Annotated in this window: 53 protein-coding genes and 1 tRNA gene (2 of these 54 only partly in view); 15 read left to right on the forward strand and 39 right to left on the reverse strand. The window is 58.3% G+C overall.

Features of this window, described 5'->3' with window-relative positions; translation table 11 throughout:
• From HMPREF2692_RS03480 to HMPREF2692_RS03530, 11 genes are all read right to left on the reverse strand, one after another.
• Positions 1-1606: the 5' portion of a DEAD/DEAH box helicase gene (locus HMPREF2692_RS03480; protein ID WP_070518059.1), read on the reverse strand. Its footprint begins 1208 nt before the window's first position; 1606 of the gene's 2814 nt are visible here — the first part of the coding sequence; its start codon is at positions 1604-1606; its stop codon lies beyond the left edge, outside the window.
• A 21-nt stretch (positions 1607-1627) separates the two neighbouring features.
• Positions 1628-2689, reverse strand: a complete 1062-nt coding sequence (tatC, locus tag HMPREF2692_RS03485) for a twin-arginine translocase subunit TatC (RefSeq protein ID WP_371326277.1) — start codon at positions 2687-2689, stop codon at positions 1628-1630.
• 85 nt (positions 2690-2774) lie between these two features.
• Positions 2775-3038, reverse strand: coding sequence for a Sec-independent protein translocase subunit TatA (tatA, locus tag HMPREF2692_RS03490; RefSeq protein ID WP_061922495.1), 264 nt, complete (start codon positions 3036-3038; stop codon positions 2775-2777).
• A gap of 77 nt (positions 3039-3115) precedes the next feature.
• Positions 3116-4072, reverse strand: coding sequence for a helix-turn-helix transcriptional regulator (locus tag HMPREF2692_RS03495; protein WP_061922492.1), 957 nt, complete (start codon positions 4070-4072; stop codon positions 3116-3118).
• Between the two features lie 2 nt (positions 4073-4074).
• Complete coding sequence (locus HMPREF2692_RS03500; RefSeq protein ID WP_061922488.1) at positions 4075-5073, reverse strand: helix-turn-helix transcriptional regulator; 999 nt, start codon at positions 5071-5073, stop codon at positions 4075-4077.
• 34 nt (positions 5074-5107) lie between these two features.
• A complete protein-coding gene (gene pafA / locus HMPREF2692_RS03505) occupies positions 5108-6484 on the reverse strand; it encodes a Pup--protein ligase (protein WP_201040703.1) in 1377 nt (458 codons plus the stop codon).
• 44 nt (positions 6485-6528) lie between these two features.
• Positions 6529-6720 (reverse strand): ubiquitin-like protein Pup, encoded by a 192-nt coding sequence (locus tag HMPREF2692_RS03510; protein ID WP_061922482.1) that lies wholly within the window; start codon positions 6718-6720, stop codon positions 6529-6531.
• 73 nt (positions 6721-6793) lie between these two features.
• The gene (gene dop / locus HMPREF2692_RS03515) at positions 6794-8311 is read right to left on the reverse strand and encodes a depupylase/deamidase Dop (protein ID WP_061922479.1); all 1518 of its coding nucleotides are present in this window, start codon (positions 8309-8311) and stop codon (positions 6794-6796) included.
• Complete coding sequence (gene arc / locus HMPREF2692_RS03520; RefSeq protein ID WP_061922476.1) at positions 8296-9855, reverse strand: proteasome ATPase; 1560 nt, start codon at positions 9853-9855, stop codon at positions 8296-8298. The genes dop and arc overlap by 16 nt, the downstream gene beginning before the upstream one ends.
• Before the next feature lie 92 nt (positions 9856-9947).
• A complete protein-coding gene (locus HMPREF2692_RS03525) occupies positions 9948-10784 on the reverse strand; it encodes a tRNA (adenine-N1)-methyltransferase (protein WP_061922473.1) in 837 nt (278 codons plus the stop codon).
• Positions 10785-10829: 45 nt separating this feature from the next.
• On the reverse strand, positions 10830-12089 hold the full coding sequence (locus HMPREF2692_RS03530) for a M18 family aminopeptidase (RefSeq protein WP_061922470.1): 1260 nt from the start codon (positions 12087-12089) through the stop codon (positions 10830-10832).
• 46 nt (positions 12090-12135) lie between these two features.
• Here HMPREF2692_RS03530 and HMPREF2692_RS03535 point away from each other — a divergent pair, with 46 nt between their 5' ends.
• The gene (locus HMPREF2692_RS03535) at positions 12136-12960 is read left to right on the forward strand and encodes a RecB family exonuclease (protein ID WP_061922467.1); all 825 of its coding nucleotides are present in this window, start codon (positions 12136-12138) and stop codon (positions 12958-12960) included.
• On the opposite strand, the gene HMPREF2692_RS03540 is transcribed toward HMPREF2692_RS03535, so the two are convergent.
• The 9 genes from HMPREF2692_RS03540 to HMPREF2692_RS03580 all read right to left on the reverse strand — a co-directional run bounded on the left by HMPREF2692_RS03540 (position 12957) and on the right by HMPREF2692_RS03580 (position 22505).
• Entirely contained in the window at positions 12957-14624 is a 1668-nt protein-coding gene (locus HMPREF2692_RS03540; protein ID WP_070822754.1) for a formate--tetrahydrofolate ligase, read from the reverse strand. The genes HMPREF2692_RS03535 and HMPREF2692_RS03540 overlap by 4 nt on opposite strands.
• An 85-nt stretch (positions 14625-14709) precedes the next feature.
• Positions 14710-16017, reverse strand: coding sequence for an anaerobic C4-dicarboxylate transporter (locus HMPREF2692_RS03545; RefSeq protein WP_070822756.1), 1308 nt, complete (start codon positions 16015-16017; stop codon positions 14710-14712).
• Between the two features lie 295 nt (positions 16018-16312).
• Complete coding sequence (gene aspA, locus HMPREF2692_RS03550; RefSeq protein ID WP_061922458.1) at positions 16313-17845, reverse strand: aspartate ammonia-lyase; 1533 nt, start codon at positions 17843-17845, stop codon at positions 16313-16315.
• 144 nt (positions 17846-17989) lie between these two features.
• Positions 17990-18835, reverse strand: coding sequence for an ATP phosphoribosyltransferase (gene hisG, locus HMPREF2692_RS03555; protein WP_061922455.1), 846 nt, complete (start codon positions 18833-18835; stop codon positions 17990-17992).
• A 17-nt stretch (positions 18836-18852) separates the two neighbouring features.
• Positions 18853-19116 carry a phosphoribosyl-ATP diphosphatase gene (locus tag HMPREF2692_RS03560; protein ID WP_061922452.1) on the reverse strand — a complete coding sequence of 88 codons (264 nt, stop codon included), beginning with the start codon at positions 19114-19116 and terminating at the stop codon, positions 18853-18855.
• Positions 19117-19165: 49 nt separating this feature from the next.
• Positions 19166-19921: an HAD family hydrolase gene (locus HMPREF2692_RS03565; RefSeq protein WP_062040812.1), complete on the reverse strand. Its 756-nt coding sequence runs from the start codon at positions 19919-19921 to the stop codon at positions 19166-19168.
• 20 nt (positions 19922-19941) lie between these two features.
• Positions 19942-20325: a hypothetical protein gene (locus tag HMPREF2692_RS03570; RefSeq protein WP_061922445.1), complete on the reverse strand. Its 384-nt coding sequence runs from the start codon at positions 20323-20325 to the stop codon at positions 19942-19944.
• A gap of 24 nt (positions 20326-20349) precedes the next feature.
• Positions 20350-21588, reverse strand: coding sequence for a cysteine--1-D-myo-inosityl 2-amino-2-deoxy-alpha-D-glucopyranoside ligase (mshC, locus tag HMPREF2692_RS03575; protein ID WP_070588004.1), 1239 nt, complete (start codon positions 21586-21588; stop codon positions 20350-20352).
• Between the two features lie 92 nt (positions 21589-21680).
• Positions 21681-22505, reverse strand: a complete 825-nt coding sequence (locus tag HMPREF2692_RS03580) for an undecaprenyl-diphosphate phosphatase (RefSeq protein ID WP_201040701.1) — start codon at positions 22503-22505, stop codon at positions 21681-21683.
• Positions 22506-22629: 124 nt separating this feature from the next.
• Here HMPREF2692_RS03580 and HMPREF2692_RS03585 point away from each other — a divergent pair, with 124 nt between their 5' ends.
• Together HMPREF2692_RS03585 and HMPREF2692_RS03590 are read left to right on the forward strand one after the other, a co-directional pair.
• The gene (locus HMPREF2692_RS03585; RefSeq protein ID WP_141744792.1) at positions 22630-23640 is read left to right on the forward strand and encodes a hypothetical protein; all 1011 of its coding nucleotides are present in this window, start codon (positions 22630-22632) and stop codon (positions 23638-23640) included.
• Positions 23641-23655: 15 nt separating this feature from the next.
• Entirely contained in the window at positions 23656-24765 is a 1110-nt protein-coding gene (locus HMPREF2692_RS03590; RefSeq protein ID WP_061922436.1) for a quinone-dependent dihydroorotate dehydrogenase, read from the forward strand.
• 92 nt (positions 24766-24857) lie between these two features.
• Here the strand turns inward: HMPREF2692_RS03590 and HMPREF2692_RS03595 are convergent, their stop codons facing one another.
• Positions 24858-25397: a YbhB/YbcL family Raf kinase inhibitor-like protein gene (locus HMPREF2692_RS03595; RefSeq protein ID WP_061922432.1), complete on the reverse strand. Its 540-nt coding sequence runs from the start codon at positions 25395-25397 to the stop codon at positions 24858-24860.
• Positions 25398-25626: 229 nt separating this feature from the next.
• Here HMPREF2692_RS03595 and HMPREF2692_RS03600 point away from each other — a divergent pair.
• Positions 25627-25712: transfer RNA gene (locus tag HMPREF2692_RS03600), tRNA-Leu, on the forward strand.
• A gap of 168 nt (positions 25713-25880) precedes the next feature.
• Here the strand turns inward: HMPREF2692_RS03600 and HMPREF2692_RS03605 are convergent.
• Positions 25881-26510, reverse strand: coding sequence for a DedA family protein (locus HMPREF2692_RS03605; protein WP_061922604.1), 630 nt, complete (start codon positions 26508-26510; stop codon positions 25881-25883).
• 223 nt (positions 26511-26733) lie between these two features.
• Between HMPREF2692_RS03605 and HMPREF2692_RS03610 the strand changes: the two genes are divergently transcribed.
• Both HMPREF2692_RS03610 and HMPREF2692_RS03615 read left to right on the forward strand, forming a co-directional pair.
• Positions 26734-27450, forward strand: a complete 717-nt coding sequence (locus tag HMPREF2692_RS03610) for a TVP38/TMEM64 family protein (RefSeq protein WP_070822758.1) — start codon at positions 26734-26736, stop codon at positions 27448-27450.
• 119 nt (positions 27451-27569) lie between these two features.
• On the forward strand, positions 27570-28142 hold the full coding sequence (locus tag HMPREF2692_RS03615; RefSeq protein WP_070822760.1) for a MarR family transcriptional regulator: 573 nt from the start codon (positions 27570-27572) through the stop codon (positions 28140-28142).
• Here the strand turns inward: HMPREF2692_RS03615 and HMPREF2692_RS03620 are convergent.
• Complete coding sequence (locus HMPREF2692_RS03620; protein WP_070822762.1) at positions 28139-28981, reverse strand: DUF3097 domain-containing protein; 843 nt, start codon at positions 28979-28981, stop codon at positions 28139-28141. The genes HMPREF2692_RS03615 and HMPREF2692_RS03620 overlap by 4 nt on opposite strands.
• A 33-nt stretch (positions 28982-29014) precedes the next feature.
• On the opposite strand from HMPREF2692_RS03620, the gene HMPREF2692_RS03625 reads away from it, so the two are divergent.
• A complete protein-coding gene (locus HMPREF2692_RS03625; protein ID WP_070498452.1) occupies positions 29015-29782 on the forward strand; it encodes a hypothetical protein in 768 nt (255 codons plus the stop codon).
• A gap of 6 nt (positions 29783-29788) precedes the next feature.
• Here HMPREF2692_RS03625 and HMPREF2692_RS03630 read toward each other — a convergent pair whose 3' ends face one another.
• From HMPREF2692_RS03630 to HMPREF2692_RS03640, 3 genes are all read right to left on the reverse strand, one after another.
• Complete coding sequence (locus HMPREF2692_RS03630) at positions 29789-30862, reverse strand: ferrochelatase (protein WP_070822764.1); 1074 nt, start codon at positions 30860-30862, stop codon at positions 29789-29791.
• A gap of 30 nt (positions 30863-30892) precedes the next feature.
• Entirely contained in the window at positions 30893-32776 is a 1884-nt protein-coding gene (locus tag HMPREF2692_RS13300) for a DIP1281 family NlpC/P60 protein (RefSeq protein WP_070822766.1), read from the reverse strand.
• Positions 32777-34540: 1764 nt separating this feature from the next.
• Complete coding sequence (locus tag HMPREF2692_RS03640; protein ID WP_061922409.1) at positions 34541-35038, reverse strand: Rv1476 family membrane protein; 498 nt, start codon at positions 35036-35038, stop codon at positions 34541-34543.
• A gap of 394 nt (positions 35039-35432) precedes the next feature.
• Here HMPREF2692_RS03640 and can point away from each other — a divergent pair, with 394 nt between their 5' ends.
• Both can and HMPREF2692_RS03650 read left to right on the forward strand, forming a co-directional pair.
• Positions 35433-38249, forward strand: a complete 2817-nt coding sequence (gene can / locus HMPREF2692_RS03645; RefSeq protein ID WP_210400641.1) for an aconitate hydratase — start codon at positions 35433-35435, stop codon at positions 38247-38249.
• Positions 38250-38403: 154 nt separating this feature from the next.
• A complete protein-coding gene (locus HMPREF2692_RS03650) occupies positions 38404-38976 on the forward strand; it encodes a TetR/AcrR family transcriptional regulator (RefSeq protein ID WP_061922406.1) in 573 nt (190 codons plus the stop codon).
• Between the two features lie 5 nt (positions 38977-38981).
• Here HMPREF2692_RS03650 and HMPREF2692_RS03655 read toward each other — a convergent pair whose 3' ends face one another.
• Positions 38982-39650 (reverse strand): SDR family oxidoreductase, encoded by a 669-nt coding sequence (locus HMPREF2692_RS03655; RefSeq protein ID WP_061922403.1) that lies wholly within the window; start codon positions 39648-39650, stop codon positions 38982-38984.
• A 38-nt stretch (positions 39651-39688) separates the two neighbouring features.
• Between HMPREF2692_RS03655 and HMPREF2692_RS03660 the strand changes: the two genes are divergently transcribed.
• Both HMPREF2692_RS03660 and HMPREF2692_RS03665 read left to right on the forward strand, forming a co-directional pair.
• Positions 39689-39958, forward strand: coding sequence for an ACT domain-containing protein (locus HMPREF2692_RS03660; RefSeq protein WP_049062390.1), 270 nt, complete (start codon positions 39689-39691; stop codon positions 39956-39958).
• Between the two features lie 2 nt (positions 39959-39960).
• Entirely contained in the window at positions 39961-41325 is a 1365-nt protein-coding gene (locus HMPREF2692_RS03665; protein ID WP_061922400.1) for a PFL family protein, read from the forward strand.
• Here HMPREF2692_RS03665 and HMPREF2692_RS03670 read toward each other — a convergent pair whose 3' ends face one another.
• The 12 genes from HMPREF2692_RS03670 to HMPREF2692_RS03725 form a co-directional block, all read right to left on the reverse strand.
• Positions 41326-42390 carry an ATP-binding cassette domain-containing protein gene (locus HMPREF2692_RS03670; RefSeq protein ID WP_210400642.1) on the reverse strand — a complete coding sequence of 355 codons (1065 nt, stop codon included), beginning with the start codon at positions 42388-42390 and terminating at the stop codon, positions 41326-41328.
• Between the two features lie 20 nt (positions 42391-42410).
• On the reverse strand, positions 42411-43094 hold the full coding sequence (locus HMPREF2692_RS03675; protein WP_061922394.1) for an energy-coupling factor transporter transmembrane component T family protein: 684 nt from the start codon (positions 43092-43094) through the stop codon (positions 42411-42413).
• Positions 43091-43840 (reverse strand): hypothetical protein, encoded by a 750-nt coding sequence (locus tag HMPREF2692_RS03680; protein WP_061922391.1) that lies wholly within the window; start codon positions 43838-43840, stop codon positions 43091-43093. Before HMPREF2692_RS03680 ends, HMPREF2692_RS03675 begins: the two co-directional genes overlap by 4 nt.
• A gap of 106 nt (positions 43841-43946) precedes the next feature.
• On the reverse strand, positions 43947-44885 hold the full coding sequence (locus HMPREF2692_RS03685; protein WP_061922389.1) for a nucleoside hydrolase: 939 nt from the start codon (positions 44883-44885) through the stop codon (positions 43947-43949).
• A gap of 53 nt (positions 44886-44938) precedes the next feature.
• The gene (locus HMPREF2692_RS03690; protein WP_061922386.1) at positions 44939-46570 is read right to left on the reverse strand and encodes an ABC-F family ATP-binding cassette domain-containing protein; all 1632 of its coding nucleotides are present in this window, start codon (positions 46568-46570) and stop codon (positions 44939-44941) included.
• A gap of 122 nt (positions 46571-46692) precedes the next feature.
• Positions 46693-47100: a metal-sulfur cluster assembly factor gene (locus HMPREF2692_RS03695; protein ID WP_061922383.1), complete on the reverse strand. Its 408-nt coding sequence runs from the start codon at positions 47098-47100 to the stop codon at positions 46693-46695.
• Complete coding sequence (sufU, locus tag HMPREF2692_RS03700; protein WP_061922380.1) at positions 47101-47550, reverse strand: Fe-S cluster assembly sulfur transfer protein SufU; 450 nt, start codon at positions 47548-47550, stop codon at positions 47101-47103.
• Positions 47550-48794: an aminotransferase class V-fold PLP-dependent enzyme gene (locus HMPREF2692_RS03705; RefSeq protein ID WP_070822772.1), complete on the reverse strand. Its 1245-nt coding sequence runs from the start codon at positions 48792-48794 to the stop codon at positions 47550-47552. Before HMPREF2692_RS03705 ends, sufU begins: the two co-directional genes overlap by 1 nt.
• 8 nt (positions 48795-48802) lie before the next feature.
• On the reverse strand, positions 48803-49561 hold the full coding sequence (sufC, locus tag HMPREF2692_RS03710) for a Fe-S cluster assembly ATPase SufC (protein ID WP_061922373.1): 759 nt from the start codon (positions 49559-49561) through the stop codon (positions 48803-48805).
• A gap of 29 nt (positions 49562-49590) precedes the next feature.
• On the reverse strand, positions 49591-50772 hold the full coding sequence (gene sufD, locus HMPREF2692_RS03715) for a Fe-S cluster assembly protein SufD (RefSeq protein ID WP_061922369.1): 1182 nt from the start codon (positions 50770-50772) through the stop codon (positions 49591-49593).
• Positions 50773-52218, reverse strand: a complete 1446-nt coding sequence (gene sufB, locus HMPREF2692_RS03720; protein ID WP_061922366.1) for a Fe-S cluster assembly protein SufB — start codon at positions 52216-52218, stop codon at positions 50773-50775.
• 16 nt (positions 52219-52234) lie between these two features.
• Complete coding sequence (locus HMPREF2692_RS03725; protein ID WP_070822774.1) at positions 52235-52933, reverse strand: helix-turn-helix transcriptional regulator; 699 nt, start codon at positions 52931-52933, stop codon at positions 52235-52237.
• Positions 52934-53081: 148 nt separating this feature from the next.
• Here HMPREF2692_RS03725 and mptB point away from each other — a divergent pair, with 148 nt between their 5' ends.
• The 4 genes from mptB to HMPREF2692_RS03745 all read left to right on the forward strand — a co-directional run.
• Positions 53082-54809, forward strand: a complete 1728-nt coding sequence (gene mptB, locus HMPREF2692_RS03730; RefSeq protein ID WP_070432911.1) for a polyprenol phosphomannose-dependent alpha 1,6 mannosyltransferase MptB — start codon at positions 53082-53084, stop codon at positions 54807-54809.
• Positions 54810-54815: 6 nt separating this feature from the next.
• Positions 54816-55745 carry an ABC transporter ATP-binding protein gene (locus HMPREF2692_RS03735; RefSeq protein ID WP_061922357.1) on the forward strand — a complete coding sequence of 310 codons (930 nt, stop codon included), beginning with the start codon at positions 54816-54818 and terminating at the stop codon, positions 55743-55745.
• Between the two features lie 9 nt (positions 55746-55754).
• The gene (locus HMPREF2692_RS03740; RefSeq protein WP_061922353.1) at positions 55755-56516 is read left to right on the forward strand and encodes an ABC transporter permease; all 762 of its coding nucleotides are present in this window, start codon (positions 55755-55757) and stop codon (positions 56514-56516) included.
• A gap of 271 nt (positions 56517-56787) precedes the next feature.
• Positions 56788-57111, forward strand: partial view of a COX15/CtaA family protein gene (locus HMPREF2692_RS03745; protein ID WP_061922350.1) — the start only. It continues 681 nt past the right edge of the window; only the first 324 of its 1005 coding nucleotides appear in the window; its start codon is at positions 56788-56790; its stop codon lies off the right edge, out of view.

The following is a 57111-nucleotide window of genomic DNA, read 5'->3' on the forward strand; positions in this document are numbered from 1 at the left end:
CTAGAGCATCGATGGCGTCGTCAAGCTGATTGCGCAGCTCGCGTACGCGGTGCTCTGCCTTTTCTACCTCGCGGGTCTCCTCCACCACTGAGCCGTCTGCCTGGAACTGTGCGAAGGACTTTTCCAGCAGGCGCAGCGATTCCTCGAAGCCCAGCATGCCGAGCAGGTTGATGGCCATGTTGTAGCCCGGCGTAAAGGTAGAGATGAGCGGGTAGGTACGCGTGGAGGCAAGACCTGCGACGGCGTGCGGATCCATCGCTGGTGCCCATTGCACCACCGCGTTGCCGATGGTGTCGATGCCGCGACGGCCCGCGCGGCCGGTTAGCTGCGTGTACTGGCCCGGAGTGAGATCGACGTGCGCCTCGCCGTTGAATTTGATCAGTTTTTCTAGAACCACGGTACGGGCCGGCATGTTGATGCCCAGCGCCAGGGTTTCCGTGGCGAATACCGCGCGCACGAGACCTTTAACGAAGAGCTCTTCAACGATGTGGCGGAAAGCCGGCAGCATGCCCGCGTGGTGGGCGGCAAATCCTCGCGACAGCGCTTCGCGCCAACGCTTGAAGTCAAGCACCTGGAGATCTTCTTCCGGAATGCCTTCTACGCCGGCATCGATAATCGCCTTGATCTCCTCGGACTCTTCCTGAGTGGTCAGCACCATGCGGCTGCGCAGGCATTGATAGAGTGCGCCGTCGCAGCCAGCTCGGGAAAAGATGAAGGTAATTGCCGGCAGCATGTCCATTCCCTGGAGCACCTGAAGGGTTTCCGGCCTGCCGAGCGGACGATACCGGTCTTGGGATCGGGCATTGCCAGAGCGGCCGCGCTTATCGCGGCCTCCGCCGTGTCCGCCACCCTTGTGGCGCGCGCGGCTGCGAAAACCTGCACGGTCGTTGCCAGCTGTCTTGCCATCGTCACTATCGCCGGCTTCAAGACGTCGGATGCGGCGCGCCAGTTCGGCGTTTACCTGTCCCCCAGTCTCTGGCTCGAACAGCGGATAGACCTTGCGGCCAATCATCATCCATTGGTCGAGCGGAACCGGTCGGTGCTCAGAGACGATGACGGTGGTGTCTCCGCGTACGGTAGACAGCCACTCACCGAACTCCTCCGAGTTAGAAACCGTGGCTGACAGACCGATGATGGATACGCTTTCATCAAGGTTGAGGATGACTTCTTCCCAGACCGCACCACGAGAGGCATCGGCCAGGAAGTGGATCTCGTCCATGACAACGTGGCTAAGCCGCTCCAAGGCTCCGGACTCGGCGTAGATCATGTTGCGTAGAACTTCGGTGGTCATCACCAAGATTTCCGCGCCGGAATTGATGGAGACATCGCCAGTCAGAAGCCCCACAGCATCCTCGCCGTGGGCAGCTACGAGATCGTGGTATTTCTGATTGCTTAGCGCCTTAATCGGCGTGGTGTAGAAACAGCGAGTGCCGCGCGAAAGCGCCAGGGAAACTGCAAACTCACCGACGATGGTCTTACCCGCGCCAGTAGGCGCGCAGACCAGCACGCCGTGGCCATCTTCAACCGCACGGCAACCTTCCACCTGGAAGTCATCGAGTGGGTGGCTAAGTTCTGCGCGAAAGGTATCCAGGTGCATGGAAGTCATAAGCACCAAGGCTACCTGTTGCTACAACACATCGTCGAAGAAGCTCGCGTTATTGTTCGGTGCCGACTGAGAGTTGGGAATTGCTGGCTGTGAAGCCTGCGCGGGACGGGTTTGCTGCGGTGCGGCAATCGGGGTCGGTGCCGAAACTGCGGAGGCGCCGCCAATGCCACTGGCCTGGGTATTAAGCGGTGAGGCTGTCTCGTCGTCCAAGTCCAACCACTCGGGGCGTTCGCGCTTGCGGCGCCTATCGTTGATGCGGCAGAACTGGAATGCAAGCTCTACGAGCAAGCACAGCGAGCCAGCGAGCACCAGCATCGAGAACGGATCCTGGCCAGGCGTCATAAACGCGGCAAAAATCATAATCAACACGATGATGATGCGGCGCTTGTCCTTAACGTGCTCGTAGCGCAGGATGCCCAACAGGTTCAAGGCAACAATGAGCAACGGGATTTCGAAGCTGACACCGAAGATAATGAGCAAACCGAGCAAGAAACGATAATAGTCCCCACCAGTCAACGCTGCGGTCTGGAATTCCTCACCAATGCCCATGAGGAACTCAAGGCCGACCGACAGAATGAAATAAGCAAGCACTGCACCGGCAACGAAAAGAATCACCGCAACCGCGACGAAGCTAAAAGTAAAGCGGCGCTCATTCTTATGCAGACCAGGGACAATGAAGGCCCAGATTTGGTAGAGCCACACCGGCGAAGACAGCACGGCACCCGCTAGGGCGCCCACCTTAACTCGCAGCATCAGCATCTCGAACGGGGTGGTTGCCAAAAGGCGGCACTCCCCGTCCGCGGTAAAGGACACGCGCTTTTCTTCCGGAAGCGAACAATAAGGTCCGCGCAGAATCTCACCGAGCGGTGGCATGTTAAACGGTGCCTGTTGATACCAAATGAAACCGATGATGGTTCCAACCACCAGCGCAAGCAAGGAGATGACGATGCGGCGGCGCAACTCTTGCAGGTGCTGGACGAGCGTCATCTCCCCCAACGGGTTCTTTTTTGCCTTGCGTTGCGCGCGCAAACGCGCAAGCGCGCTCGCGGGCTTCGCGGCATTCGCAGGAGAATTCTTCGGCATTGTTTAAAAGGATGCTTTCACATTAAAAGGCGAACACCGAACCTCAGCTGAGGCTGGAGTTCGCCGTGGTTGCTAGGCCTAGTGATTAGTTAGCGTTGCCGCCGTTTGGCTGGGTCTGGCCTGGCTGCGAAGAGGTGCCGTTCCAGAACTCGTCGTCGGACTGCTTAGCGGCAGAGATCTGGTTTGGTTCCTGCTTTGGCTGGTTTTCCTGGTGCATCTCGTTTACCTCAGACTTGAAGATGCGCATGGAGCGGCCCATCGAACGAGCCAGCTCCGGCAGCTTAGTAGCGCCGAACAGGAGTAAAACGACAAGCAGAATAGCTAGAATTTCCCAAGGTCCCAGGCTCATGGGTTCCTCTTTCTCTTCAGATTATTGGTGTGGGGCGGCAGTTTTAAAAAGCAACCGCCTTCTGAACTTACGAACGGCTATTTAGTATAACCGTCCAGTGCCGCTAGACGGCGATCTGTAATCGCCTTCACGAGGGAATCCGGGCTGGTGACCCGCACTCTATCAGCTTGGCTTAACGCGAAACGAATAAACCACTCCTCCGAACCGATCGGCATCGTTGCAGCTACGTAGCCATTTTTTAACGTCTCGCCCAAGTCGATGTCGTGCTGTTCTGCTAACCATGTGAATTCTGGGTGAATCTCTAATGTCGCCTTCTTGGCGTGTCGCATGGCAAAGGGCTGCTCGGGATCGAAGTCAAGCTCCCGCAGGTGGGGGTAGGCCTTTTCAGCAAGCGTCTCGACCTCCTGAATGCGGTCCAAGCGAAAGGTGCGATGCGCTTTTAGCGATTCCTCCCACGCAACGAGGTATGGCTCGGATTCATAGATAAAGATGCGCGCAGGATCCACGGTGCGTTCTTTTTCCTGGTTGCTGGAGGCGGACCAGTATTTGAAGCGCACGCGGTGCCGCTTATCGACGGCGCTTGCTAGCGTGGCCTGGACTTGAGACTCATGTGGATCGGTATCCGCGAGAGAGTCATAGATAGCTGCTGTCTTTTCATCCATGATCTCCCGCAGCTTTGCGGCTGCTGACTTAACGGCCTCGGTATCGATGAGCCCAGGCATGGCCTCGAGGCTTTCGAGGGTGAGCAAAAGCGCACCGGCTTCCGTCGGAGTAAGCCGCAGCGCCTGCGTTAAGCCTTGGTCATTGTAGATTTGGATGCCGTCGCGATAATCGAAGGACAGGTCGATCAGGTCTTCAGTGTGACGGCCCACGCCTGAGCAAAAAAGGCGATCGACCGCGTCTTTAAGCTCCGCCGGCGTCATACCAAGGTCGGTGGCGGCTTCCATCGGGGTTTGGCCCGGGTGATTGCGAAAGTACGGGATCAGGTTTAAAGAGCGTACTAGCGCTTGCAACTTTTGCGAACCATCAGCCATGGCTACTCCCCTCCTTCCAGTGCGGCCTCATCTGTGACGCCGAGTGGCGCACTCAGCAGCTTAATTATTGCCTCGCGTACGTCTGCAGGTTCCTTAACCTCCACCTCGGGCGCATAACTTGCTGCTATTCGCACGAGCCAATCCTTATCCACGCCGCGCATCTCCACGATTCCATCATCGCGTCGTACCCCTGCTGCTTCTAGCTCCCGGGCACCGCCTTCAGGGATCGCCACCAGCGCATCGACGCGCTGACCGCGCTTAAGCGTGTCTATCACCAGCTCTTGCAGTGGCTTGGGGGCAACAAGGTGGGTTGCCTCCTGCCGGGAACGTTTCACATTATCGATGCGAGTGGCGCGAAATACGCGAGGGGCTTGTCTGTCGACGTCCCAGCCCACGAGGTAAACGCGGCTGTCATGGTTGACCAATCCCCACGGATCCATAGTGCGCCGGACTGCCGGCGCGGAAGGCCGCGCGTAGTAGTCGAAGCTGATACGCAGCCCCTTACGCACGGCCGTCAGCACTGCGGTGGTTAACTCAGGGCTAATGCGGGTGATGTCGTTTACCGCAACGTAGACCGGCGCGCCGCTGAGATCCCTTGAGGCGCCCGAGGCGGCAATCTTGGTCCAAGCAGACAGCGTGAAATCGCTGAGTCCGCCCGGCTTGCCGATGCCGCCGGCTACGCCCAACACCATCGCTTCCTCTGGGGTGAAGTGGACCGGAGGAAGTTGGTACTCCTCCTGGTTAAGACGATAGGTCGAGCCAAATTCACCACTGGTATGGACCACTGGCACGCCTGCGCGCTGGAGCGTGACGACGTCGCGCGCAAGCTGTTTTAGAAAGGCCTCGTCTCCGCGATCTTGGTAGCCTTCCACGTTCTTGCGGATCCAGGCCGCGCTGCGATCGGGACTGCCGCCGCCGTGGGCTGCGCCCTGCAGCGCAAAAGAAAGATTGGTCAACCTTTCAACGGCGGGGTCGCGTTTGCCTGGTTGAGGCTTCGCCATAGGCCCGTGTGCTCCTTAAAGGCAATAGGTGAATTTATGCGTTGTGCTCCATGTAGTCTAACAACGCTTGCAGCCTGGCATCCTCGAAGACAAACGGGTCTGAGAACTCCTCGGTGTGCGGTTCAGGTCGGTTTACCTTCAGACGCGTCCAGTCCACGGTGACGTTGGCACCCAAGCGGCGCGCCGTCTGCAGGAATTCTCCGCGCAGGCGCGCACGCGTAGTCTGCGGCGGAGTATCGACGCAGGCCGCGATTGCCGCGTCGGTGGTCCAACGCTCAACCATCTTGCGCGCTTCCAGCACGTTAAACAGGCCGCGGCCAGGGCGAGTATCGTGATAGGTCAAGTCAATCTGCGCCAGCTTGGGGTGGGCCCAATCGCCACCAAGGCGCTCACGATAGCGATCCAGAAGGCTGCGCTTGATTACCCAATCGATCTCGCGGTCGACGCCGCTGAAATCTTGGGTGTCAATGGCATGCAGCGTGCGCTGCCAGAGGTCTACTACCTTGCGCATCTCGGCATTCGGAGTGCCCTCATCCGGGCGTTCCTCCAGCCAACGTTGGGCGGCTTCGCAAAGGGCGTACTGCACTTCCAATGCCGTGATGGTCGAGCCGTCCTTCAACCCTAATTCGGTACGGCCAGTGGTATCGCGGGCGATGTCACGGATGCGATGAATCGGATCAACGACATCGAAACGCGGTACGTCGATGCCTGCCTCTAGCATTTCCAGCATCAACAACGTTGAACCGATCTTCAACGCCAGCGTGGTCTCCGACATGTTGGAATCGCCGACGATGACGTGCATGCGGCGGAAGCGTTTAGAGTCACCATGCGGCTCGTCACGGGTGTTGATGATAGGCCGCGAACGAGTCGTGGCCGAGGACACGCCCTCCCAGACCTGATCCGCGCGTTGGGAAAGCAAAAAGCGAGCAGGCTCGTCTGCCTTAGCCGGTTGAATCTTGCCGGCGCCGCAGATGAGTTGGCGGGTGATCATGAAAGGCAGCAAGGCCAGGCCTAAGTCTTTGAGCACCGCGTGACGGCTAATGAGGTAGTTCTCGTGGCAGCCATAAGAGTTGCCTGCTGAGTCGACGTTATTTTTAAACAAGTAGACGGAAGCTGGGCGATTTTCGGCAGCCATCGTCTCTTCAGCTTTGCGGGCTAGCTCGTCTACGATGCGGTCACCCGCGCGCTCATAGTTGATGAGCTGGGTGAGGCTATCGCACTCGGCGGTGGCGATCTCCGGATGCGAGCCCACATCAAGGTAGAGCCTTGAGGCATTTGGGCTAAAGATATTCGAGGAAGAATATTGCTCCACGACGGGCCGGAACAGGATGCGCGCCACCTCATCCGGAGTCAGCGCGCGCTGATCGCCATCAGCCCGTGAGGTCACGCCATATTCGGTCTCGATGCCCATGATGCGGCGGGCATAAACGTGATCCGTGTGCGCCTCGCTCACGTTTATTCGCCGCCCTTTTGCACATATGCGCGTACGAATTCTTCAGCGTTGTTTTCAAGCAAGCCGTCGATCTCATCAAGCAGATCATCCGTGCCCGCGCTATTGATGCTCACCTGGCCCGCGGAGAACTCCGCGGCCTCGTCACCGTTGCTACCGCCGTTGCCGGCGTTTACCTGGGATTGGTTTCCGCTCATTGTCTCTAAACCTTCTTTCTTTCCTACTATCTTTCTATCTTTTCGGTGAATTGCTTCCTATGGATACTTCGCGCTAACTGCGCCGAATTGCTACCCCGGCCTTATCGAGCTCAACGAGTAGTGTTTCGACGTCGTCAGCCCGCTCGATGAGCTCCGCAGCATCAGCTGCGCCTAGCTCTAGCGTGTCATCGAGAGTGACGGTCGCGATACCGGAACCACTGCGCAGGGAGACAGACTGCCAGCTGGCGGCAACGACTGCCTCACCGTACTTTTCTATGACTCGACCGCGGAAGAACGCACGCGTATCCCGCGGCGGGTTTTGGGCTGCCCTGTCAATCTCCTCCTCACTGACGAGCACGCGCATGCGCCCCTTTCGCACCAGCGCATGGTAAAGCGATTTGGCGGGATCGACGTCAGTGTATTGGAGATCGATAAGAGCCAGCTTGGGATCATCGATGGCTACGCCGCGATCCATGTATCCCTTGAGCAACTGGTATTTGGCTACCCAGTCCACCAGATGTGCTGCGGAAAGCGGCTCTGCCGCGAGCAGGCCGGCGACCTCGTCCCACGCCGCCAGGACCTTCTCATCCACGTCGTTCGTCGGAGTGACCCGCTTGCGATATTCAGCTAGCAAATCAAGTGCTGTGAGCTCGCGTCCGTCCTTGAGCTTCAGCTTGTGCTGTAGCTTGAGGTCTCGGCTAACCAAGGAAACCTCGGCCACCGCATCGCGGAGCTGTAGGTCGCTGAAATCGACGCCCGCTTCAATGGCATCAAGCACCAAGGAGGTCATGCCAAGCTTCAACAAGTTTGCTGTCTGCGACATGTTGGCATCGCCAATGATGACGTGTAGGCGCCCAAAGTCCTCGGCTACCGCGTGCGGCTCGTCGCGAGTGTTGATGATGCCGCGGTTGAGCGTTGTCTCCAGCGAGATCTCCTGCTCGATGTAGTCGGCGCGCTGGGAGATCTGAAATCCTGGCTCTTCACCTTCTTGTCCAAGGCCAACGCGGCCAGCGCCAACCACTACCTGGCGTGCCACGAAGAACGGGATGAGGCCCGCGGCAATCGCGGAAAACTCGGTAGAGCGCCGGTACTGGTAATTTTCGTGCGAACCGTAGGATGCGCCTTTGCCATCCACATTGTTCTTGTAGAACTTCAGTGGCGGGCACGGATCATGATTCGCCAGCACAGATGTGCCCTGCGCGGATAGGCGCGCTACCGCTTCGGCGGCTTGTCGCAAAACTACGTCACCGGCGGCGTCGTAAAGCATGGCGTCCCAAGCATTCGTGCATTCCGGGGAGGAATACTCCGGGTGCGCGTGATCGACGTAGAAGCGCGCACCGTTTGCGGTCACCACATTGGCCACGCCGATTGCATTTGGATCAACCACAGGAACGGTTTGATAGCGCTTCAAATCAAAACCGCGGGAGTCACGCAGCGGATGTTCCTCGCGGAAGTCCCAGCGCGAACGCGCCAAAGTATGAAGCGCCGCATAAGCCACCACGGCATGGGTCGAGGTGACAATGGGCGAAAACTCCGGACTCGTGGGAGTGGAAATCCCGTACTCAGTTTCTGTTCCTAGGACGCGTGCCATGAGGTACTCCTAAAGCCCATTAGCTCGACTCGGGTTACTTCTGCGCCAGCTTGGGTGCCGGCAACAATCTTGGTCCACTCCTCAGGGCTAGCCGAGGTTGGTACGTATTCTGACTCCGCCTGCTCCGCGGCAATGGCCTGGCGTAAGTGTTCCGAAGTAATACCGTGCGTGCTTATCTCGCTATCAGCAAGCGCGTCCTTGATCGCAAGCTTCTTTGCACGCGCTACGATGTTGGCAATCATCGCGCCGGAGACAAAGTCGCGGTAGAACAACGTCCGTGGCTCATCATTGCGGTAATGCAGACGTACGAAGGGTCGCTCCGAATAGAGCTCTTCGACTGCAGAATCAATCAGCCCCTCGAGGTCCGCCTGGTGCGGCACCTTCTGACCCAGATGCCGGCTAAAGATCTCGCGGGCGCCTTGCTTGCTGGGGCGATTGACGCGAATCTTGATGTCGAGTCGGCCCGGGCGCATGATGGCGGGATCGATGAGCTCCTCACGGTTGGTGGCGCCGATGACGATGACGTTGCCCAGCTTTTCGACGCCATCGAGCTCCGTCAGCAGCTGCGGAACCACCGTTGTCTCCATGTCTGAGGAAACTCCGGAACCACGGGTACGGAAGATGGATTCCATCTCGTCAAAGAAAACGATGACCGGGCGGCGCGAATCCTGGGCTGCGAGTTCGCGAGCGCGTTCAAAGATAAGGCGAATGCGGCGCTCGGTCTCACCCACGTACTTGTTTAAGAGTTCAGGGCCCTTGACGTTCAAAAAGAAGCTCGGGCCGCCACTACCCATCTTCGTAGCGAGCGAATTGGCCACGGCCTTAGCAATCAAGGTCTTGCCACAGCCCGGCGGGCCATAAAGCAGCACACCCTTCGGCGGCTCCAAGTCATATTGCCGATAAAGATCCGGATGCAGGAAAGGCAGCTCGACCGAATCGCGGATTTGGGAGATCTGAGCATCCAGACCGCCGATGTCGTCGTAGCTAAGCTCTGGGACCTCCTCCAACGAAAGCTGTGCCACCTCGGACTTTTCAATCTTTTCGAGCGCGACACCTGCCTTGCCATCGACAAGGACTGTGTCGCCAGCGCGAATGCCCTCGCGAAGACGGGCGGCCAAAAGCACCACCTGCTCCTCGCCGGAGGAGTTCGCCACGATGACGCGGGTGGTGCCTAAAGTCTCTTGCACGGTGGCAAGGCTTCCCGTTTGCGGGTGACCACAAGCTTCTACAACGACGAAGCCCTCGCCTAAACGCACGAGTTGGCCGGCTTCAAGGCTGCCTGGCTCTAGGTTGGGCGAGACCTTAACCCGCATGGGGCGGCCGTTGGTATAGACCTCGGCGTCGCGCCGGGAATCATGCGGCTTTCCTGAGTATCCGAGGAATACACCATAGGTTGAGGCAGGCTCTGATAGTTCGTTGACCTCGGCCAACATCTGCTGCAGCTTGTTGCGGGAATCCTGCAGCAGCGAAGCGAGCTTGGTGTTGCGCTCGGCTAGCTGATCAATCTGCCTTTTGAGGGCGGCTGTGTGACTTGCGTCGGTCATAGCTACACACTAGCGCGTGAACCATGCCGACAAGTCAGGTTGGCCTAAAATCTCCCCGCGGATTCTTTGGCTCCGCTTCGTTTCTTTTGCACCTACTTGCGGGCGCGGCGCTGCGGGCGGGGTGGAGTCACGCCGTCGGCAAGGCGGCGCGTCCAGATGAGGAACGCAGTGTGCGCGTTCATGCGGTGCTCTGGACGGGTGGCAAGGCCTTCCACCTTCCATTCACGCACGAGGGACTCCCAGGCCTTCGGCTCGGTAAAGCACTTCAGCTCGCGGATCCCCTCCATGACCTTCATCAGCTGCGGCACGGTAGCCACGTAGGTCATGAAAACGCCGCCAGGGATCAGGATGTCGCGAACCTTCTCCAAATGCTCCCACGGCTCAAGCATGTCGAGGATGACGCGGTCGACCGGACCGCCGAGTTCTTCCACGGTGACGTCCGCCAAATCACCCAAGCGCGGGGTCCACCACTCAGGCTGCTCGCCGAAGTATTCCTTGACGTTGTCCACGGCGTACTCCAGGTGATCATCGCGCACCTCGTAAGAGAAGACGTGTCCCTGCGGGCCAACGGCGCGCAGCAGCGTCATGGACAACGCACCGGAGCCGGCGCCAGCCTCCAGGACGCGTGCGCCCATGAAAATATCGCCTTCGACCAGGATCTGCGCGGAGTCCTTCGGGTAGATGACCGCCGCGCCACGCGGCATGGAAAGCACGTGGTCCACCATCAAGTGGCGGAAGAGCAGGAAGTCGCTGCCCAGTGTGGAGCGCACCACGGAGCCCTCATCCAGACCGACGATTTCGTCGTGGCGGATGATGCCCTTGTGCGAGTGAAACTCGCCGCCTTCCTCAAGTATCACCGTGTAGTGGCGGCGCTTAGCATCGGTCAGTTGGACGCGATCGCCATAGTGAAAAGGTCCGGAATAAGGCATGGTGTGTGCTTCCTATGCTTTCTCGTGGATTTAAAGGAGGTTTAATTAACCTAACAAGTATGCCTCAATGGCCTTGGCCATCCATACTTGGTCACGTTCGCCGACCATCTCGCGTGCGGAGTGCATAGAAAGCATCGGCACGCCGACGTCGACGGTGTCGATGCCTAAGCGGGTCGCGGTGATGGGACCGATGGTGGAGCCACAGGGCACGTCGTTGTTGCCCACGAAGCGCTGGAAAGGAACCTTGGCTCGCTCGCATGCGCGCTCCCACAGGGAGACGGTCGTGGCGTCGGACGCGTAGCGCTGATTGCCGTTGATCTTGGTGACGGGGCCCTTACCGATAATCGGGTGATGCGTGGGATCGTGCTTGCCTGCGTAATTAGGGTGGACCGAATGCGCGGCGTCGGCCGACACGCAGCAAGAACGCGCATACATTTGATACCGCTCCTCCTCGTTGGCTCCCAGCGCGCGACCAGTGCGCCCCAGGACATCGGCGAGAATCGGGCCGGCAGCACCGAAACGAGAAGCCGAGCCCACCTCTTCGTGGTCGAAGGCAGCCATGACCAAAATGTCTTCGTGTCCATAGTCCTTCTGCTGGGCGGCATTGCGCATTGCGACGAGGCTGGCAAACACGGAAGAAAGATTATCCATGCGGCCGGCCGCGATGAAGCGCTCACCGGTGCCGAATACGGCGCCCCGCTGGGCATCGGCAGTAATGAGATTGAATGCAGAGATCTCATCCTGAGCCACGCCGATGGACTCCGCTACCACGCGCAATACCGAGGCATCGGGAGTGCCCACGGAAAGCACCGGCTGCATGTTGTGCTGGCGATCCGGCTTGAACTCGTCCTTGCGGTAGAGGTGGATAGCCAGCGAAGGAAGACGCAGAATCGGGCCGGTGTTAACCAAATGATGCACGCCATCCTTCGTTACCACCTGACCGGCAACGGTCAGCTCACGGTCAAACCAGGTATGCAGCAACGGGCCGCCGTAAATTTCTACCGCGACCTGCTGCCAGCCCGCAGCATCAAAATCGGGGGTCGGCTTGAGCACAAGGCCCGGCGAATCTGTATGAGAACCGATGATCCTAAACGCGGAGTGTTTGCCCGCGCCCTCCGGCACGAACCAAGCCATGATGGCGCCGCCGCGAATCATGTAGTGGCCGCCTGGGGCTGCTGACCATTCCGCGGCCTCATCCTGGCGGACAAAGCCCACCTCTTCTAGCTGGCGCGCCACCTCGTGGGCCGCGTGATAGGAAGAAGGAGAAGCGGCTATGAAATCAAGGAACTCATCCGAAATACTCATGCCTCCTACTTTGCCATGAATTGCGCCGCGCTAAGCTAAAAGGACCATGGCTGATGCACGAAAACCTCGCCCGTTGGCGCTTTCGCCTTCTCGGGCCTCAGACTATAAACAGTGCCCACTTCTCTACCGCTTTCGGGCAATTGACAAGCTCCCCGAGCCGAAGACCGTAGCGCAAGTAAAAGGAACGCTGGTCCACGCAGTTTTAGAAAACACCCACAAGCTGCCGCGCGAAGAGCGTGACTACCCCGCTGCAGTGAAAATGATTAAGCCGGAATGGGCCAAAATGGTCGCTGCCGACGCCGAGCTTAAAGAGCTCGTGCCCGAGGAAGAAACCCTCGATTTCTTCGTAGCGGCCCGCGAATTGCTCAAGGGCTATTTCCAGATGGAAAACCCGCAGGGCTTCGATGCTAAAGAATGCGAGATGTACGTCAATACCGTCTTGCCAAACGGCGTGCCGGTCCGCGGCTTCATCGACCGCGTGGACGTTGCCCCAACCGGTGAGGTCCGCGTCGTGGACTATAAGACCGGCAAGAAGCCAATCCCCCGCTTTAGCCAAGACGCCCAGTTCCAGATGCGTTTCTACGCGCTTGTCTATTGGCGAATGCTAGGCGTCATCCCCGCCCAGCTGCGCCTGATGTACCTCAAGGTCATTGACTCGATGTTCCTTACCCCAACCCGCGAAGAGCTGGAGTACTTCGAGCGCGATCTAGGCGAGCTATGGGCAAAGATCGAGGGCGACGGTAAGGAAGGTCTCTTCCGCCCGAAGACCTCGAAGCTTTGCGGCTGGTGCTCTTTCCAAGAGCTTTGTCCTGAATTCGGCGGAACCCCGCCCGAGTATCCGGGTTGGCCGGGCTCCGCCGCAGATAACTAGAACAGGCCGGAAATGGTGCCATCGGCGGCAACATCGATGTTGTTGGCCGCCGGCTTCTTCGGCAGACCCGGCATGGTCATGACGTCGCCAGTCAGCACCACGATGAAGCCCGCACCAGTACGCGGCAGCAGCTCGCGCACGTGGAGGGTATGGCCCTCTGGAGCGCCCAAGGAAGCCGGGCTATCGGAGAAGGAGTACTGCGTCTTTGAGATGACCACTGGGAAGTTATCCCAGCCATTGTCCTTGATGTACTGCAGGTCCTTCTTGGCCTTCGGGCCGTACTCGATAGAGGTTGCACGGTAGACCTCGGTGGCGATCTTTTCGATGGACTTTTCCACGCCCTCTGCTGGATCGTAGAGCTGATGTGCCTGACCCTCGGAGAGGTTTTCTAAGAGAGTTTCTGCCAACTCCTTGGCTCCTTCGCCGCCCTTTGCCCAGACATCTGCCTCAGCCAGGGCGACGCCAAAGTCCTTGGCCCAGGTCCGCATGAATTCGCGCTCGGCCTCGGTATCGCTGTAGAAGGAGTTGAGCGCAACTACTGGTTGCAGACCAAACTTGCGGATGTTTTCAACGTGGCGCTCGAGGTTGACGATGCCCTTGCGCAGTGCGTCAAGATTTTCCGTGGTCAGGTCCTCACGGGCCTGGCCGCCGTTGTACTTTTGGGAGCGGATGGTGGTAACGACCACAGCACCCGCGACGTCGAGCTCGCCAAAGCGAGCCTTGATATCCATGAACTTCTCGCCGCCCAAGTCGGCGCCAAAGCCAGCCTCGGTGAGCACAATGTCGCCGAATTTCATCGCAGTCTGTGTTGCAAGCAAGGTGTTGCAGCCATGCGCAATGTTGGCAAAAGGTCCACCGTGTACGAATGCCGGGGTGCCGCCCAGAGTCTGTACTAGGTTCGGGTTGAGGGCGTCGCGCATCAAAGCAGTCAGTGCGCCCTCGGCATCAAGCTCGCGTGCCGTGACTGGCTTTTGGTCGAAGGTATAGCCAACGGTAATATCACCCAAGCGTTTCTTAAGGTCTTCGAGGTCAGTAGCCAGGCCCAAGATAGCCATGATCTCTGAAGCTGCGGTGATGGTGAATCCGGTTTCCGCAGGCACTCCGTGTGCCGGGCCGCCGAGGCCAGTGACGACGCCGCGCAGCGCACGGTCATTGACATCGAGGCAGCGCTGCCAGGTCACGCGGCGCGGGTCGATGCCGAGCTGGTTTCCTTGGTGGATGTGGTTATCGATGATGGCAGCCAAGGTGTTGGTGGCCGCTGCGATGGCATGGAAATCACCGGTGAAATGAAGGTTGATATCCTCCATCGGGACAATCTGGGAATAACCGCCGCCGGCGGCACCACCCTTGATGCCCATGACTGGACCTTGGGAAGGCTCACGCAAAGCGACGATGGCCTTGTGCCCCAGTAGTGCTAAAGCATCGGTTAGACCAATCAGCGTGGTGGACTTGCCTTCACCAGCCGGTGTTGGAGAAACACCAGTGACGAGCACCAGCTTGCCTTTGGTGGGAAGGTCCTCGAGCTTCGTGATATCAACCTTGGCTTTGGTGTTGCCATAAGGAATGAGCGCTTCCTCCGGGATTCCCGCACGAGAAGCAATATCGGTAATTGGCTCCAGTTTGTGAGCCTGTGCGATTTCGACATCTGAGAGTTGGGTAGCCATGGCTTTATGCTACAGAGAAAAGCCGCCCGATCTGCCTGTTTCGGAGAAAAGGACAGTGGGCGGCTAAATTGTCAAATCGCGGGCTCTAGGCGATGACAGCACCGAGTGCGTAGCTCAGCAGAACAGCGACCACGATGGAGACCGTTCCTGGGATGAGGAATGGGTGGTTGAACACAGCCTTTCCGATGCGGGTGGAGCCGGTATCGTCCATCTCAACTGCGGCCAGCAAGGTTGGGTAGGTCGGGAGGATGAACAGAGCGGAAACGGCTGGGAATGCGGCCAGTGCGGTCAGCGGGCTTGCGCCCAGGGCCAGCGCGGCCGGCAGCAGCGCCTTGGTGGTAGCAGCCTGGGAGTACAGCAGTGCGGCGGCGAAGAAGAGAACGACGGCCAGCATCCACGGAGCGGACTTGACGACGTCGCCCGCCATGGTCTGGATGTTGTCCATGTAGTGGTTGATGAGCGTGGTGCCCAGCCAGGCGACGCCGAGAACACACATGGAAGCAGACATACCGGACTTGAATACCGGGGTGTTGAGGATGTCAGCGGCTGGAATCTTGGTGATCATCACGATAAGCGTTGCTGCGGTGAGCATGACCGTCATGATGGCCTCGTTGCGTGGCAGCGTCGGCTCGGCGATGAGGCCAACCTGCTCCGAGGTTAGCGTTGCCCAAATCATGACGATGACGATGGCAGCCAGGAAGATGTAGATGGAGGCCTTTGCGCCCTTTTGCGTGCTTTGGTCGGTGTGTCCCTTCGGCATTGCGACGAGGCCCTGTGCGAGGCGCTCCTGATAGACCGGATCGTCTTCTAGCTCCTTACCCGCGTGGTTTGCCAGCCAAGCAGCCGGGAAGATGCTGAGGAAGGTTGCTGGAATAAGAACGCCGAGCAGCTGGAGGTAACCGATGCCGGTTGGCTCCAGAAGCGAGGCCAGCAGGACCACGGCGGCGGAAATCGGCGAGGCACAAATTGCCATCTGGGAGGACACCACGGCGATGGAAAGCGGACGCGATGGGCGGACCTTGCCTTCCTTTGCTACCTCGACGATGACGGGCAGCGTAGAGAATGCGGTGTGGCCAGTACCTGCTAGAACGGTCATCAGCCAGGTGACGATCGGTGCATAGTAGGTGATGCGTCGCGGGTTCTTACGCAGGAAGCGCTCGGCCACCTGGACCAGGTAGTCCATACCGCCCGCGCGCTGCATGGCGGCGATGGCGGCAATAACGGTCATGATGATGCCGATGACGTCGAAAGGGATATCTTCGCGGGTAACCGGCACGCCTGTTAGGCCCAGCAAGAGGACGCCGAGACCGCCAGCGACACCGATGCCGATTGAGCCAATGCGGGCACCTAAGTAAATCGCGGCGAGGACAATGAGGATATGGACTACAGCCATGGGAATCTCCACAAGGTCGAAAAATTAAATGGCTTCCTCAGCCGAAAATAAACGAGTCAGCCATGCTCTGTCCTCCCCATTGTCCCCCAAATCATGTGGTTTTGGTTAATTAAAACGCCCGTTTGTGCTTGTTCCCACAAAATTAACCTTTTGCATTACGGTTGGTTGATTGAAAACCAGAGAAATCCCTGCACAAAAACAAAACGACGAAAGGCCATGTGGTAAAACCACATGGCCTAAAACCCGTACCTAATAGCTCGCGGGGGCGCTGATACATTTAGGGCTTAGGTCGGATTTAGTCCTCGTCGATGTAGAGCTGGCCGCGGAACTCTGGGTGCATCAGGTTCTCAACGGACAGAACCTTGGACAGGGTTGCCTCGTCCATAAGGCCCTTCTCCAGAACGAGTTCCTTGACGCCCTTGCCGGTCTTCAGGGACTCCTTAGCGATTTCGTCACCGTTGTGGTGACCGATGAACGGGTTCAGGTAGGTGACGATACCGATGGAGTTTTCAACGTATGCGCGGCAGACATCAGCGTTGGCGGTGATGCCGGTGACGCACTTCTCGCGCAGGGTGTCAACAGCGTTGCCCATGATACGGATGGACTGGAACAGTGCCTCACCGATGACCGGCTCCATGACGTTGAGCTGGAGCTGGCCAGCTTCAGCAGCCATGGTGACAACGTGGTCATTGCCGAAGATCTTGAAGCAGACCTGGTTGACAACCTCTGGGATAACCGGGTTGACCTTACCCGGCATGATGGAGGAACCAGCCTGGCGAGCAGGCAGGTTGATCTCGCCCAGGCCAGCGCGTGGGCCGGAAGCCAGCAGGCGCAGATCGTTACAGATCTTGGCCAACTTCATAGCGGTGCGCTTGATGACGGAGTGCAGCAGAACGTATGCGCCGCAGTCGGAGGTTGCTTCGATGAGGTCGCGAGCGGTCTTGATCTCCAGGCCAGTGACCTCGGATAGGGCTGCGGTGACCTGGTGGCGGTAGCCAGCTGGGGTGTTAACGCCGGTACCGATTGCGGTGGCACCAAGGTTGATCTCCAGCAGGCGCTTCTGAGCGTCGCGCAGTACCGCCTGCTCCTCAGCCAGGTTATGAGCGAATGCCTTGAACTCGTCACCCAGGGTCATAGGAACAGCGTCCTGCAGCTGGGTGCGGCCCATCTTCAGGATGTCCTGGAACTCGTTGCCCTTGTCGTGGAAAGCGTTCTGCAGGGAATCGATGCGCTCGATCAGGGTGTCCAGGGAGTAGTACAGACCCAAGCGGAAACCGGTTGGGTATGCGTCGTTGGTGGACTGGGACATGTTGACATCATCGTTCGGGTTGATGATGTCGTATGCGCCCTTTTCCTCGCCGAGGTACTCAAGAGCGAGGTTGGCAACAACCTCGTTGGTGTTCATATTTAGCGAGGTGCCCGCGCCGCCCTGGAAGACGTCGAGCGGGAATTGGTCCATGCAGCGACCCTCGTCCAGGATCTGGTCACATGCCCAGATGATTGCCTCTGCCTTCTGCTTAGGCAGAACGTGCAGACGACGGTTGGCCATTGCGGTGGCCTTCTTGACCATCACCATGCCGCGGATGAAGTCTGGAATGGTGTTGATAGTGACGTAGGAGATCTGGAAGTTGTCGATGGCGCGCAGGGTGTGGACACCGTAGTACGCGTCATTCGGGATCTCCATGGAGCCGAGAAGGTCGGTCTCGGTGCGAGACTTCTTAGAAGAAGACTTCTTAGCCTTGGCAGCGTCCTTGGCCTCGTTAGCAGAAGGTTTTACGCCCTCCTGCTTAGCGTCGATTTCTGCATCCTTCTTAGTGGTCTTAGCCATTTGGCGGGACTCCTTAAGTGGTCAATACTCGCTGAAAAATCCGCGAGCATTTCGAACGATAGTTGTTTGAGTAAACTCAAGGCCCATCGTAGCTAGAGCAGGCATTCCGGCGTTCAATCTGCGCAAGATCTCTAAAATTTACCCCTAAAAGCGGGCGATGCGTAGCTCTGATGCCAGGATAGCTTCCGCTCCCAACGCCGAAAGGTGGTCCATAATTCGATTCGCATCCTGCCGTGGGACCATCGCGCGCACCGCTACCCAATTGTCCCTTGCGAGAGGGGCAACCGTGGGCCCGGTAAGCCCCGGTGTTACTGCCGAAGCCGCCTCCAAGTCTTCTTTGGGCACGTTGTAATCGAGCATCAAATAGTTACGCGCATTTAGGATGCCCTGGATGCGTTGGAGGACTACTTGCTCTTCATCGCTCAATCCCACGCCGGCGCGCTTGATGAGGACCGCCGTGGACTCGGTGATGGCTTCCCCAAACGGGGCAAGCCCCTGCTGACGCAGCGTCGCTCCGGTAGAGACCACGTCTGCGATCGCATCGGCAACGCCTAAGTGGATGGAAATTTCCACCGCACCATCGAGGCGGATAACTTCAGCTTCAATCCCCCGCTGCCGCAGATCCGCGCGCACGAGATTGGGATAAGAAGTAGCGATCTTTTTGCCCTGCAGCTTTTCAATGGTCCAGTCTTCACCCTGGCGGGCGGCGTAGCGGAAAGTGGATGCGCCAAAGCCTAAATCTAAAACCTCGTTGAATGATGCGCGGGAGTCACGCGCGAGATCGCGACCAGTTATGCCTAAGTCCAAGACGCCTTGGGCGACGTAGATGGCGATGTCTTTGGGGCGCAAAAAGAAAAACTCGACGCCGTTAGCCTCGTCAACGATGTTGAGTGCCTTGGAGTGCCCGCGGCCTTTGTAGCCGGCTTCTGCCAAGATGCTAAGGGCAGCCTCGGACAATGATCCCTTGTTGGGAACGGCAACTTTAATCATCTTAAGGCTCCTTCCCTTTAGAGATACTTGTAGATATCTTCTGGCCTAAGCCCCCGCTTTAGCATCATGACCTGTAGCCAGTAAATAAGTTGGGACATTTCCTCGGCGAGCTCTTCGTCGGATTGATACTCGGCAGCAATCCAGACCTCACCGGCTTCCTCGATGATCTTCTTGCCAAGATGATGAGCGCCCTTATCGAATGCAGCCACGGTTCCAGAGCCCGCTGCACGGGCCTGAACCTTCTCGGACAGTTCTGCAAAAAGGGACTCGAAATTCTTCACGGATTCTATTGTTGCATAGAAACTTGGCTCCGAGGGCTAAAATCGATAACTAAATAGATTTGGACGAATTAGAGCTCATCTCGCCAAACCACGCATAGACATCGGCCGCGTTAACGCCGTCTAAGTGACGCGCAGGCCGTAGCGTAGAAATTTCGGTTACTTCCGCTGGAACCTCTACCCTGTCATCCTCTGGTAGGCCAATGACGTGGCAGCCGGCGTCGACAGCCGCACGCATGCCCGCAGCGGAATCCTCAAAGACCAAGCAATCAGCGGGATGAAGATCGAGGCGACGTGCTGCCTCCAAGTACATATCGGGTGCAGGCTTTCCGGCTGGTACTTCGTCACCGCAGATTGTATCGACGAAGAATTCTTCGCCTATCTCCGGAATGGCCGAAGAAGCGACATAGCGCTCCGTATTCGTGGTGACCATCATCGGCATACCATCCGCATGCAGTTCGCGCAGAAGCTCCGGGATACCTGGGAAGATTTCTAGGTTGCCGTGGAAGAGATTTTTGACGTAGTCAAAAGTAACCTCCTGGTAACGCTGATAGTCACCGGGCATAAGCTCGACTCCAGCCAACTCAGCGCAGACTGAAAGAGTCTTTTCAAAAGTGCCGCCAACCGTAGCAAGCCGCTCCTTCGGGGTCATTGCATGGCCCATAAGGCTAGACAGATGCAATGTGGCTTGGGCCCACAAGGGCTCAGAGTTGGTCAGCGTGCCGTCCATGTCCCAAAAGATGGCTGCGGGCCGTTTGGGTATGGATTGACTGGATGCGGAACCTGCAGATTCGAAAGATGAGCTCATCAAAAGATAAGGGGTTACGTTTAGAAGTCGAGCTCAGGCAGTTGTGCCAAGGCTTCGTCATCGGCGCCGGTGGCTGCGGAGGCATTGTAGATAAGCTCAGAGAGCTCTTCTTTTTCCTCCGGCTCCAAAACTGCATCTGCGTTCTTGCGGTTGAACGCAGCCAGCTTCTCGACTGACTTGTTTACGCTCGCGGCAAGAGATTGCCCGTCTGGATCATCAGGGAGTGCATCAAGATCGTCGAGAAGCTTTTCCACAATGGAACGCAGCTCTGGAAGAACGCCGGCGTCGAAGGGCGCCTCCCAGAATTCTTTCTCTTCTTCTTTGAGGTAGCTGCCAGTGGCAAAGGATTCGAGATTGCTGATGAACTCATCGACGATGGGCTGAAAGTCTGCGCGAATGCTCATGAAGTGAATTCTGCCTGATATTTCTTAAACGCGCACGCCAAGTAGCGAATAAAAAGCGGTGCGCAGCAATTCGGCCGCCTGCTCGTCATCTGCGCCGCGCTCGCCCGCTGCCCACTCGTCGACGGCCTGCAAAGCTGCCGGCGTATCCAGGTCATTGGAAAGCGCGAGACGCACTGCGTCGACAAGCGCCTGTGCGGCATCTACGCTGCCCGGATTCTCCAGTGCCTTACGCCAGTTTGCCAGGCGTTCGTTGGCCGCGTGCAGAACCTCATCGGACCAATCGCGCTCGCTGCGATAGTGGCCTGCGAAGACGCCCAGGCGAATGGCGGAGGGATCAACGCCCGCTTCAACCAGCTTGTGTACGAAAACGAGGTTGCCCAGAGACTTCGACATCTTGACGCCGTCGAGGCCAATCATGCCGGTGTGCACGTAAACCTGCGCCATACGCTCCACACCCAAGGCTGCCTCCGCATGCGCTGCTGAGAACTCGTGGTGTGGGAACTTAAGATCGCTTCCGCCGCCCTGGATATCAAACGAGGCGCCCAGGCGATTGGTGGCGATAGCAGAACACTCAATGTGCCAACCAGGTCGGCCCGGGCCAAATGGAGAATCCCATGCCGGCTCGCCTTCACGGTGAGCGCGCCAAATCAAGGCATCCAGCGGGTTGCGCTTTCCTGGACGCTCAGGGTCCCCACCGCGTTCGGCGAAGAACTCCTCCATCTCCGCTGCGGAGTAGTTGGACTCGTAGCCAAAGGCTTCCGTGGCTTCGATGGACGCATAGACGTCGGGGGATTCGGGGTCGTCAACGATGTAGGCGGCGCCGGCATCGAGAAGCTTGCCCACCATCTCGGTGACCTCATCGATGGCTTCCATCGCGCCCACGTAATCCTGGGGTGGCAAAACAGAAAGCAGCTCCATATCGGAGCGGAAAAGATCAATCTGGGAGGTGCCGAGCTCACGCCAATCGACGCCGTCGCGCTCTGCACGCTCAAAGAGCGGGTCATCCACATCCGTGATGTTTTGGACGTAATGAACCTTGTAGCCGTTATCCAGGAGCTGGCGATAGGCCAGGTCAAAGGTCAAATATGTTGCCGCGTGGCCCAGGTGGGTCGAATCATAGGGAGTAATACCGCACACGTACATGGTGGCGGTGTCCCCCGTTACCTCTACCTTCTGGATCTGCTGATCCGCGGAGTCGTAGAGGCGGAGTGCGTGGGGTTTCCCTGGAACTAATTCAACATGGGGTTCAGGCCAAGAATGCATGCGGTCTATCGTAGCGCCCTTTTCATGCCTAATGCACTTTGTACAGCATTAGGCATCAGGCAGGGCTAATAGCCAGTTATGAGAAAACCGGCCTATGGCTGAAGGTAGCCGAAAGCGATGAGCGCCATGATGATAATGCCCACTGGGATGCGGTATGCGGCAAACCATTCGAAGGAATGGTTGCCCACGAATTTCAGTAGCCATGCAATGGAGGCATAGCCAATCGCAAAGGCGATAAGGGTGCCCACTAGCAATTGCGCGCCGGTTGCGGACTGGCCGACAGTCGGGCCGAAGGCATCCCCCAAAGAAAACAGCCCGGAAGCCAACACGGCTGGGATTGCGAGCAAGAAGCTAAATCGAGTTGCCACCTCGCGGTCGAGGCCCAAGAAGAGACCTCCAGAGATGGTACCGCCGGAACGGGAAACGCCAGGCACCAGCGCCAAGCACTGGCATAGACCCATGACGATGGCGTCCTTCATGTTCAATTCTTCGAAGCCGCGCTCCTTTTTTCCGGTGCGCTCAGCCGTGATGAAGACAAAAGAGAAAAGGATGAGCATCGCAGCCGTAATCCACAGGTTGCGCAGATTGTCACGGATGAAATCCTTGCCCAGCACGCCCAGGATGCCGATCGGAATGGAACCGACAATGACCATCCATCCCATTCGATAGTCTTGACCCCGTTTTTCCTTGTTGAAAAGTCCAGCAAACCAGCCTTTAAGGATCTGCCAAATCATTCCGGCGAAGTAGACCAATACGGCTGCTTCCGTACCAAGCTGGATCACGGCAGTAAAGGATGCACCAGCGTCTTGACCCCAAAAAAGCTCGGAGACGATCCGCAGGTGGCCGGAAGAGCTAACTGGCAGAAACTCGGTGAGGCCTTGGACAATGGATAGGACGATGACCTGAAGCCAGGACATTGCGTCTGTTGCTGCTGCAGTATTCACTCGGGTGAGCATACATAGTCTGGCGCGCTTCGGGATCTACCCACGCTGGCTGCTAGGATAAACAACCGTGAAACCACTGGCCAGAACAAAGAAATTGATGCCACTGACGCTTTTTGCAAGCGCCCTAGCACTTAGTGCATGCCAGCCGGAGGTAGGCGTTGGCGGCTATCCAGATTCAGCTCTGAAGGTAAACGCCACGCCTGCTCCTGCCTCCAACGATGGGGCAAAGCCTGCAGGCAAGGTCGCGAAATTTGAGGAGAAGGTAACGGACCTCGCGGCCCACGGCAACACCATCGCCGTCCGCACCAAGGACGCACTTTACGTCGGCCAGCAGAGCGAGTTCCTCGGCGGCGACGCAAAGAAGATCGACATCGACGAAAAGTGCGGCGATTTGAACGCCTCCCAGCAGGGCTTCGTACTTGCCTGCGGCGATAAGGTCTATCTCATTGACCCAACCAAGCCCGATGCCCCGACCGAGGTAGCCATGGAAGAAGAAGCTCCGGTCACCGTCGCCACGCAACTTTCTAGCGGCGAGATCTTCGCAGGCTCCAAGGACTCGCGCACGGTTGGCATCTATGAGGACGGCAAGCGCGACCGCGACATTGAGGTCGAGGAAGGCTCCGATCAGCTCCTAGCTGTGCCTAACGACGCCGGTGCCGACAACGTCGTGCGCATCCTGCGCGCTGATTCCACGATCCAGAACATCGATTGGCAAAACGATCGCGCCGGCGGCCGCCTTCGCGCAGGCCAAGGCATAGGCCAGATCTCTGTTGGTGGCGGTGCCCTCGTCCTCGCCTCCGATACCTCTGGCGAGCGTCTTGCGGTATATACCGCCGACGACGTAATCCGCCTGCACCAATACGGCAACGTCGACGGCTCGCCATGGGGCGTGGCATGGGACCCACAGCGCCAGCTGGCATGGGTTACGACCACCGACAACGGCAAGGCACATGCCTTTTCCATCGTCTCCGGCGTGCCTGAGAATAAAGGTAGTGTTGACACGGTCGCAGATGCTCAAAATATCGCCGTGCTTGACGACGCCACCGTGGTCACCGCCTCTGCGAGTGGCAGCGGCATCCAGTTTATTTCCGAACCGAATCTGAAGTAAGGGCCCTTTAAAACCATGCAAGAAACTCGCGTCGACGCACTGCGCAAAGCCGCCTATCAATTAGCGCTCAAAGGCATGTTTAAGCTCGCGCCCGAGCGCATTCACCTCATTATGATGGGTGCTTTATCCGGCTTGCAGAAAGCACCCCTGCTGCACCGCGGTCTACACAAGGTGGTGCCAGTCAATGATTCAGTACTGGAGCAAGAGGTATTCGGTGTAAAGTTCCCGCGTCCGCTGGGACTTGCAGCTGGTTTTGATAAGAATGCCGCAGCCGCCGATACTTGGTCTGCTGTTGGCTTTGGCTATGCAGAACTGGGCACCGTCACGGCAAAGGCGCAACCGGGAAACCCTGCCCCACGCCTTTTCCGCTTGAAGGCGGATCGCGCAATCTTAAACCGCATGGGCTTTAACAACGAGGGCGCAGCCGCTGCAGCCCGCAACCTGCGGGCACGTCGGACTTCCGACGTCATCGGCATCAACATTGGCAAGACTAAAGTCACCCCTGCCGAAGAAGCGGTCCAGGACTACCGCCAGTCAGCTTCGGTTTTGGGCGACCTGGCTGACTACCTCGTAGTTAACGTCTCCTCGCCAAACACCCCGGGCTTGCGTGACCTCCAAGCCGTTGAGTCCCTGCGTCCGATCATGGCTGCTGTGCAGGAATCCACCAGCTCTCCAGTCCTGGTCAAGATCGCTCCAGATCTCTCTGACGAGGACGTTGACGCAGTTGCCGATATGGCGGTCGAGCTGGGCCTTGCGGGCATCGTGGCCACCAACACCACTATTTCACGTGAGGGACTCAAGACCCCCGCCGACGAGGTTGCTGCAATGGGCGCTGGTGGCATTTCGGGCGCACCGGTTGCGGCGCGCTCCTTGGAGGTCCTCCACCGCCTCCACGCGCGGGTGGGTGACAAGCTCGTGCTCATCTCCGTTGGTGGCATCGAAACCCCGGAGCAGGCGTGGGAGCGCATTGCTGCAGGAGCCAGCCTCCTGCAGGGCTACACGGGCCTGATTTACGGCGGCCCGGACTGGATTCGCGATATTCACCGCGGCATCGCCGAGCAAATTCGGGCTCACGGCCTTCGCAACATCTCTGAGGCTGTAGGCTCCGGCCTTCCTTGGAAGTAGAAAGCTGCCAAGCCAAAACCACGAAACGCCCGTCCCACCACCTCAACCTACAAGGTGGCGGGACGGGCGTTTTAACACGTCTTTAACGAGCCTTAGGTGGTCTCGTACCAACCCCAAGTGATCGCACGTCCCAGGGCGTGGAAATGAAGATTAAAGCCTAGGACAGTCGGCGTGGATTCTGGGTCGATGTCGAGCTTTTCCACATCTACCGCATGCACTACGTAGAGGTAACGGTGCGGGGCATGCTCTGCGGGCGGATTCGGGCCGTAGTAGGTCTTCTTGCCGGAATCCCCGCGCAAGCTAACCACGCCTTCGATGCCTAGGTCCTCAGCCGAACCTGCGCCGGTTGGAAGTTCTGTAACGGTGGCTGGGATGTTAAAGGCCGCCCAGTGCCAGAAACCCGATGCCGTAGGCGCGTCTGGGTCGAAGCAGGTAACCGCATAGGATTTCGTGCCTTCAGGCGCGCCGCTCCACTTCAGCTGTGGAGAGACATCAGAGGGAGCACGGAAACGCTCAGCGATCTCCTCGCCCTCTACAATGTCTGCGGAGGTCAGCTCGAAGCTCGGCAGATCCTTTAGCGGCGCATAAGGATCGTGGCCAGGAAAACGGGAATCTTGTGCATATGAAGTCATATTTCAGTTGTACCTGAGGCCACACTATGCTGTCGATGAGTCTGGCATCTCAATTGGCAGCCCCCCACGCCATACCGCAGGCGCAACTGCCAACTTACAACGATGTACTTTTACGCGCTTTAAAGGCCTCAAAACTAAGCCATTTTCCACTACTACCTGCTGATTTGTTTAATCTACGCGTTTCGCGCTACAGTATTCGAGTGCCCAGCCGAGAGGCTGAAAACACCCAGCCCGGGTGGCGGAATGGCAGACGCGCTAGCTTGAGGTGCTAGTGTCCTATTAACGGACGTGGGGGTTCAAGTCCCCCCTCGGGCACAAATGTGAAGTCTCGCGACATCGATAGGAACGATGTCGCGAGACTTTTTCCGTAGCATCTATTGCCCTCCCTGCCTCGAGCTAAGATGAGGGCAATTATCCAAATGTTAAAACAAGGCGCACAACTCTCGCTTGCCTCGGAAGCGCGGCCGCTGCCAAGGCAGCCGCCTAGACTACAGCCTCCGGCTCAGCCTCGGAACCCTTAAGCTTTTTCGCTTTACGGCGTTCGATGAAGTACTTGATAATGATAGGCAGTACCGAAAGGAAGATGATGAGCAACATGATCTTCTCAATCGAGTCCGCGATACCCGGAATATTGCCCAGGAAGACGCCCACCAGATTCATCGACACCACCCACGCGATGGCGCCAGAGATATTCCACCCCACGAAGTTCTTATAAGGCATCTTCGCTGTACCAGCGGCAACCGGGATGTAGGTACGAACAATCGGTACGAAGCGGCCGAGCACAAGCGCAACCGGGCCATGCTTGGCAAAGAATTCTTCTGCCGCGACGAGGTGCTCAGTCTTCAAGATGCGTGCATCATCTTTGAATAGGCGGCGGCCGAAGCGATGGCCCAGGTAGTAACCAACTTGATCGCCCAGCACTGCAGCCACGATCCCCACGCCGAGAAGCGTCCAGATATTCACGTGCAGCTGGTCGCGCAAGATCGCCGCTGTAACCAGCAGCGAGTCACCCGGCAGGAACGGGAACAAAACGCCCGACTCAATGAATACAACGACGGCAATGCCGGCGATTACCCATGGCCCAAATGATTCCAATAGGGTCGCAGCGTCCATGTAGGACAAAAGGTTAGAAATTGCGTCCACTCGATACTCCAAAACATTCTTAAAGCGCCTCAACCAAAAAGGAGGCGCAGGTGATTGCATCTAAGTATCTCCCCTGTCTTGCCACTAAGTACAGCTCGACATGGCCTTTCACGGCAAATTGTCGCGATCGACACAGCATACATTCAGCCACCGCGATTCCACATCCAAAGATTGGCCCACTACTGTTTTACCCATGACTCGACTTCTTGGATGGCTGCGTAGCTTGGGCGGCTTCGTAAAAGACGTCTGTGCCTCTGCAGTCGCCGCCGTGCAAGGTTGGTCAGCCACGCGATGGTTGGTCGTCCTCACTGCTGCCATTTGCCTAGGCGTTGTCGCAGTGCTTGTCGATGTCCCTGACATCACCGCCCTGCGCTCCTGGGCCGAGAATATGGGCACCTGGTTCATTATCGCCTTCTTCCTAGGTTATGTCATATTTACGCAATTTCCGCTGCCCCGTACCTTTTGGACCGTGGCTGCAGGTATCCTATTCGGCCCTTGGCTCGGTCTTAGCATCTCTCTTGCGGCATTGACCGTATCTGCAGTGCTTTCGCTTTTCATCGTTCGCCTTCTCCTCGGCGACTGGATTCGCCCGCACCTAACCCACCCTGCGGTCTTCAAAATCAACACGAGGTTAGAAAGGCGCGGGTGGCTTGCCATCGCAAGCTTGAGAATGGTGGCAGGCGTGCCCTTTTCCCTCCTCAACTATGTCGCCGCGCTGACCCCTATCCCCGTAGGCCAATTCACCGTGGCCACACTTGTGGGCTCCATTCCTACCACCGCCATCGGCGTTTTCTTCGGTGATACCCTGACCGGCCAATCCGAGCCTTGGATCTTCGTCGCCATCGCCGTTCTCGCCGTTATAGGCGTCGCAGGCTTGGTTCTCGCCGCCAAGTTGCCGATGCGCCCCTAGGTAGACCCTCAAATGCTATGAAAGCCAAAGGACAGCGAGTCAAGTTTCACCTATAGACTTTATGGGCGCTATGCTGATTAGCACTTCGCTTTGAATATTCTTCGGCCCTAGGAGACACAATGCTCGCTGTACACGCACGTTATCGCGGCCGCTCGGTACGCCGCGCGGAGCTGGTGCAGCGATCCGCCACCGCCCTTTCCACGCTTGACGGAGTCGGCGAGTTCCACGTCCTGGGTGTCGAGGACATCTGCGCGGTGGCGCACTCTGCGTCCTCCGTGTGTGACGTTGTCATGGCGCTGCTTGCCGACGGTGACTGGGCCATCGGCATCGGCGTATCCCCCGGAGCACGCGGCGACGAAGAAGCTGCCCGTCAGGTGGCCACTGCCGCGCTGAAAGGCTCGGCGCGCGCGGGCCAGGTATACGCCAAGATCAGCAAGCGAGGGCGCGCTTCGGAAGCTAACGATATCGCCGCCACCTTTGCCTTGCTTGGATTCGTGCTCCACAAGCGCACGATTGAGGGCCGCGAGGCAACCTCGCTAGTGCGCGCTGGGCTAAATCAGAATGAGGCGGCCGAGGAACTCGGCATCTCCAAGCAGGCAATGTCGCAGCGTCTGCAGGCCGCTGGTTGGGCCGCCGAGATGGCGGGTTGGCAGCTGGCGGTCAACATCATTGAGCGCGCCGATACTCTTTAATATCCGAGGTCAGCTTTCGAAAGCTCCGGCGTGGTCACGAAATCGACCAGCCTTTCCACTGCTCCAATCAGCGTCGGATCTAGATCTCGGAACGTATTGACGGCGGTATAAACTCGGCTCCAGCCTTCCTTCGGGTCAGACCAGCCCACGCGCTTAGCGATGCCCGTCTTCCAATCCTCACCGTATGGCACCTCCGGCCATTCGCGAAGCCCCAGACGCTCGGGCTTTACCGCCGCCCAAATATCGATAAAAGGATGGCCCGTTACCAGCACGTGCTCGCCCACACTCTGGGTAAGGCGGGTTTCCTTAGAACCTTCGACTAGATGGTCTGCCAGAACGCCGACGCGCCGGCCAGGGCCAGGCTGGAACTCGGCGAGACGTTCTTCCAAGTTGTCTAGACCCTCCAGGTATTCGACTACCACGCCCTCAACGCGCAGGTCATGGCCCCAGACCTTCTCCACAATCGCGGCGTCGTGAATGCCCTCAACCCAGATGCGCGAGGGTGCCGCAACCTTTGCCTCAACATTGGCCACCCGCCGCGAACCGGAGTTGGACTTTTGCGGGGCCTGCTTTTCGACGTAGCGCGTCAGGGTGACCGGCTGCCCCTCCAACAGGAAGCCGCCTTCCACCAAGTTGAAAACACGCTCTTTTCCGTAACGATCCTCGAGGCGGACTACTTGACCGAACACGGTCTTGTCCACGCCCATCACTGCGCCGACAAAGTCGTCGCCACGTACCTCAACAACCATTCCAGGTTCTGCTGGAACCTTTGGGTACTCCTTCTTCTGTGCACGCTTATGGCCTGCAAAGATGTCGCCGCCGTATGGATCGATACTCATGGGCCAAAAGTCTATCTACTAAACTTTGCCGTCATGGATATGCGCGCCGAGGTTTGGTCTCCTTTACAAAACACCGCAGTCTGGCTGGGCGCCTGGCTGTGGGGACACGAGTCCACGGACGATCTCTTGGATGCGATGCAGGAGCTCGGTGGCTTGCATGTGATGGAGGATGAAGCACCCTTTGTGGATTTGCTAGCTTACCTGCGGGCAGAAACTTCCGCGATTGTGCAAAACGGCGAGCTCGAACCCGTGCTGCGTCTTGTCCTTTCCGGGCCGGGTGAGTCCCCGCTTTTGCCGGCAGGCTCGAAATCATGGAAGGCGGCGGCCGCAAGCGATGCGGGCGCAATCGTTGTGCGTACCAATGATCACAACCGCCACTTAGTGCTCGTGCCCCACTATGGAAACTCCAGCACCACTTGGCACGTGTTCGAGGAGGAACTGCCCTTGCCTGCACCTGCGTGGCTGAGTCCGGGCGAGGCTGACGAGCTGCTCAGCAAGGCAACCAACCAAGCCGCAATACTCATCGAAGCTGCGGGCTATAAATCGGATGCTTTGCATAATCCACGGCTTACCGTAGGCAGCCTCAGCGATTTTTATGACACTCCGAGACTTCCACGATCAGTATCACCGCGGGCCGCAAAGCTTTTCGCCCGTGCAGACCGCGTGGGAGCGATTATCGAAACCGTGACGGAAAGAATGAACGATCACAGCCTCGATCATCACCTTTTAGGTCTGTGGCGGCACATCCGTCAAGCGCGTATGGCGGGCGTTGCACACGCGCTTTCGGATTTCAGCCGCTAAGGGCCATTATTTACGCAGCGACCAAATATCGCAGCAGCCCTCAGCACAGGGAGCGCCGTTAGTAGTACAGCCCTGAACGGTGACGTTGCCAATGCTCTCCCACTGCTTATCTTGCTCGAGCTCCTCGATAAGATCCACGATCATCGATGCAAAGGAATCGGTCGGGCCAGCGGTACGGGTACGTTCAACGAGCACACCCATCTCATCGGCCGCATTCTTAAGCTCCGTATCGAGGTCCCATACAACCTCCATATGATCGGAGATGAAGCCGATCGGGCAAACGACGACCGCCTCAACGCCATCCTTGTCATGAATTTCGGTGGTGTGGTCGACGATATCGGGCTCGAGCCATGGGGTCTTTGGGTTGCCGGAACGCGACTGCCAGACCAAGTCATAGTCAGCTACACCTGCGGCTTCTGCCACGAGACGGGAGGCTTCGGCGACCTGGCGGGAGTAGATATTTTTATCGCCTTCGCCGCCACCGACGTTATCGTGCGCGGTAGGTACGGAGTGCGCAGTAAAGAGCATGCGTGCCTGCTTGCCCTCTGGGATCTTGGCATAGGCATCCTTTACCGCCTGGGTCATCTCTGCGATGAACTTCGGGTGATCGTAGAACTGACGGATCTTGGTGAACTCAATCTCAGGCAGGCCTTTTTCGGCGAGATGCTCGCGCAGCTGGCGAATATCCTCGTCGTACTGGCGGCAGGCAGAGTAACCGCCCCACGCAGAGGTTGCGAGAACGGCGGCGTTACGCACGCCGTCGGCAGCCATCCGCTCCACTGTCTCGGTGCCGAATGGGTGCCAATTGCGGTTACCGAAGTAGACAGGTAGATTATGTCCGCGTTTTTTCAGCTCCTGCTCGACATGGTCGATGATTTCACGGTTGAGCTTGTTGAGCGGGCTTACGCCGCCGAAATGGAAATAGTGCTCGCCCACTACCTCAAGGCGCTCACGTGGAATGCCGCGCCCGCGGGTAACGTTCTCCAAAAACGGAACGACCTCCTCGTTTCCTTCCGGGCCACCGAAAGAAAGAACGAGGAGGGCGTCGTAATTGCGGGAAAGCTGTTGTGCGTCAGTCATACCGCAATTTTACCAACCAAAGGTTGGGGCTTAGAGGAGGCGCACGACATTAGGCGTCATTCCGGACCAACGCACAGGAGAAATCTGAACGTTAGATCCAGACTGAGGGGCCTCAATCATAGTGCCGTCGCCAAGATAGATAGCTACGTGCTCGCTTGCGCCGGGCCCGTAGAAGATAAGGTCGCCGCGCTGCATCTCGCTAGCTGGGACCTGAGTACCCTTCTGGTACTGGTAGCCGGTGTAGTGTGGCAAGGAGATGCCGGCACCGGCAAAGGCGTACATCGTAAGGCCAGAGCAGTCGAAGCCGACCTTGTTGTAGTCGCCGAAGGAGTCAGCCACGCCGCCGTCGCGGATTCCCTTGGTGGGGCCGTTCGCGTTGCCACCGCCCCATGCATAGGGCATGCCGATCTGGGACTTTGCACGGGCAATGACCGCTTCAATCTTCGCGCTGCGGTCGGCATCGCCAAGCGCGTTCGTTGCTTCTTCCGTGACATCATCCGTGGTGTCCAACTCGCCTAGGACGTCAGAGACCTCATTGGTCAATTCATCGTCCTCGGTGTTGCTGGTGGTGCTGCCGCCCTGGAGAGCTGCGAGCTGCGAAGAACCCTGCGCCAGCGAGTCCAGCTCCTCCTGGGTCAAGCCCGTATGATTTGGCTGGGCCGCGCCAACAATCGCGGCAGCCGCACCGATTGCCGTGCCCGCGAGCGCCAGCGTCGAGGAGTCGACGGAAGAACCGTGCATGCTGAAACCTTCGGAGGAAAGCTTTTGCACGTTCGGATCCGAAGACAGCTCCTGGGCCGCCTCCGCTGCCTTCTGGACGTCGCTCGCGCTAAGCTGCGAGCCAGACCTATCCGCACGGAAGTCCCGGGTTACGGAATCCGGCTCGCCGCCCTGCATCATCGAATCAGACTCGGTAGCTGATGTAGATGACTCCGCCGCGGAAGCGTCAGGAGCAAGCGCCGCTTCGCCACCGTTGGCATTAGCATTCGCAGAAGCGCTTTCCGACGTCGACTGCGTTGCGCCCGCAGCATTGCTTGCCGCCGCGGACTCCTGGGAGCCTGCTGCCGGCGCCTGCGAAGTAGCCGCGCTATCGGTCTGAGCCTTCCTCTTGGTCAAGTTATTTGACTGGACGTTTGAGCCAGACTCTCCAGTCTTAGACTCGTTGGAATCTAGCTCTTTGGCTTGATTTAGCGCATTTTGCACCTGGGAGCGCTGCTTTAGCAAGCTCTCGCGCTCGGAGGAAAACTCGGCCACGTTCGACTGGCTTTCTTCCAGGGTTTGACGCGCTTGGGCCTCAGCCTCGGTAGCTTTTTCCTCGCGCAGCTGTGCCAACTCCTGGGTCTTGCGAAGCTGCGATTCCTTGTTCGCCTTCTCAGTGCGCTCTCGCTCCAACCGATCCAAGACCGCCTGCTGATCCTTGGTTTGCGTATGCAGATAGGTCTGGCGCTCCAGCATCTCGCCGCGCGCGTCATTTCCCGCAGCCGTGGAGACAGCGTCAGAAGTATTGGCACGGCGGTAAGCAGTACGCGAAAGCTCATTGAGCTTCTTCTGAGCCTTTTCGACTTCCGACTGTGCGGAATCGAGTTCACCACGCGCCGCAGTGGTGCCACGGCGAGCCTGAGCGGCTTCCGTACGCGCGTCCTGGAGGTCGACCAAGGCACGGTTTACTGCCTCACGTCGCATTCCAATTTCTCCCTCGAGCTTCGCAATCTGCTCTTCAATGGTGGCAATGGCGCCAGCAAGGTCAGCGACAGATGCATCTTTCGAGGAAAGCAAGGACTGGATGTTGACCGGTTCTTCCGCCTGGGCGGCAACCGGAGCAAGGGTGGAAACGGTAGATAGCGTCGCGGTGGTTGCGACGGTGACTAACAGCGTCTTCAGACGCCGAGAGCCGTACTTAAAGATGGTGGCCACGAGAAGTATCTCCTAGACACCCACGCTTCGCCGAATTGTTTCACGTCATGCAAAAGCTCATCCCTACACAATCAGCCACAATCAGCCCAGCCAAACCCGATAGAAGCTATGAGAGTCCTCGCCTGCGACCGGCGAGGTAGCCTTCGAGCATCCACCTCGGCACAAGATACAGATGCGCCTGTCAGCGAGCTGGCTGGCAGAAAGCTAGCGGGTTTACACTGTTGATTTAGATATAGGAATGCCCGGGACTTAACTTAAGCCAGCTTAAAAGCGCATGTCTTAACTAGCGCACCCCTTTGAACTCTTTTACCTAATCGCACAATGGCAAAAGTTAGGGGCACGTTACCCGGCACCAGGCAGCCTTGGAGTAGGTGCAGATATACGCATTCGATGCGTACACCGCCCTGGCAGTACAACCTTTAGGCAGGTTGTGCCTACGGTGAAAATGCGTGACGTTTATGCGCCGATCACAGGCGCGGGAGAAGCAATGCTGTGTTGAACTCGCGTCTTAACCCCGTATGAACCGCTCTAAAATCCGTGGCCTGCCGTCGCCGCAATTCCGTTGCGCTTGCGCGCGGTCGGGAGGGCGGAAAGCAAAATCCACGAACCTTGAACGGGCCGCACGAAGCTAGCCCTACGAGTAACTCGCTATGCCGATCACATTGCCATCCCCTTACCGAGAACCCGCAGAAGCTTCTCGCCCCAGAAGGCTGAAGCTGCACCGGCACCCGGTGAGGCGACGACAAGACCAACCGGCTTGCTTGTCCCCAATCGGAATGTGGGTGTGTCAATTCTTAAAAAATTCGAACACTGGAATCGGCTTCGACGAATCGTTCTTGGGGTGCCAGGTGTGTTCGAAATAAGCCAGCGCTGCTTTACGACGCCGCTGTCTCCGACACGCAACAGAGTTAAAGGCTCGCGCCTTAAAGCGTTATGCGTCAGGGCTTCAAACAACTAGGCCCCATCCCATCTGCTCATCGTGAGCCAGGCGGCGAACCTCAATCCCGCGATTTCCACTCGTGGCGTGCTTCCCCACATACCCGTGTGTCATCTCGATTGAGAGTCAAGGCTTGGCCCATGAACGTATGGAACAAGAATCAACCCGTGAGTCGATATTTGAACCATACGTCACCGACACACCGTCGCGCACACTTTCCTCAAAATTCACTCCAGTCAAGTCGCGCCACATGACGTTACAAAGGCAGCCAACCTGCAATAATTTTGTTACCTTCCCGTGATTGTGTGTTTCATCACACTACTAGTGAAATCTCCACGCAAACCCCCTTTAGCAGCCCCTCCCCCACCGCTTGTCAAGTCAGGGTGGTTGACTAGATCCCCTACCCCACTCTTGGAATTTGACACTCGCCAGACCAATTTCGACATCCGCCGGCGCCCAGATGTCCACAATCCCATAGCCACCAGATGGGCATGGATTGGTTTCCGCTTTAACTAAAGGGCGCAAAACGATCGCCTCGCCCAGCGTTAAATGGGAGGCAAATTCCCAACGGATTGAGGTCCAGATCCGCGCGAGATCGATGACTCAGGTGTAGCCAGATCGGTAAATTTGATGGCCAACTTTCGGGTTGATTGCAACCGCACGGTTCCCCTCATTCGGCACCCGGTGACCCCGACGGTTCACTCAGGTTCTGGGGATAGTTTTTCGAACAAATCTAAGTCTCATAGTTTCCGAAACGCTGAAAACGAGAGAAATCTTCGAGCTTCGGTTGAACCGAGGTTCGGCGGACAATCGTCCCACCGTTGGGCCTAGCCCATTTTCTCGGAACGCGTTTCACGCCTTGATGCAGACCTGAAAGCTATCCAAGCAACGGCGAGCGCGAGCACCACCATAAAGGCGGTGAGAATCACCGAATGGACGTCAAACCGATCTATGCCGTCGTAAAAGCGTTCAAGGAGCTCAACCTGATCGATGCCCCTAGGAATCTTGCGTTGCACTGCTTCGAGTTCCGCACGCGACAGCGAGCCACTCACGGCAGAGACATGCGAAGGCACTTGAACGATGACGGTGTCTAATCCCGTGGCATTTTGAAGATCGACGGCAAGGTTGCGGCTTTCTGCCGCAGTGGCGGTGTAGTCATCCACAACAGCAACGCCATGGCCGGCATGCAACGCCGCAGAAATGGAGTCCTGGACGGATTGATCGTTGGCCAGGTCCGTATTAGTAAAGGCGGAGCCATCCGCGCGTAGCTGCGCGGCGAGGTCAGCGATATCGATCGCCGGAGACTCAGCGCTTTCCGCACTCATTGCTCCCCTCCTCTACTTCGGTTGCTAATGCTGCCTTGCCGTAACCCACCCTATAAATAGCAGCCCATGGGCGCCTGTGAGCAAGCAGCTTCGATTCATAAAGTAACGCTGCCATCATCAGGATTGCCTATGTGACGCGCGAAACCTTCCCAAAAGGTGAAACAGAACGCTCGTACTGTTATAGTTGACACGGTCGTCGGTCGAAACCATTAGACTGGTTTCCGAACCTTCGCGTTCTTCTCGTTTCCAGCGCCTTGGCCTTAAACGCAAGCGCCTTATTCCTCATATATATGTGAACCATATATGTGAACATGGAAAGTGGCGGCTTACCTTTAAGGCGGTAGAGCTGGAAACCATGAACTTTTGTTCTGACAAACAAGGAATGGAGCTCCCTGTGACTGAAAGCCTAAACTCCTTCGGTGCCAAGAAGACTCTTGACGTCAACGGCAAGTCCTATGACTACTTTGACATCAACGCAGTCGCTGGCCTGGAGAAGCTGCCTTACTCCCTGAAGGTGCTTGCTGAGAACCAGCTGCGCTACGAGGACGGCAAGAATGTAACCAAGGATCACATCAACGCACTTGCTAACTGGGATCCGTCCGCTGAGCCGGACACCGAGATCCAGTTCACTCCGGCACGTGTTCTGATGCAGGACTTCACCGGTGTTCCGTGTGTAGTCGACCTCGCCACCATGCGTGAGGCAATCTCCGCTCTGGGCGGCAAGCCAGAGCAGGTTAACCCGCTGAACCCGGCAGAGATGGTCATCGACCACTCCGTTATCGTTGAGGCCTTCGGTTCCGCAGAAGCGCTCGAGAAGAACGTTGAAATTGAGTACGAGCGCAACCAGGAGCGCTACCAGTTCCTGCGTTGGGGTGCTGAGAACTTCTCCAACTTCCGCGTTGTCCCACCGGGAACCGGCATTGTCCACCAGGTCAACATCGAGTACCTGTCCCGCGTCGTCTTCGACAACGACGGTGTCGCATACCCAGATACCTGTATCGGTACCGACTCCCACACCACCATGGAAAACGGCCTGGGCATCCTGGGCTGGGGTGTTGGCGGCATCGAGGCTGAGGCTGCAATGCTCGGCCAGCCGGTCTCCATGCTTATCCCGCGCGTTGTCGGCTTCAAGCTGACCGGCGAGATCCCAGTCGGCGTTACTGCAACCGACGTCGTTCTAACCATCACCGAGATGCTCCGCGAGCACGGTGTTGTCCAGAAGTTCGTTGAGTTCTACGGCAATGGCGTTAAGTCCATTCCGCTGGCTAACCGCGCCACCATCGGCAACATGTCCCCAGAGTTCGGCTCCACCGCCGCAATCTTCCCGATTGACGAGGAAACCATCAAGTACCTCGAGCTCACCGGTCGCCCAATGGAGCAGATCGAGCGCGTCGAGGCTTACGCCAAGGCACAGGGCATGTGGCTGGAGCAGGACGCTCCAGAGGCAGAGTACTCCGAGTACCTCGAGCTGGACCTGTCCACCGTTGTTCCTTCCATCGCTGGTCCAAAGCGCCCACAGGATCGCATCCTGCTGTCCGAGGCTAAGGAGCAGTTCCGTAAGGATCTACCGACCTACGCAACTGGCGACGTCGTCGTTGACGAGTCCTCCCTTGAGGCAAAGCGCATGACCTCCGAGGGCGACGCTGACGAGGCACTCGTTGACGTTACCGGCGGTCTGAACAACTCCCGTGAGGGTCACGGCGAGTCCGCAGCCAAGGGTGGCTCCGGCCGTCAGTCCAACCCAGTTACCGTCACCTCCCCTAATGGCGGCGAGTACACCCTGGACCACGGCATGGTTGCAATCGCTTCTATCACCTCTTGCACCAACACCTCTAACCCATCCGTCATGGTTGGCGCTGGCCTCATCGCCCGCAAGGCTGCTGAAAAGGGCCTGACCTCCAAGCCATGGGTTAAGACCATCTGTGCACCGGGTTCCCAGGTTGTTGACGGTTACTTCCAGCGTGCAGACCTCTGGAAAGATCTTGAGGCTCTGGGCTTCTACCTCTCCGGCTTTGGTTGCACCTCCTGCATCGGCAACTCCGGCCCGCTTCCGGAGGAGATCTCCGCTGCCATCAACGAGCATGACTTGGCTGCAACCGCAGTCCTGTCCGGTAACCGTAACTTCGAGGGACGTATCTCCCCGGACGTCAAGATGAACTACTTGGCTTCCCCAATCATGGTTATCGCTTATACTATTGCTGGTACCATGGACTTCGATTTCGACACCCAGGCTCTGGGTCAGGATCAGGACGGCAACGATGTCTTCCTGAAGGACATCTGGCCTTCCTCCGAGGAGATCGAGGACACCATCCAGAAGGCAATCTCCCGCGAGCTCTACGAGGCTGACTACGCTGACGTCTTCAAGGGTGACGATGCATGGCGCTCCCTCGATGTGCCAGAGGGCGAGACCTTCGACTGGAACGACGACTCCACCTACATCCGCAAGGCACCGTACTTCGACGGCATGCCGGCAGAGCCGACCCCAGTCGAGGACATCAAGGGCGCTCGCGTTCTTGCCAAGCTGGGCGATTCCGTCACCACCGACCACATCTCCCCTGCTTCCTCCATTAAGCCGGGCACCCCTGCTGCTCAGTACCTGGATGAAAACGGCGTTGAGCGTCAGGACTACAACTCCCTCGGTTCCCGTCGTGGTAACCACGAGGTCATGATGCGTGGTACCTTCGCCAACATCCGTCTGCAGAACCAGCTGGTCGACGTTGCTGGTGGCTACACCCGCGACTTCACCCAGGAAGGCGCACCGCAGTCCTTCATCTTCGACGCTTGCGAGAACTACAAAGCAGCTGGCATTCCGCTGGTTGTTATCGCTGGCAAGGAGTACGGCACCGGTTCTTCCCGTGACTGGGCTGCTAAGGGCACCAACCTGCTTGGCGTCAAGGCTGTCATTACCGAGTCCTTCGAGCGTATCCACCGCTCCAACCTCATTGGTATGGGCGTTATCCCGCTGCAGTTCCCGGAGGGCGAGTCCCACGAGTCCCTCGGCCTGGATGGCACCGAGACCTTCGACATCGAAGGCATCTCCGCTCTCAACGAGGGTGGCATCCCGAAGTCGGTTCACGTGACCGCTACCAAGGAGTCTGGCGAGTCCGTCGAGTTCGACGCTAAGGTCCGCATCGATACCCCGGGTGAGGCCGACTACTACCGCCACGGCGGCATCCTGCAGTACGTGCTGCGCCAGATGGTTAAGGCTTAAGGTCTTCACACCATCTAATTCCTAGGTAAAACCCTAGGTAGAGCGGGGATCGCAAGTTATCTTGCGGTCCCCCTTTTAGACTTGACCGGGGGAATCCAAGCTCCGGTTAGAACTAAATATTTCTAACTTGCTATCTAGAAGAAACGGATTTTCTATGCCCATCGTGAGTGATGCTGAGCTCAACCGACGTCGACATGACATCCTCGTTGGTGCACGCAAGTGTTTCGCCGAGCATGGCTACGAGGGAGCTACGGTCCGCCTTCTAGAAGAGGCCACGGGCAAGTCCCGCGGCGCCATCTTCCACCACTTTGGCGACAAAGAGTCATTGTTCTTGGCGCTGGCGCGTGAAGACGCTGCCCGCCAGGCGGAGGTCGTTGCGAATAACGGCTTGGTCGAAGTAATGAGTGAGATGCTCCGCCACCCAGAGCGCCACGATTGGCTGGCTACTCGGTTGGAGATCTCATCGCTGCTGCGGACCGATCCTTCGTTCCGCGCGCGGTGGGTGGACCAACAATCGGTGCTTTCCGACGCAGTCCGTGCCCGCCTACAGTCCAACGCTGAGGAAGGTCGCATGCGCGACGACGTCAGCGTGGACACGTTGGTGCTCTACCTCGAGACCTTCATGGATGGCTTCATTTCCCGCCTAGCACTCGGTGACCACGCTGGTCTTAGAGCTGTGCTAGACCTCGTGGAGCAAACCATCCGTAAAGATAAAGCGGGTGCCTAGCCGGCTTAAATACTGCTGACTGGATTCTCGCCATCGATGAAGGCCAACGGGCTAGCCGGAAGGCTCTCGCGGCCAACAACTTCAGTAATCACCTCGGCAACCAGCTCACGGCTAGTCTGGCCGTGAGGATTCGTATCCTCGATTACCTCGATGCCGCCCGCTGGCTCTTCCGTAAGCGCAGATGGGCCGAGGATGACATAGTTCAGTTCAGAAGAATTCAGGCGGTTGTCTACTGCCTTCTTTGACTCAACGTAGGCGTACCAAGACTCATCATTGGGATCGGTCTCGTTGTGCGTTGCGCCAACGTAGGAGATCATCACGTAATCAGGTACCTTTTTGCCCTCTGCTTTGAGCAGCTCTAGGGCGTCGATAGTTGCCATTGCGCCATCGCGATCTACAGCCCAGGTAAGGTCTGCGCCTCCACGGCCGCCGTTACCGGCACCCCACACCACGGTGTCGAAGTCCGCGAAAAGCTCAGCCCATTCTTGGGCGCTGGTCTTTGTGATGTCCTTCAGCACTGCGGTAGCGCCTAGGTTTTCAATCTCCTCCACTTGGGACTCGGAGCGGATCAGCGAATGAACGTTGTGGCCCACTTTTAGCATCTTCGGGGTGGCAAGCAGACCGACCTTTCCGTGTCCGCCAATGTAAAGTACTTTCTTTTTCGTCAAAGTCATGGCCCCCACCGTACGTGAAGAGCGATAGAATTTAATCCATGATTGCCATTATGACTGTTACCGGTGCGGATAGCACCGGAATTATCGCTTCTGTTACAACCAGTCTCGCTGAACTTGGAGTCAACATCGTTGACGTCTCCCAGACCTTGATGTCTGGCTTCTTCACCATGATTCTGCGCGTGGAATTTGATGAATCTGAGGTTTCGATCCAACAGATTCAAGAGCGCATGAATAAGGTGGGCGAAGACATCAACCAGTCCATCCGTGTTCAATCCGAGGCGCTGTTTACAGCGATGAACGAGATCTAGATATGCTCAATCGCTTTAATACCGTAAGTATCCTCGACACGATCGAGATGATCGATAAGTACCGTCTCGATATCCGTACCGTCACCATGGGTATCTCGCTGCTTAGCTGCACGCGCTCTTCTATGGACGCTACAGCACAGGCTGTCTATGACTTGGTCACCGAGCGAGCCAAGCACTTGGTGGAAGTCTGCGAAGGCATCGAGCAAGAGCTCGGCATCCCGATCGTGAACAAGCGAATCTCGGTGACCCCGGTCAGCCTGATCGTGGCTGGTGTCGACGGCAACCCGGTCGAGGTAGCCAAGGCCCTGGACCGTGCCGCAGCTGAGACCGGCGTCAACTTCGTCGGCGGCTACTCTGCTCTCGTGGAAAAGGGCGCCACCACCGCGGAAAAGAAGCTCATCAATTCGATCCCTGAGGCACTGTCCACCACGGAGCTCGTGTGCTCCTCCGTAAATATCGCGTCCTCCCGCGCGGGCATCAACATGAATGCCGCCAAGCGCATGGGCGAGGTCATCAAGGAGGCCGCCGAACTGACCAAGTATCAGTCGGCGATCGCCTGCGCCAAGCTGGTGGTCTTTGCAAACTCCGTGGGCGACAACCCGTTCATGGCGGGTGCCTTCCACGGCATCGAGGAACCGGATTGCGTGGTTTCCGTGGGCGTTTCCGGCCCCGGCGTGGTTGACCGTGCGTTGGGCAACCTCGAGGGTGCCACCCTGGATCAGGTTGCCGAGGAGGTCAAGAAGGCCGCGTTTAAGATCACGCGTGCTGGCCAGCTCGTGGGCAACATGGCCTCCGAGCGCCTTGGCGTTCCCTTCGGCATCATTGACCTTTCCCTGGCACCGACGGCCGAGCTCGGCGACTCAGTGGCACACATCCTCGAGCACATGGGCCTTGACCAGGTCGGCACGCACGGCACTACCGCCGCGCTGGCGCTGCTTAACGACGCAGTGAAGAAGGGCGGCATGATGGCGTGTTCCCGCGTCGGCGGCCTTTCGGGTTCCTTCATCCCGGTCTCCGAGGACAAGGGCATGATCGACGCAGTGCGTTCCGGTGCCATCTCCATGGACAAGCTGGAAGCCATGACCGCAATCTGCTCGGTCGGCTTCGACATGATTGCGCTTCCTGGCGATACCTCTGCGGCAACTATTGCCGGCATGATTGCTGATGAAGCCGCCATCGGTGTGATGAACCATAAGACCACCGCGGTCCGCGTTATTCCAGTACCGGGTGCCAAGATTGGCGACGAAGTCAACTTCGGTGGTCTGCTCGGATACGCTCCGGTCATCCCGGTCAACACCGTGGGCAACTCTACGTTTGTCAATCGCGGCGGCTTTATCCCGGCACCGGTCCACGGCTTCCGAAATTAATCAGCAGCGTAGAGCTAGAGAGGTGACCTGCGCATAAGCCGCAATTTCTTCTACGAAACGAGGTTCATGGCAGGTCACCACGAGGGCTGCTCCCCTTGCTAAAGCGTGGTGCATGAGCCGGTGCACCCACGTTGTGCCCCGGGCGTCGAGAAGCGTGTCTGGCTCATCCAACATCACGACCTCGCGCCCCTGCGCCACCACGTGGGCAATCTGTGCTACGCGTAGCTGGGACATAGAGACGTCCAGCGGATGATCATCGAAGGCAATCTCGGCGGAAAGCTGGCTCAAGAGTTCTTCGGGTAGAGTCCCTTCCCCGATCCACTGGGCGATGGTGGGTTCAATAATCTGATCTAGCGGCGACTGTAAAGCCAGCGATGTGCTCGCATGCACAGGAGCATTTCCGTCGAGGCCGGCCATCGCGCGCAACAGCGTGGTCTTGCCGGAGCTGTTGTCGCCGCGCAGCCACAGCACGGCGCCGTGCTGCAACCGCAAATCCACCGGCCCTACCGTGAAAAGCTTGGAGTCCACAGGTTTCAGGTTCCACCACCGCCTGCGCCTGCCACCGCGCTTGGCTTGAATACCGTCTAGAACGATTGCCTCACCAGACGGAACAATCGCTTCCAGTTCTTGGCCGTCCTGCGCGAGCATCTGCATCTCGTGCTCGACCAACACCACGGCTGTTTGATCCAACTTTCCTAAGTAGGCCGCGATGCGTTCGCGGGAATGCGCGTCTAGGCCGGCCCATGGCTCAACAATAATCAGGATTTCCGGTCGCGCGATGGCGACTTGTGCCAGTGCGAGCCGACGCGTTTGACCGCCCGACAGCGTGGCGGGATTGCGGGTGCCATCAAGGTCGACATCGCCAAGCGTGGCGTCAACACGCTGGGCCATCTCCTCGCACTGCCTGCCTTGGTTCTCCAAGGCCAAAGCCAGTTCCTCACGCACGGTATCGCGCAGAAAAGTAACGTGCGCAGCCGCAAAGGAACCAATGACAGTATTTACGCCTAACTCCCGCGCGAGTTCCTGTGCCACTTCATCGGCGTTTTCCTCAAAAGCGACCCTCAAGGTGTGGATTTCACCAGGTTTTAGCTCCATATCACCGCTCCCAAGATGCTAAATACTGGCAAGGTCCAGCGCAATACTTGCTGGAACTTACTATCTGGTACGGGGACCAGCACTGTACGTTTGCCCGGGGTATCGAAGCCAATGGCTCCCAACGCATGCCCGCGGCTTGCGCCTTGGGTAAGCAAGCGTGCGATGACCGGAATGATGACACGGGGTGCAACATTGCCCAAGTGAATCTTCGCCCCGGCGAGGCGGTTAGCATCGCGTACTGCGGCCACCGTTGCAGCACCCTGCGGCAATGATTGGAGCGACGCCCCCACAACATATGCGGCCTTGTGTCCAAACCGCGAGGTTTGCAGCCATTTGGCTACGTCACTTACCTTTAGTGCTGCCGCTGCAGCGAGGATGCATCCCATGAGCGTGGCGAATCGCAGCGAAAGCTTAGCTGCAAGCCACAGCCCGTCACTGGTTAAAAAGGGCGCGAGGCGATTATCACCATAGGGCGCATGGATAAGCACCATCGAGGCGGCAGCGGGAAGCGCCAATACCGCGGTGGTCGCTACCACGGAGATGGAGCGTGACCAGATGGTGCCGCATATAAGCCATACGCTAAGCAGCACAAAGCTAAGCCAGGGCTGGTTGATCGCCACGACGAGAAACCACGTTGATGCGGCCGCACTGAAGATAGTTGCGGGATGAATCATAGCTGAGGGCGCAGCGATTCCAGGGTGCGCTTGGGCAATGCCTTGACGGTGGCCCACACGATCAAAAACACGATGATCTTATCGAGCGGATCGGAGATAAAGGACTGCAACGTCACCGATGCGAGTAGAGAGTTTCCCAACTCGCGGAAAAGCGAGACCACAGCGCCCGTACCCAGGCCGGCTGTTCCTCCATAAACGAAAGCCGCAACCGGTGCCGCAAGCATGCCGGAGATGATGCCGATAACAGCACCAGAAGCAACAACGCGCCACCACTTCTTAAACGCGCCGTGGGAAATAGCCCACCCGGAAAGGTACCCAGTAGCTGCAGAAACGGCCGCAAACGGAAGTGCTGCGGGATTGATGAGTCCCCACACCACCGAAGACAACGTGCCCGTGGCAAGGCCTGCGATTGGCCCGGCAAGAGCGGCTACGAGGATCGTGCCGACCGCGTCCAAATACAAAGGCACTCCGATAGAACCGATGATCTCGCCTACCACGATGTTTAAGACCAGAGCTACTGGAATGATCGCGATAGTACGGGCTGGAAGAACAGGCAATGTGCCTGCCAACAAAAACACGGCACCGCCCACATAGCCGCCCAAGGTAATGAGTGCCTCGGTCGAACCGGCTACTGATTCCCAAGAGGTCGGACGCACGAGGACCAGATAAATCCACGTCGCTGCAACCAAAAGGCCGCCGGCCAGGACCATAGCCTTGCGCGCAGGCGTTAGAGATAACTGTGACATAAAAAGAATTCTCCAGATAAAAGAAATGAAAGAAGGAAAAGCAAACGGATCTGCTTTGGATTTAATGCCCTATGTCACCTCGGGCAACGCACCAATAATAGGCAGACTAGGCGTGCTTGCTCAAAATCCGCGCGGCGCGAAGAAACTCAGCATGCGCGCCGGGGATATCCACGGCCTGCACGAGCCGCGCATTATGCGGCAGATCCCAATGCCCACGCAAGTCCGCGACGCTGGTTCCTCGCATCAACTGTGAATCCGCTTCGACCGCCACGGTGGTCTCTTGCTTTAGGTAGTCCACGCGCTCGAGCGCAATCATGCACGTTAAAAGGTCATGGATTTGTGCTTGGTATCCCTCGCCCTGCGCGCGGTGAAACTCGAAGTAAAAACGGAGGATCTCCGGAAGGTGCGCCTTCACGGGGTGCTCCCCCAACTCCTTCATCAGCGCCTCCAGGCGTGGTGGATCGATGAGGAATTGCTCGGTGACCTCCAAAGAGCACAAGGTAGCGTTGACTGTTTCGCGCTGGAGAGCATCAAAGAATTGCTGTGCCGCATGCGGGTCCACCCAGAAATTCCACTCGGCCGTGGGTGTGGTATTGCCTCGATAGTTAATCGCGCCGCCCATAACGCTGACCTTGGAAAATCCTGAAGTGCCGGCCAAGGCGGCGTTTGTTAGCGGGCCGGTGACGACGAGCTCGGCCCGGGCGTCGGCTGCGGCCTGCCAAAGCTCGCGCCAATCGTGGTGCGGCTCAAACTTCGGCGCGCTGACATAACCCAAACCGGCAGCGCCATGAGTTTCAGGTGTGGTCACCAGCTCCGCCTCGAGCGGGACGGGATGGCCCGGCGCAACGGGAACGCCGCCCAGCCCGCAGACCTGCAAGATGAAAGCAGCATTGCGTGCGGTGGTCGAAACATCGACGTTGCCGGCCGTGGTAGTCACTCCCACCAGCTCAATCTCGCCGGCGTGATGCAGCCCCGCGAGATAGAGCAGGGCCAAGGCATCATCAATGCCTGGATCACAATCGATAAAGACCTTGCGTGCTGCCATCTGCTTTCCTCTCTATAGGTCCTTTTAACCTTGGTGTGGAATAGGCCAACGAACTAGGCTAGCTCGACGATCTCCATGTACTCGTCGCTCCACATGTCTTCGTCGCCATCAGGCATGATGATCACGCGCTCCGGCTTTAGGGCCTTAACCGCACCAGGGTCGTGCGTGACCAGGACGACCGCACCGGTGTAAGTGGATAGCGCATCCAGGACCTGTTCGCGCGACTGCGGGTCCAAGTTGTTAGTAGGCTCATCCAGCAGCAAGACGTTTGCGCGCGAGGAAACCAGAGTTGCAAGCGAAAGACGCGTCTTCTCACCACCGGATAAGGTACCGGCGGGTTGCTCCAGCTTGTCGCCGGAGAACATAAAGGCACCGAGGAGGCCACGGAGATCCTGTTGGCCTGCGTCCGGGCAGGCTTCAATGGTGTTCTCCCACACGGTCTTGTTCGGGTCGATGTTGTCGTGCTCCTGCGCGAAGTAGCCGATACGCAGACCATGGCCGGAAACAATGCCGCCCTCACCGTCGGTGCGCTCTACTCCCGCAAGCAGCTTCAGCAACGTGGTCTTACCAGCTCCGTTGTAACCGAGAACAACCACGCGGGAACCCTTGTCAATGGCGAGATCGACGCCAGCAAAGACCTCCAACGAGCCGTACATCTTGGTAAGGCCCTTCGCGTTCATCGGGGTCTTGCCGCACGGCGCCGGCTCCGGGAACTTGATGGAGGCAACCTTATCGGCCACGCGCACCTCATCGAGCTCGTTCATCATGCGATCGGCGCGCGCAAGCATTTGCTTAGCCGCAGCAGCCTTGGTGGCTTTGGCACCCAGCTTCGCCGCCTGTTTCTGCAGGGCGGAAGCCTTCTTCTCCGCATTGGCACGCTCACGGCGGCGACGTGCCTCATCGGTAGCGCGCGCATCCAGGTACTTCTTAAAGCCCATGTTGTAGACGTCTGCTTCAGCGCGCACCGCGTCAAGGAACCATACCTTGTTGCAGACTGCCTCAAGCAGATCCACATCGTGCGAAATCATGATGAGGCCGCCCTCGTGCTTGGACAAGAATCCGCGCAGCCACGTAATGGAGTCAGCATCCAAGTGGTTGGTTGGCTCATCCAGCAGCAAGGTGGTTTGGGACTTACCAGAGCCTGCCGAAGCCGCGAACAATATCTGCGCCAGCTCCACACGCCTGCGCTGACCGCCAGACAGGGTCTTCAACTTCTGGTCGAGGATGCGCTGCGGCAGGCCCAAGTTATCGCAAATCTGCGCGCACTCGGAGTCTGCTTCGTAGCCACCCAACGAGTGGTACTCCTCCTCCAAGCGGGAGTATTTGCGGATGGCTTTGTCACGGAACTTCTCATCCGTGGCAGTCTCCATCAGCTCCTGCTGCTTTGCCATACGGCGCTTGATCTCGTCCAAACCGCGGGCGGAGAGAACGCGCTCACGGGCGGTGATCTCGATATTGCCTTCGCGGGAGTCCTGTGGCAGGTAACCAATGGGGCCGGAACGCGTGACAGACCCGCCATAGGGCTCGGTCTCCCCTGCCAGGATGCGCATGGTGGTCGTCTTGCCCGCACCGTTGCGTCCGACCAGCCCGATGCGGTCGCCCGGCTGCACACGCAGGTGCTGGCCAGGGGCGTCGAGAAGCGTACGTGCGCCCACGCGCACCTCGAAATCATTGGTCACAATCACGAGGAATCAGTCTATCAACCGGCGCTAACAGGTCATAGCTGAGCCAAAACCAGAAAACAAGATAAATCCCGCGGCCATTCGGCAGCGGGACTTATCAAGATGTGGAAGTTTAAATTGCTCGCCTAGACTGCGAAGCCTAGGGCCTGCAACATTTCGCGGCCTTCCTCGGTGATCATGTTCGGGCCCCATGGCGGCATCCAGACCCAGTTGATCTGGACGGCGTCGGCAAGCTTATTGCCCACAACAGCCGCCTCGACCTGCTCGCCGATGACATCGGTCAGCGGGCACGCCGGCGAGGTCAGCGTCATGTTGATCTTGGCGGTCTCCTTGCCGTCGACGTCCTCGAGCCAGACATCATAGACCAAGCCCAAGTCCACGACGTTGATGCCCAGCTCTGGGTCAATCACGTCGCGCATGTACTCGGTGATATCAAACGCCTTGGCAATCTGCTCCTCGGTCTGCGGTGGACGCTCGCCGCTGCCGGAAAAGTTGGCGTTGGAATCCTGATATGGATCTACTGGTTCAGACATTTATTTCTCCAGTTCATTGAGTGCTTCCATGGATGCGGCCTGAAAAGCCTTCCATCCGAGCAAAGCGCATTTGACGCGGGCGGGGAACTTGGCGACGCCGCCGAAAGCAACACCGTCTCCAATGATCTCATCGTCGCCCTCGATTTCTCCGCGGGAGGTGACCATCTTTTCGAACTCGTCGAGCTTCGCGCGCGCTTCATCCAAGGACTTGCCCACGATCTCCTCCGCCATGACGGAGGTGGAGGCCTGCGAGATGGAGCAGCCCTCGGCATCGTAGGAAACATCCTTTACGGTCTTGCCGTCCTCCGAAAGCTTCACGCGCAAGGTGATCTCGTCACCGCAGGATGGGTTGACGTGGTGAACCTCGGCCTGTCCTTCACGCAAGCCCGCGAATTTCGGGTTCTTATAGTGGTCCAGGATGACGTCCTGATACATCGAATCTAGATTCATTACTCCACTCCAAAGAATTCGCGTGCTGCCTTGACGGCCTCGATGAGCTTATCTACTTCTTCCTCCGTGTTGTAGAGGTAGAAGCTGGCGCGCGCAGTCGAATTGACGTTGCCTGCACGGTGCAGCGGCCACGCGCAGTGATGGCCGGTGCGGATCGCGACGCCGTGGGAATCTAGGACCTGGCCCAGATCGTGCGGGTGCACACCATCGACGACGAACGAGACCGCACCACCGCGGCTTTCGGTATCCTTCGGACCCACGATGTGCAGGCCAGGGATCTGCTGCAGGCCGTCCAGAGCGCGGGCGGTGAGTTTTTGCTCATGCGCATGGATATTGTCCATGCCGATTTCAGACAAGAACTTCACCGCCGCACCAAGACCAACTACTTGGCTGGTCATCTGAGTGCCCGCCTCAAAGCGAGTCGGCGGCGCGGCGAAGGTGGTCTCATCCATCTTCACGATTTCGATCATCGAGCCACCCGTTAGGAAAGGCGGGAGCTTTTCCAGTAGCTCAGCCTTTCCGTACAGGGCACCGATGCCGGTCGGACCACACATCTTGTGGCCTGAGAACGCAGCGAAGTCGACGTCGAGCGCGTGAAAATCCACTGCCATGTGTGGCACGGACTGGCAGGCGTCGAGGACGACCAACGCGCCGACCTCACGGGCGCGGCGCACCAGCTCGTCGACGTCGGCCACCGCGCCGGTGACGTTGGACTGATGGGTGAAAGCCACTACCTTGACGGAATCATCGAGCTCGAGGGAGTCGAGATCGATGCGGCCGTCTTCGGTCATGGAATACCACTTCAGCTGCGCACCGGTGCGCTGGCACAGTTCCTGCCATGGCACGAGATTCGCATGGTGCTCCAGCTCGGTAATGACCACGGTGTCGCCCTCGCCTACGTACAGATCGCCTGCGCGTTCGTCGGAAATCACGTAGGCAACCTCGTTGAGAGCTTCAGTTGCGTTCTTGGTGAACGCAATCTCATCACGATCTGCGCCCACGAAAGCCGCGATGGCTTGGCGAGCGGACTCGTAAGCGTCGTCAGCCTCCTCCGCCAGCTGATAGGAACCGCGGTGGACCGGAGCATTCGTGCCCAGTACGAACTCCTCCTCCGCCTTCCACACTGGCAGCGGACGCTGGGACGTAGCTCCCGAATCGAGGTACACCAGCGGCTTATCGTCGCGTACGGTGCGGCTCAGGATCGGGAATTGCTCCCTGATGGCAGAAACGTCGAAGTTAGACATTGTCCTTCTTACTTAACGAATTGGTCGTAACCGGACTCTTCAAGCTGGTCAGCCAGCTCAGCGCCGCCGGTCTTGATGACCTGGCCGTTGGCGAAAACGTGGACGAAGTCCGGCTTCACGTAATTGAGGATGCGCTTGTAGTGGGTAATCATCAAGATGCCGCCGTTGGTCTCCTCTTGGAAGCGGTTGATGCCCTCGGAAACAACGCGCAGAGCATCGACGTCCAGGCCGGAGTCGGTCTCATCCATGATTGCGAACTTTGGCTTGAGCAGATCGAGCTGCATAACCTCGTGGCGCTTCTTCTCGCCACCAGAGAAGCCCTCGTTGACGGCACGGTGTGCGAAGGACTTATCGATGGAAAGCTTCTCACGTGCCTCGCTAAGCTCCTTGTTCCATTCGCGCAGCTTCGGAGCCTCGCCGCGCACAGCGGTGACTGCGGAGCGCATGAATTGAGCCATCTTGACGCCCGGAACCTCGGTTGGGTACTGCATGGCCAGGAAGAGGCCAGCGCGTGCGCGCTCATCGACTTCCATCTCGAGGACGTTTTCGCCATCGAGCAGGATCTCGCCCTCGGTTACTTCGTACTTCGGGTGGCCAGCGATGACGTAGGACAAGGTGGACTTACCGGAGCCGTTCGGGCCCATGACTGCGTGGGTCTCACCGGACTTGATGGTCAGGTTGACGCCCTTGAGGATTTCCTTGGCCTCACCGTCCTCCTCGTTCGGGAGGACCTGCGCGTGGAGATTCTTGATTTCCAGGGTAGACATTGAGTTAGACCTGCTTTCGGGGATTGTTTCTAGGCGTTGATTTTTTCGAGCTCGTCAATGACGCGGGTTTCTAGATCCTCGCGCAAGGACTCAACTGGAATGCGGGAGATGACCTCGGAGAAGAAGCCGCGGATGATAAGGCGGCGTGCCTCTGCAGCCGGGATACCGCGGGACATCAGGTAGAACAGCTCGAGGTCGTCGAAGCGGCCAACGGTTGCGGCGTGGCCAGCCCCCACGATTTCGCCGGTCTGGATCTCCAGGTTCGGGATCGCATCGGCGCGAGCACCCTCAGTCAGGATGAGGTTGTTGTTGGTCTCATAGGTATCGGTGTTGGTGGCATCCTTGCGGATCAGTACGTCGCCAACCCAGCAGGTGCGCGCCTCAGCACGGCCAGACTCGGCGGAACCGTCAGCATGGGTTTCACCCTGCAGCGCACCCTTGTAGAACACGCGGGAGCGGCAGTTCGGTACCGAGTGGTCAACGAGCAGGCGGTTCTCGAAGTACTGGCCTGCATCGGCGAAGTAGACGCCGAGCATCTCTGCGTCGCCGCCTGGAGCGGTAAAGGCAACGCGTGGAACGATTCGCACGATTTCGCCGCCGAAGATGGCGGTGTTGTGGCGCAGAACAGAATCTCGACCCATGGAGGCAACCTGGTGGCCCAGGTGTACCGCGTTGTCTTCCCAGTCAGCGTCGACAACAACGGTGACGTTGGCGCCGTCGCCGACGATGAACTCAACGTTGTCAGCGTGGGTGCCGGAACCGACATACTTGAGCACGACGGTGGCCTCTGCATGGTGGCCCACCTGGATGGAGGTTGCACCGAAGGAGGTCACGCCCTCACCCGCGCCAGTGATGGTGATTTCCACTGGCTTATCCAGCTGAGCCTCAGCATCGATGGTGACCAACTGCGCTTCTGGCATGGAAGACCATGCCTGGGCTGCAACGCGGTCTGCAGGAGCACCTGCCTTGCCTAGGCGGGAATCGTCGGCAGCGACGGTCTCGGAGCTAACGCCTTCCGGTGCGCTGACAGCAATCTTCTGCGCTACCGCCGGAGCGAACTCGCCGTTGTGCAAGCCACGCAAGTTACGCAGGGCGATAAAACGCCAAACCTCGTCGCGACCGTGCGGTACTGGGAAGTCCTCCACATTGAAAGACGTGAACTGATCGCCCTTGGTGACGTCAGCCGGATTGAATTCGTTAGATGCGACCACTTAGCCCACCGATCCTTCCATCTGCAGTTCAATAAGGCGGTTGAGCTCGAGGGCGTACTCCATCGGAAGCTCCTTCGCGATTGGCTCCACGAAGCCGCGCACGATCATCGCCATTGCCTCCTCTTCCGCGATGCCGCGGGACATGAGGTAGAACAGCTGCTCTTCGGAAACCTGGGACACCGTTGCCTCGTGGCCCAAGGTCACGTGGTCATTACGGATGTCGTTATACGGGTATGTATCGGAACGCGAATTGTTGTCCACGAGCAATGCGTCGCACTCGACGTTCGCGGTGGAGTTGGATGCGTTCGCGTTGACCTGCACCAGGCCGCGGTAAGCCGCGCGGCCACCGTTGCGGGCGACGGATTTAGACACGATGTTGGAGGAGGTACGCGGAGCCATGTGCAGCATCTTGGAACCGGTGTCCTGGACCTGATCCTCGCCAGCGAAAGCCAGAGAGAGAACTTCGCCCTTGGCATGCTCGCCGGTCAGCCAACAAGACGGGTACTTCATGGTGACCTTGGAACCGATGTTGCCATCGACCCATTCCATGGTGCCGCCCTCTTCCACCTTTGCGCGCTGGGTAACCAGGTTGTAGACGTTGGTGGACCAGTTCTGGATCGTGGTGTAGCGGCAACGGCCGCCTTTCTTCACGACGATCTCGATAACGCCGGTGTGCAAAGAATCGGAGTTGTAGATAGGAGCGGTACAACCCTCGATGTAGTGAACATAAGCGTCCTCCTCAACGACGATGAGGGTGCGCTCGAACTGGCCCATGTTCTCGGTGTTGATGCGGAAGTATGCCTGCAGCGGAATATCCACGTGCACGCCCTTTGGAACATAGACAAAGGAGCCGCCGGACCAGCAGGCATTGTTCAGCGCGGAGAATTTATTATCGCCAGCCGGAATGACGGTGCCGAAGTACTCCTGGAGAATTTCCGGGTACTCGCGCACTGCGGTATCGGTATCGACGAAGATAACGCCTTGGGCCTCCAGGTCCTCGCGAATCTTGTGGTAGACAACCTCAGACTCGTACTGCGCAGCAACGCCGGAGACCAGGCGCTTCTTTTCTGCATCCGGGATACCCAGCTTGTCGTAGGTCTCCTTGATATCAGAAGGAAGATCGTCCCAGGTCTGCGCCTGCTTCTCAGTGGAGCGCACGAAGTACTTGATGTTGTCGAAGTCAATAGCGGAGAGATCCGGGCCCCACGTTGGAACCGGCTTCTTGTTAAAGATGCGCAGCGCCTTCAGACGGGATTCCAGCATCCACTCCGGCTCGTTCTTCTTCTCAGAAATATCGCGGACAACGTCCTCGCTGAGTCCTCGGTGAGCTGCCTGGCCCGCTTCGTCGGAATCGTGCCAGCCGTACTCGTAACCACCGATGGAAGAGATGATCTCGTCATCACTCATCTTGGTCTCGAGGCCTGGCGCCGGTTGTGCCTGAGTCATAACCCGCTCCTTTCGTCTAATGCTTTGTTTCCCGGTCTTGGTTAACCGGTGTCAAGGGGATGTTTGTCAAGGGGATGTTTGTGGTGCAGATTCCATGGCCATCTGCAATAGAAGCCAAGGGCTGCACGTGTTTACCTAACAGGGCAGAAAAGACTTCCTGTTCAGCCTCACATAGTTCCGGATGCTCTGCAGCCACATGGGCGACTGGGCAATGGTGCTGGCAAATCTGCACACCAAAACCGGCACTGTTGACGGTCGCGGCATAGCCATGTTCGTCCAAGACAGCAGCCAACTTTTGGGCCACTTCCTCTACGGACTCATCTTCCCCGATAAGCGGGTGCACGTCCTCAAGGAGCTTTTCAAAGCGGGCCTTTGCAAAACTGCGCACGGCCTCGGCTCCACCTGCCGCCCTTAGGGCGTTCAGGGCATCGGAAGCCAGCGCGTCGTAGGCATGCCCGAATTGTGCACGCCCGCGGTCTGTGAGGCGGAAATGCTTGGCGGGGCGGCCGCGGCCAGCCGCGAGCGACTTACGCTGGACCACCTCCGTGAGCTCTTCTTCCACCAGAATGTCTAAGTGCCGGCGGATACCGGCGGCCGAAAGACCTAGGCGCTCGCCAAGATACGAGGCCGTAACCGGCCCATCCTTAAGGAGGAGAAGCATGACCTGGCGGCGGGTATCGCCTTCAGTGGTCCTGGTCTCCTTTTCTGGGACCATCTGCTACACCTCCCGTCTTGAAAGCGAACGACTATTTTTAGACAACACTAGTGTTCCCTAATTCATTCCCAATTTCCACCAACGCAGGTACCCGGCGTGGCGAGCCCTCACCCCCAAGCCAATTGGCGGCCCGCTAGAGTAAACATTTATGAAACAACGCCTCACTGCTTTCCTCACGGGTATCCGCCAGGATCTCCCGCGTCTTGGCAGTGCGGGATCGCGTTCCGCGCAGCTGCATGCCGATGGAAATAGCGAAGATGCACCCGGCTCCCTGCCCGGCGCACTCTACGACCTTCTGCCAGATGAAGACGCCGCTCGCCCGCGTACCACCATCGCCCAGCTGCGTGCCTTCTTTGTGCTGCGATGGATGGGCACGCTGGGTGCCATCCTCATCGCCGTCGGCGGCCTTGGGGCCGGCGCACTGCCCGTAGTAGGCAACCCCTATGACAACGTGCCCTTCGGCTCATTGATGTCGCGCATGTTGCAATCGGCTTCTGCCCTCGTCTTCTGCGGCGTAGGCCTGATGGTCACCGCATGGGTGCTCATGGCCCCGTTTGTTGGAACGCCTCTCCGCAACACCGAAAGCAATGGCGAGCATTCGCGGCCGCGCCGGTTGGTTACTGAAAGCCAGCTCTGGCGTACCTGGGCTGGTTGGGTTATCCCACTTGTTTTCACTGCGCCCCTTTTTACCCAGGACATTTATTCCTATCTGGCCAACGGCTCCATCGTCACCCAGGGCCTCGACCCATACTCTGGGGGCCCGGTGGAGCTCCTCGGTTCAGCCGATCCTTTGGCTCGCTCGGTCCCCTTCATCTGGGCTAACTCGCCCTCACCTTATGGCCCCGTCGCACTCGGGTTGGCCGGGATAGTCAGCCTGCTCACCGGCAATTCAATCATCTTGGGGGTTATCGCACACCGGCTGCTTTCGCTAGCCGGCATAATCGCCGCCGGCTGGGCCATCTCGCAGTTGGCTATCCGTTGTCGAGTCTCGCCCGAGTCCGCACTGTGGTTGGGCATCCTCAACCCGCTGACCACGTTGCACCTGGTAGGCGGCATCCACAATGAATCGGTCATGTTGGGATTGGCCTTGGTCGGCGTCGAGCTCGGCCTGCGCGGCGTCGACTGCCTAGGCGGCGCTCCGGCGTGGCTGTACTTTTTATGCTCGGGATTGCTCATTTCATGCGCCGGAATGGTCAAGGTTACGGGCTTCATCGGGCTGGGATTCGTTGGAATGGCGCTCGCCCGCGTGCTATTCATCCGCCGCGGATACTCCACCCCACGCGCCATCGGTAGCGCCGTCGCCCTGCAGTTTTTCATCCTGTTGGCCGCAATTGCCCTTGTCACGCTGACTTCCGGAATCGGGCTTGGCTGGATAACCGGGCAAGGCGGCGCAGCATCCATCCGCTCGTGGTTGTCCTCTAGTACTGCAGTCGGCGTCAGTGCTGGCTTCCTCGGAATGCTCTTAGGTTTGGGCGATCACACCGACGCCATCCTCACTTTCACCCGTACCATCGGTGTTATCATCGCAGCCGGTTTCATGCTGCGTATGTTGCTAGCCACATATCGTGGCAGCATCCACCCGGTAGGCGGCCTCGGCATCGCCACCTTGGTGCTGGTCATCTTCTTCCCAGTGGTCCACCCGTGGTACATCCTGTGGGCCGTGCTGCCCTTGGCGGCGTGGGCCAACCGTCTCATCTTCCGGATCACGGTGGTTATATATTCTGCGGCGATGAGTTTCTTCGTGCTCCCTCGCGGCCTTGGCCTACCGCCCGGCACAATCGTGGTCATTTATACCGCAGCTATCGTGACTTATCTCGTGGTCATGGGACTGTGGATGGTGCTATTACGCCGTTCGCGAATCAGTGTCCTAAACTAGGCACTCGTGAATGCAACTTTCGATGGAGCACCAGCGCTAGAGCTCAGCAACGTGGTCAAGTCCTACGGCGATAAACGGGCCGTCGACGGGCTCAGCTTCCGCGTAGAACGCGGCGAGATGCTGTGCCTGCTTGGACCTAACGGCGCCGGCAAAACCACCACCATCGAGATGTGTGAGGGCTTTAAGAAGCCGACGTCGGGAAGCATCCGCGTCTTGGGCCTTAATCCCAGCACCGATCCCGACGCCGTGCGCGAGCGCATCGGCATCATGCTCCAGGGCGGCGGTTCCTACTCTGGCATCCGCGTACGCGAGATGCTACAGCTCAGCGCCAAGTACAGTGCAAACCCGCTCGATCCCGACTGGCTGATTGAACAGCTGGGGCTTAAAGGAGTGGAGAAAAACACTTATCGGCGCCTCTCCGGTGGCCAGCAACAGCGCCTGTCCCTAGCGCTGGCAATCATCGGCCGCCCGGAGTTGGTCTTCCTCGATGAACCAACTGCAGGACTCGACGCCCAATCCCGCTTGGCCGTGTGGGATCTCATCCGCGCGCTCCGCAATGACGGAGTAACCACCGTTCTGACCACCCACCTGATGGACGAGGCCGAGGCTTTGGCTGACCACGTTGTCATCGTGGACCACGGGCACATGGTGGCGCAGGGTACAACGGCAGAGCTCATGGAATCCACGGGCTCACCGCTCATCACTTTCGAGACAGCCACCGAGGTGGACCTTAACGCGCTCAACGCGGCAGGGCTGCCCACTGAGGCCACCCGCCCACTGCATTACCGCGTGGAAACCCCGGCTACCCCAGACGTCATCGCCCGCCTGGCCCAGGAGCTTGCCCAGCAAGGCGTTACCTTACGCAACCTGGACACCACCCACCGCAACCTTGAGGACGTCTTCCTCGACATCACCGGCCGCGAGCTGCGCAGCTAAGGAGTAATCATGACGCGTTTCGAACCGGGAACCTTTCAGCCTCACCCGCAGCGTGCCAGCGTCTGGACCATGGCACGAGCTCAGGGCCTAATCGAGTCCAAACTCATGCTGCGCCACGGTGAGCAGCAACTGCTCAGCATCGTCATTCCCCTAGCCATTTTGATTGGCGCGGCACGGATGGAGCACATTACCGGCCACGGCCTGAAGGAAATATTCCCTATGGTCTTGGCGGTGGCGGCCACAAGCTCCGGCTTTACCGGCCAAGCCATTGCGCTGGCCTTTGACCGCCGCTACGGCGCACTGAAGCGAACTGGCGCCTCCGGCGTCCCGGCCTGGACCATCATCGTGGGCAAGATTGCCGCTGTCTTCTCAATGGTCGCGGTCCAAGTCCTCGTCCTCGGCGGCGTTGCCTTCCTGCTTGGCCTTCGGGCTAGCCTTGGCGGCATCTTGCTGGGGCTTATCACCCTCATCCTGGGCGTGTGCGCCTTCACCGCGCTCGGCCTGCTCCTCGGCGGTACTTTAAGTTCCGAGGTAGTCCTCGCGGTTGCGAACCTCATCTGGTTCATTCTGATGGGAGTCGTGGGCTGGGCCATGTACACCCAAGGCTTGAGCAATGACGGCATCCTTACCGTGGTGCCCACGGTCGCGATGGCAAGCGCGCTTGCCGACGCCCTCAACCACACCCTCCCCTGGCAGGAACTACTCGTGCTCCTCGCCTGGGCCGGCGCCGCCTCCTTCGCAGCGGTGCGCTGGTTCCGCTTCGAGGGCTAATCGCGCACCTGACTGCACCACGCGGGCTTGAACCGTTTGGTGAGGGCCCACATCTGCAAATGGTGAGGTCACCCCGTAACAGCTGTGACCCGAGTATTGCGCTGAGACTGGTGTAGCCTCACCTCACCAAGTCGACCTCACCATTTGGAAACTGCGAAATGCAACCGCGAAAAAGTTCCATTTCTGGCAGCAAATGTGACTTTTATCTTTTTCGCTCCCGCAGGCATTCGGGGTTTCGTTCCGAGCCTGTCCGAGCGGTAGTCTTTTTAACGTGAATTCCGGTAACAAAGTATCTACGTTTTTCCGCGAGGCGACGCCCGCCATCAAGGCGCAGCGTTTCATCGCGATGATTCTGCTTGTCTGCCAAGGCGGCATTACCGTATCCGGCGCCATTGTGCGCGTTACTGGTTCCGGCCTTGGCTGCATCACCTGGCCCGAGTGCCACCCGGGCTCGCTTGTTCCTCTCTCCGGCGCAGCACCGTGGATCCACCAACTCATCGAGTTCGGTAACCGCCTACTTACCTTCGTCGTCACGGCCGCCGCAGTGGCTGCCATCATGGCGATGCATATGGCGCGCCGCCGCACTGAGTTGAAG

The organism is Corynebacterium sp. HMSC036D03 (assembly GCF_001836185.1).
Taxonomy (GTDB): Bacteria; Actinomycetota; Actinomycetes; order Mycobacteriales; family Mycobacteriaceae; genus Corynebacterium; species Corynebacterium simulans.

Excerpts from the sequence above, each read along its gene's own strand:
- tatC (WP_371326277.1), bottom strand. The coding sequence starts at position 2,689 with ATGCCGAAGAATTCTCCTGCGAATGCCGCGAAGCCCGCGAGCGCGCTT.
- tatA (WP_061922495.1), bottom strand. The coding sequence starts at position 3,038 with ATGAGCCTGGGACCTTGGGAAATTCTAGCTATTCTGCTTGTCGTTTTA.
- HMPREF2692_RS03495 (WP_061922492.1), bottom strand. The coding sequence starts at position 4,072 with ATGGCTGATGGTTCGCAAAAGTTGCAAGCGCTAGTACGCTCTTTAAAC.
- HMPREF2692_RS03500 (WP_061922488.1), bottom strand. The coding sequence starts at position 5,073 with ATGGCGAAGCCTCAACCAGGCAAACGCGACCCCGCCGTTGAAAGGTTG.
- pafA (WP_201040703.1), bottom strand. The coding sequence starts at position 6,484 with ATGGGCATCGAGACCGAATATGGCGTGACCTCACGGGCTGATGGCGAT.
- HMPREF2692_RS03510 (WP_061922482.1), bottom strand. The coding sequence starts at position 6,720 with ATGAGCGGAAACCAATCCCAGGTAAACGCCGGCAACGGCGGTAGCAAC.
- dop (WP_061922479.1), bottom strand. The coding sequence starts at position 8,311 with ATGGCACGCGTCCTAGGAACAGAAACTGAGTACGGGATTTCCACTCCC.
- arc (WP_061922476.1), bottom strand. The coding sequence starts at position 9,855 with ATGACCGACGCAAGTCACACAGCCGCCCTCAAAAGGCAGATTGATCAG.
- HMPREF2692_RS03525 (WP_061922473.1), bottom strand. The coding sequence starts at position 10,784 with ATGCCTTATTCCGGACCTTTTCACTATGGCGATCGCGTCCAACTGACC.
- HMPREF2692_RS03530 (WP_061922470.1), bottom strand. The coding sequence starts at position 12,089 with ATGAGTATTTCGGATGAGTTCCTTGATTTCATAGCCGCTTCTCCTTCT.
- HMPREF2692_RS03535 (WP_061922467.1), top strand. The coding sequence starts at position 12,136 with ATGGCTGATGCACGAAAACCTCGCCCGTTGGCGCTTTCGCCTTCTCGG.
- HMPREF2692_RS03540 (WP_070822754.1), bottom strand. The coding sequence starts at position 14,624 with ATGGCTACCCAACTCTCAGATGTCGAAATCGCACAGGCTCACAAACTG.
- HMPREF2692_RS03545 (WP_070822756.1), bottom strand. The coding sequence starts at position 16,017 with ATGGCTGTAGTCCATATCCTCATTGTCCTCGCCGCGATTTACTTAGGT.
- aspA (WP_061922458.1), bottom strand. The coding sequence starts at position 17,845 with ATGGCTAAGACCACTAAGAAGGATGCAGAAATCGACGCTAAGCAGGAG.
- hisG (WP_061922455.1), bottom strand. The coding sequence starts at position 18,835 with ATGATTAAAGTTGCCGTTCCCAACAAGGGATCATTGTCCGAGGCTGCC.
- HMPREF2692_RS03565 (WP_062040812.1), bottom strand. The coding sequence starts at position 19,921 with ATGAGCTCATCTTTCGAATCTGCAGGTTCCGCATCCAGTCAATCCATA.
- HMPREF2692_RS03570 (WP_061922445.1), bottom strand. The coding sequence starts at position 20,325 with ATGAGCATTCGCGCAGACTTTCAGCCCATCGTCGATGAGTTCATCAGC.
- mshC (WP_070588004.1), bottom strand. The coding sequence starts at position 21,588 with ATGCATTCTTGGCCTGAACCCCATGTTGAATTAGTTCCAGGGAAACCC.
- HMPREF2692_RS03580 (WP_201040701.1), bottom strand. The coding sequence starts at position 22,505 with ATGTCCTGGCTTCAGGTCATCGTCCTATCCATTGTCCAAGGCCTCACC.
- HMPREF2692_RS03585 (WP_141744792.1), top strand. The coding sequence starts at position 22,630 with ATGCCACTGACGCTTTTTGCAAGCGCCCTAGCACTTAGTGCATGCCAG.
- HMPREF2692_RS03590 (WP_061922436.1), top strand. The coding sequence starts at position 23,656 with ATGCAAGAAACTCGCGTCGACGCACTGCGCAAAGCCGCCTATCAATTA.
- HMPREF2692_RS03595 (WP_061922432.1), bottom strand. The coding sequence starts at position 25,397 with ATGACTTCATATGCACAAGATTCCCGTTTTCCTGGCCACGATCCTTAT.
- HMPREF2692_RS03605 (WP_061922604.1), bottom strand. The coding sequence starts at position 26,510 with ATGGACGCTGCGACCCTATTGGAATCATTTGGGCCATGGGTAATCGCC.
- HMPREF2692_RS03610 (WP_070822758.1), top strand. The coding sequence starts at position 26,734 with ATGACTCGACTTCTTGGATGGCTGCGTAGCTTGGGCGGCTTCGTAAAA.
- HMPREF2692_RS03615 (WP_070822760.1), top strand. The coding sequence starts at position 27,570 with ATGCTCGCTGTACACGCACGTTATCGCGGCCGCTCGGTACGCCGCGCG.
- HMPREF2692_RS03620 (WP_070822762.1), bottom strand. The coding sequence starts at position 28,981 with ATGAGTATCGATCCATACGGCGGCGACATCTTTGCAGGCCATAAGCGT.
- HMPREF2692_RS03625 (WP_070498452.1), top strand. The coding sequence starts at position 29,015 with ATGGATATGCGCGCCGAGGTTTGGTCTCCTTTACAAAACACCGCAGTC.
- HMPREF2692_RS03630 (WP_070822764.1), bottom strand. The coding sequence starts at position 30,862 with ATGACTGACGCACAACAGCTTTCCCGCAATTACGACGCCCTCCTCGTT.
- HMPREF2692_RS03640 (WP_061922409.1), bottom strand. The coding sequence starts at position 35,038 with ATGAGTGCGGAAAGCGCTGAGTCTCCGGCGATCGATATCGCTGACCTC.
- HMPREF2692_RS03650 (WP_061922406.1), top strand. The coding sequence starts at position 38,404 with ATGCCCATCGTGAGTGATGCTGAGCTCAACCGACGTCGACATGACATC.
- HMPREF2692_RS03655 (WP_061922403.1), bottom strand. The coding sequence starts at position 39,650 with ATGACTTTGACGAAAAAGAAAGTACTTTACATTGGCGGACACGGAAAG.
- HMPREF2692_RS03660 (WP_049062390.1), top strand. The coding sequence starts at position 39,689 with ATGATTGCCATTATGACTGTTACCGGTGCGGATAGCACCGGAATTATC.
- HMPREF2692_RS03665 (WP_061922400.1), top strand. The coding sequence starts at position 39,961 with ATGCTCAATCGCTTTAATACCGTAAGTATCCTCGACACGATCGAGATG.
- HMPREF2692_RS03675 (WP_061922394.1), bottom strand. The coding sequence starts at position 43,094 with ATGATTCATCCCGCAACTATCTTCAGTGCGGCCGCATCAACGTGGTTT.
- HMPREF2692_RS03680 (WP_061922391.1), bottom strand. The coding sequence starts at position 43,840 with ATGTCACAGTTATCTCTAACGCCTGCGCGCAAGGCTATGGTCCTGGCC.
- HMPREF2692_RS03685 (WP_061922389.1), bottom strand. The coding sequence starts at position 44,885 with ATGGCAGCACGCAAGGTCTTTATCGATTGTGATCCAGGCATTGATGAT.
- HMPREF2692_RS03695 (WP_061922383.1), bottom strand. The coding sequence starts at position 47,100 with ATGTCTGAACCAGTAGATCCATATCAGGATTCCAACGCCAACTTTTCC.
- sufU (WP_061922380.1), bottom strand. The coding sequence starts at position 47,550 with ATGAATCTAGATTCGATGTATCAGGACGTCATCCTGGACCACTATAAG.
- HMPREF2692_RS03705 (WP_070822772.1), bottom strand. The coding sequence starts at position 48,794 with ATGTCTAACTTCGACGTTTCTGCCATCAGGGAGCAATTCCCGATCCTG.
- sufC (WP_061922373.1), bottom strand. The coding sequence starts at position 49,561 with ATGTCTACCCTGGAAATCAAGAATCTCCACGCGCAGGTCCTCCCGAAC.
- sufB (WP_061922366.1), bottom strand. The coding sequence starts at position 52,218 with ATGACTCAGGCACAACCGGCGCCAGGCCTCGAGACCAAGATGAGTGAT.
- HMPREF2692_RS03725 (WP_070822774.1), bottom strand. The coding sequence starts at position 52,933 with ATGGTCCCAGAAAAGGAGACCAGGACCACTGAAGGCGATACCCGCCGC.
- mptB (WP_070432911.1), top strand. The coding sequence starts at position 53,082 with ATGAAACAACGCCTCACTGCTTTCCTCACGGGTATCCGCCAGGATCTC.
- HMPREF2692_RS03740 (WP_061922353.1), top strand. The coding sequence starts at position 55,755 with ATGACGCGTTTCGAACCGGGAACCTTTCAGCCTCACCCGCAGCGTGCC.